Here is a 40,921-nt window from a genome sequence, read left to right on the forward strand (position 1 = left end):
ATCGTGCGGATGAATACCGAGTTGCTGCTGGCCTTTTTGACGCGCCGCTGAATCGACGCGGTCGGAAGAAAAAACGTCGCGCCCTTTGCAAGGCGCGACGTTTTTGTTTGCCGCGATGGAATCGGTACCGGCGCGTTCGTGCGTTCGTACCGCTCGTACCTTAGGCCGGAACGGCTTCGGTCTTCGGCGTCTTGTCGTGCTCGAGAATGAACTCGCGCAATTGCGGATACACCATCGTGCGCCAGCGGCGGCCCGAAAAAATGCCGTAGTGGCCGGCCTTTTCCGCCGTGAAATGGCGCTTGTGCTTCTCCGGAATGCCGGTGCACAGATCGTGGGCGGCGCGGGTCTGGCCGCTGCCGGAGATGTCGTCGAGTTCGCCTTCGATCGTGAAAAGCGCCGTGTGCTTGATGTCCTGCGGACGCACGAGCTCGTCGTTGACTTCCCATGTGCCTTCGGCGAGCCGGAATTCCTGGAACACGATGCGGATCGTTTCGAGGTAGTACTCGGCGGCCATGTCGAGCACGGCGTTGTATTCGTCGTAGAAACGGCGATGTTGCTCGGCGTCCTCATCGTCGCCGCGCAGCAGATTTTGATAGAAGTCCCAATGGGCCGTGAGATGGCGCTCGGGATTCATCGCGACGAAGCCCGCGTGCTGCAGGAAGCCCGGATAGACCTTGCGCCCGACGCCGGGATAGTTTGCCGGCACCGTGTAGATGACGTTGTTCTCGAACCACTCATACGAGTGCTCGTTCGCGAGCGAATTGACGGAGGTCGGGCTGCGGCGCGCGTCGATCGGGCCGCCCATCATCGTCATCGTGCGCGGCGTGTCTTCGCCGCGGCTCGCCATCAGCGAAATGGCGGCGAGCACCGGCACGGTCGGCTGGCACACCGAAATGACGTGCAGGTCCTTCGCGCCGATATGACGGATGAACTCCTGGATGTACTCGACATAATCGTCCAGATGGAACGGGCCGTTCTCGGTCGGGACCATGCGCGCGTCGATCCAGTCGGTGATGTACACCTTGTGGTCCTGCAAGAGCGTTTTGACCGTATCGCGCAAAAGCGTCGAATGGTGGCCCGAGAGCGGCGCGCACACGAGCACGATCGGCTCGTTCTTCAGCTTGGTGACGGTGGCGCTGTCGTCCGCGAAGCGCTTGAAGCGCAGGAGGCGGCAGAACGGCTTCTCGATCACCGTCTGCTCGACGATCGGAATGTTGTGACCGTCCTTGACGATCTGATGAAGATTGAACTCCGGCTTCTCATAGTCCTTGCCCAGCCGGTAGAGCAGTTCGTAGCCTGCGGCGAGACGGCTCGAACCCGGCACATAGGCGAGCGGACTGGCCGGGTTGACGAAGGATTTCGATGCTGCCTGGGCCCATGCTGTGAGGGGAGACAGCATGGCGCGTTGGAATTCGTGAATTTGATAGAGCATGGTTGCCCCAGTAACTCCGGTGGAAACCGGTACGCCCGTTGATCCCGGCAATGCTTCCGGCGACGAACTTCAACGGCTTTCGAAGATCCCCGGCGGCGCGGCGGGCTGTCGCCTTGCTGCCGGGGCACTGACTTCCTGCGATGCTTCGCGTGCCTTTTTCGCGTTGCCACCTGCGCGTTATCGACGCGGGAAGAATGCAACTTGAGTCGAGGCAATATTTTCCGCGCATTAAACGTTCAATTCAACCGATCGGTTGAAATTGCTCGCCTGGAAACAACACATCCTGCAATCATACTTTTTGTGCATTGCACAAATATTACCGTCAAAACACTGATTTCGCCAATAAAACAGAGATTTATGACTTTCCGGCCGCAGCGTCGATTTCGGCCTGCGCTTCCGATTCGGCGTGATGTTCCGAGCCGGACGGCTGACCGGTCGCCTTCGCCATTTCTTCCTCGTGACGCATCAGGTTCATCCCGGTGTGCACGAGAGCCACGTGGGTAAAGGCTTGCGGGAAATTCCCGACCATGCGCTTCGCCACCGTGTCGTACTCCTCGGCCAACAACCCGACATCGTTCGCGAGACCGACGAGGCGCTCGAACATTTGATGCGCTTCGTCGATCCGGCCCTGCAGCGCCAGATTGTCGACCAGCCAGAAGCTACAAGCCAGAAACGTGCCTTCCCCGGGCGGCAGCCCGTCCGCGACTTCCGCGGTGTGGTAGCGCTTGACGAGCCCATCGTGCGTCAAATCGGTCTCGATCGCATGTACGGTTCCGGTCACTCGCGGATCTTTTGGCGGCAAAAATCCGAGCAACGGAATGAGCAGCAGGCTGGCATCGAGTGCGTCGCTGCCATAAGCCTGCGTAAAGGAGTTGAGCTTCGGATTCCAGCTCTTCTTCAGCACCTCGGCGCGGATGCGCGCACGCATCTCCCGCCAGTGATCGATCGGGCCGGGCAGGTCGAAGCTTTCCGCCGACTTGATCGCCCGGTCGTACGCGACCCACGCCATCACCTTCGAGAACGTGAAGTGTTGCTTGCCGCCACGCACTTCCCAGATGCCTTCGTCGGGTTCTTCCCAGATCGTGTCGAGGTGTTGCAGCATGGCGCACTGGATCGACCACGCGGTTTCATCGCTCTGCAGCCCGCCGACGCGCGCGAGATGGAGCGCGTTCATCACTTCCCCGTAGACGTCGAGCTGCAACTGGTCGACCGCGCCGTTGCCGATCCGCACCGGCGCCGCGCCTTCGTATCCCGGCAGCCACGGGATCTCCCATTCGGGCAGGCGGCGCTCGCCCGCGATGCCGTACATGATCTGAATCTGCGCGGGCGAGCCCGCCATCACGCGGCCCAGCCACGCGCGCCATGCGCGGGCTTCGTCGTAGTAGCCGCCGCGCATCATCGCGAGGAGGGTGATGGTCGCATCGCGCAGCCAGCAGTATCGGTAGTCCCAGTTGCGCGTGCCGCCGAGCTGTTCCGGCAGCGATGTCGTCGGCGCGGCGACGATGCCGCCCGTCGGCTCGTACGCGAGCGCCTTCAGCGTGATGAGCGAGCGGCGGATCGCGCTCGCCCAGCGGCCGTTGAGCTCGCTTTGCCCGGACCACTCGCGCCAGTGATTTTCGGTGCGCGCGAGTTGCGTATTCGGATCGGATGCGTGCGGCAAGCGCAGATGCGACTGCGAATAGCACAGCGAGAACGGCACGCGCTCGCCCGCGCTCACATCGAAGCAGGCGGTCGTGTGCATGTTCTCGCCGACGAGATCGACGGGCGTGCGCAGCACCGCGAGATCCGGCCCGGCGATCGCGCGGATGCCACTGTCGTCGGGCAGGCGGCTGACCCACGGCACCGCGGAGCCGTAATCGAAGCGCAGCACGAGTTCCATCTTCATCCGTACCGTGCCGCGGCGTCCGATCACGATACGCACCAGCTCCGAATGGCCGTTGCGAAGCGGCATGAAATCGACGATCGTCACCGCGCCTTGCGGTGTCTCGAAATCGGTTTCGAGGACCAGCGTGTCATCTCGATAGCGGCGGCTGACGACCGGCGACTCGCCGTCGGGCATGTCGGGCGCGAGGAGCCATCGGCCGTGCTCGGGCGTGCCGAGCAGCGCGGCGAAGCACGCGCCCGAATCGAAGCGCGGCCAACAGAGCCAGTCGACGGAGCCGTCGCGGGAAATGAGGGCGGCGGTGTGGCCGTCGCCGACCATTGCATAGTCTTCGATCAGTGCGGGCATAAGCGAACATCTTCCTGCAGGCGGCGCGGGCCGAATCGAAACGCGCCACGGGTTGAGCAAACGATTCGGGAGACGAGCGCCCGAGCGAAACGCGGCGTCGTCGGCGGTCGGGGCGACGGACGTCATGCATGCTTTCTGGCCGCATTCTGCCGCAATCGTTCACGGCGAGCAGGAAACCGGGCCGGGCGTCATCGGGACGTGTCGCACGGTTGGCGGAAAATGACTAGCGAAGCGCCGAACGCACCGTTGCTTCTGCATTCGACTGATGTTTAGAATGAAGCTTCGTGAAAGGCATCCGCGCCGCGGCCTTTTCGAGCAGGGCGCGGAAACTTTCTGCGCCTTTCATTTGTCTTTCAGCATGTTCCCGGTCGTCTTGCGCGCGGGTCATGCAGTCGCTTCGCGCAACGTCTCTTCCGGTTTTCAACGTAGCGTTTTCGAGGAACAGAATCCCATGCTCTATCCGTCGAAAGCTGACTGCATCGCCATTCTTTCCGCCGCGAGCCGCGTATCGGACGCCGACATGCTCCTCGCGCTCGATCACAAGAACCTCGGACTGTCGCGCAACGCGATGGACGCCGCCGCCGCGTTCCTTACGGAGCGCGGCTGTTTCAACCGCTATACGTTCGGCGTGACCGGCGTGTCGGTCGGTGCGCTGTCGCTGCAGGGACGCCTGCGTCTCGATCAGCTCGCCAACGGCTGACACGGCCGATCCGCGCGGCAGGTCCGCGCGTCCTTCTTTCGTGACACTTTGCGCACGCGCACGGACATTCCGTACGCGTGCGTTCGCGCGTTCGTGCGCGTCCGCGGAACCGCCGACGGGAATCGGCGTCACAACGACAGTCGCGCGCCCGTCAGAAATGAGCCGATCCCATGCCGAACAGGCCGATCAGCCCGATCACGATCAGATAGATCGCGACGATGAAGTTCAGCAGCCGCGGCATGATGAGAATGAGGATCCCGGCGATCAGCGAGACGAGCGGGGCGAGGCTTAGGTGGATGGTCATCGCGGCAACTCCTGTTGTTGGTTCGAATCGTGTCGGTTGGCTGGTCGTGCAAAGGTGTATCGTCGTTTTCATCGTTTGGAGCGGAACTTGCTCCCGCACGTCCTTGGGCCTTGCGATGTCGGCGGTTTCGCGCGCCGCTCCCGATAACAAGCATCAAAGAGACGAAGAGGAGGTTTCATGCACCCGAGCCAACCTTGCGGCGCGAATCCGCTGATGCACGTCTTGCAAGACGCGCGCCCGAAGCGCGCCAGGCGCGTCGCGTGGGCGAAAGGCGTCGCGCTGATGCTCTCGTTTGCAGCGGCGCAGGCCTTCGCGCAAACGGGCGCGACGCCCGCCGCACCGGGCACCGCGAGCGACGTCGCCGCGTCGAAACCGGCCAGCGGCGACGTCTACGATCTGCTCATCGGCACCTATACGGGCGGTGGCAAGAGCGAAGGCATCTATGTCTATCGTTTCGACACGGGCAGCGGCGAGCTGTCCCGCATCGCGTCGGCGCAGACGGTGAATCCGTCGTATCTCGTCGTGAGCCGCGACCGCCATTACGTGTACGCAGTGAACGAATTGCCCGGCGACAACGGCCCGGCAACGCAACGCGGCGGCGTCAGCGCCTTTCGCTTCGATCGCGCGAGCGGCCAGTTGAGCTTTCTCAATCGCGTGTCATCCGACGGCAACGATCCGTGCTATCTCGCGATATCGCCCGACGGCAAATATCTGCTGACAGCCAACTATTCGGTCGCGTCCAATCCGGGCGGCAGCTTCGCGGTGTTTCCGCTGGCTTCCGATGGCCACGTCGGCAATTCGGTGCTGACGGTGCATCACGAAGGCGCCGGCCCGGTGAAAGGACGGCAGGACAATTCGCATGTCCACTCGACCGTGTTCTCGCCCGACGGCAAGTATCTCTTCGCGCAGGATCTCGGCGTCGACAAGGTGTTCGCCTATCGGTACACGGCCGATCCGTCCGCATCGAGCCGCGGTCTGCTGGGTCCGACCGAATCGCGCTACACACCGATCAAGGCGGGCTCGGGGCCGCGCCATCTGATCTTCGACGCAAGCGGCAAGCACGCTTATCTGACGACCGAGCTGAACGCATCGGTGCTCGCGTTCGATTACCGCGACGGCAAGCTCACGCAAATCCAGACTGCCTCGCTGATCGCGCCGGGTTTCAGAGGGAAGATCGGCGGCGGCGCGATTCATCTGTCGCCTGACGGGCGCTTCCTGTACGCGACCAATCGCGGCGACGCCAACGAACTCGTGCAGTTCTCGATCGATCCGGCGAACGGCCATCTGAAGCTCGTCAAGCGCTATCCGACGCTCGGCAAGACGCCGCGCGAATTCGCAATCGATCCGACCGGACGCTGGCTCATCGTCGGCAATCAGGAGAGCGACAGCGCGTATTTCTTCCGCCGCGATCCGCAGACGGGCGAGCTTGCGTCGGACCCGAAGCGGCTGTCGATCGGCTCGCCGGTCGATTTCAAGTTCGTATCGCCTTCGTGACGCGTCGATCGCGGCGATTGAAACGACCGGGCGCGGACGATGAAAACAACACTGGTCAAGGCGGTCACGATTTCGATGCTGTGCGTGTCGTGCGCGGCCCACGCGGACGACAAGGAATGCGATTACAAGCGCGACTGGATGTCGTCGGCGTGCCAGCGCGTGATGCGCGTCGCGCATGAAGGCACCTGGGATCTTTACGTGACGGGCTACGGCTGGCACATCAACGGCTTCGACAATCGCAGCGAACTGAATCCGTGGTCGTGGGGCGGCGGCGCGGGCAAGCACTGGACCGACGCGAACGGTAACGAAGACATCCTGTTCGCATTCGCCTTTTCCGATTCGCATCACAATTTCGAGCCGATCGGCGGCTACGCGCGCCAGTGGTATACGAAGCCGGTGCTCGGCGGATTGCAGGCGGGCGGCGGATTCTTCGTCGGCTTCACGGCGCGCAGCGACATCGCGCATTACCTGCCGTTGCCGCTCGCGCTGCCGATCGGCTCGATCCGCTACCGGAGCACGTCGGTGATGGCGACGATCATCCCGCACATTCCCGGTCTCAACGACGGGAACGTCGCCTTCTTCTGGGGCCGCTACGAGTTCTAGTACGATGCCTTTTTGATACGCCTGTCTTTCGCATCGACTGAAAGGTGTACTGAGGAAATCGAAAGGCAATAGCAGGGAAAGCAACTTGAACACGACTCATACATTCGACGCCCGCGAGCGCCCGGCGAAGCGCAACGAACCGGCGCCGCCGGGATTCATCAGCGCATTCAGCTTCGCGGGCGGCGAGGCGTTGCGGCTGACGTGGGACGAAGCGCGCGCAGCCGTCGCCGGAGATGGCCCGACGTGGCTGCATCTGTCCGCGAACGACGACGCCGTCGAAGGCTGGCTCGAAGGCGTCACGTCGATGCCGGACGTCGCGCGCGAATTCCTGAACGGCGAGGACAAGCGTCCGCGCGTGCATATCGGATCGAACTTCATGTATGGCGTCGTCGCGGACCTGGAGCTCGTCGCGAAGACGCCGGACGCCACCGCGCCCGATGCCCGCGAGGCCAACCGCGCGACCGGTGCGCTGCGCTTTTACGTCGACCGGCATCGCATGATCACGGTGCGCGCGCGGCCGCTGCAATCGACCGACCGGCTGCGTCACGCCGTGCTCGAAGGCGCGATGTTCCGCGATACCGTCGATCTTTTCGCGGGCCTGATCCGCGCGCTGAACGACACTTTCGCGGATCGCATCGACGAAATCGGCGACTGTCTCGACGATGTCGAGGAAAGCGTGCTCGAAGGCGGCCACGCCAGGTGCCGCTCCGTGCTCGGCGACGTGCGTCGGCGGCTCGTGGAAGTGCGGCGCTTCATCGATCCCGAGCGCAATGCGCTCACGCAGCTCGTCTTGCGCAAGCTCGAATGGGCCGAGCCGCGTTCGATGGAAGCGCTCGTGCAGGCGATCCAGGTGCTGAACGGCCTGGGCGGCGGTCTGGAAGGGCTGTACGAACGCGCGAAGCTGTTGCAGGACGAGATCGCCGCGGCGCTTTCGGAGGACATCAACCGCAAGCTGCTGTGGCTCGCGATCATGTCCGCCTTGCTCTTGCCCGCGACGCTCGTGACCGGCATTTTCGGCATGAACGTGGCCGGTTTGCCCGGCACGAAAGATCCGGCGTCGTTCTGGATCGTGGTCGGCGTGATGGCGTGCTGCGCCGCCATCACGATCTTTCTGTTGCGCCGCTTGCGGCTCTGGTAACGCTTCAGGCGCGCGGCTTATTCGGCGGGGCCGGGCGGCGCGAGCACTTCGCGGTTGCCGTTGCTGCCCATCGACGAGACGAGGCCTGCTGCTTCCATCTGCTCGACGAGCCGCGCCGCGCGGTTATAGCCGATGCGCAATTGCCGCTGCACCGACGAAATCGACGCGCGCCGCGTACGCACGACGAATGCGACAGCTTCGTCGTAGAGCGGATCGGCTTCGGCATCGGACGAATCGCCGAAAAGATCCTGCGTGCCGCCGCCTTCGGGCGTCGGTCCGGACAGAATGCCTTCCTCGTACTCCGGTTCGCCGAACTGCTTCAGATGTTCGACCACGCGATGCACTTCCTCGTCCGCGACGAACGCGCCGTGCACGCGCTGCGGATAGCCGGTGCCGGGCGGCAGGAACAGCATGTCGCCCGCGCCGAGCAGCGATTCCGCGCCCATCTGGTCGAGAATCGTGCGCGAATCGATCTTGGATGACACCTGAAACGCCACGCGCGTCGGAATATTCGCCTTGATGAGGCCGGTGATGACGTCCACCGATGGCCGCTGCGTCGCGAGAATCAGATGGATGCCGGCCGCGCGCGCCTTTTGCGCGAGACGCGCGATCAGTTGCTCGATCTGCTTGCCCGCGACCATCATCAGATCGGCGAGTTCGTCGATGACCACGACGATGAGCGGCAGCGTCGAGAGCGGCTCGGGCGCATCGGGCGTGAGCGAGAACGGGTTCGTGAGCTTCTTGCCGGCGGCTTCGGTGTTGCGGATTTTCTGGTTGAAGCCCTGCAAATTGCGCACGCCGACCGCCGACATCAGCCGGTAACGCTTTTCCATTTCGCCGACGCACCAGTTGAGCGCGTTCGACGCGAGCTTCATGTCGGTGACGACGGGCGCGAGCAGATGCGGAATGCCTTCGTAGACGGAAAGCTCCAGCATCTTCGGGTCGATCATGATGAGGCGCACGTCTTCGGGCTTCGCCTTGTAGAGCAGCGAGAGGATCATCGCGTTGATCGCGACCGACTTGCCCGAGCCCGTCGTGCCCGCGACCAGCATGTGCGGCGCCTTCGCGAGATCCGTCACGACCGGATTGCCGATGATGTCCTTGCCCATCGCGATCGTCAGATTCGACTTCGAGTTGCGGTACACGTCGTCTTCGAGGATCTCCGAAAGGCGGATCATCTGGCGTTTCGGATTAGGCAGTTCGAGGCCCATGCAGGTCTTGCCGGGAATCGTCTCGACGACGCGAATCGACGTAAGGCCGAGGCCGCGCGACAAATCCTTCATCAAGCCGACGATCTGGCTGCCGCGCACGCCGAGCGCGGGTTCGACCTCGAAGCGCGTGATGACCGGACCCGCCGACGCGCCGACGACCGTGACCGGCACCTTGAATTCTTGAAGGCGCTGCTCGATGAGCAGGCCGGTTTCGTTCAGACGCTCCTCGGAGACTGGCTCGACTTCATCGGATGCGGGTTCGAGCAGATCGAGCGTCGGCAATTCCACCGCCGATGCGTGCGGCGCGTGGAATTCGAATTCCGTCGGCGCGGAACCGCGTACCGGCGGGCGCGGTTCGGGCGCCGGGCTCGGCTGATTCACGACGGGCGCAGCGGCGGGCGCGGCGACCGCTGGCAGCGGCGCGACCGGCGCGGCGGCGATCACCGGAAAGCGCACGATGTTCGACGGCGTCGCGAACTCGTCGCCCGATGCCTGCTGTTCGGCGACCGGTTGTTCATCTTCGGCGGGCATTTCGTCCGGCTCATCGACCACTCGAAGCAGCGATGGGGGAGGGGGCTCGCCTTGCTCGTCGGCGGGCTCGGGCGCGTCCAGCCAAGGCGGCGTTTGCGCAAGATCGCGCAGGTCCGGCTCGGGCTCGGGCTCGGGTTCTCGCTCCCGGACCACAGGCGCGGGTTCTGCCGTCGTTGCGTCCGGGCGAGGCAGCGGCGGTTCGGACGGCAAATCGATGCGCGCCGGCTCCGGCATCGCAGTTTCTTCCGCTTCCTCTTCGACGGCCTCGATCGCGGGCGGCGTGTCGGGCTCGGAGGCCGCGAATTCGGGAATCGACGGCTCGGGCAGACGCATGTCGAAAAGCGGCGGCGGTTCGACGAGCGCGGGCGCGATGACGTGCGCGTCGATCGACGGCGGATCGATGCGCTCATCGATTTCCTGCACGTCCACGAGCGGCGTCACTTCCGGCGCCGTTTCGACGATGCTTTTCACGGGCGCCGCCAGCTCCGGTACGTCGGCGGCCGGCTGGACTTCGGGCTGCGCGGCGCGCGCCATTGCCACATGCCCGCGCGCGAGACTCGCGCCCGCGAGTGACGTCCACATCGCGGTCTTCTCTTCGATCGAGCGCAGCGCCGCCTGGATGGCTTCAGGCGCGGGCGGCGGCGTCGGCGGTCCGAGCGGCGCGGCAGGACGCGAGAACGCGGGCGCGGCGAGCGGCGAGGGCGCGAACTCGCGCGTCGAAACGGCTGCGGCGGCTGCGGCGGCTGCGGCCGGACGCGCCGGGGGACGCCTGAAGCCCTGCGGGGCTTGCGTCACAGGCGGCCGGCGTGACGCGCCGGGATTCGTGGCGACGGATGTCGACATGCTCGCCACGCCCGTCGATCGCTGCGCGGGCATCGATGTCGCCGGACTGCGCGGGCGATCCACGCGCGGCGCAGGAGGCGGCGTCTGGACGCGCGGCTTGTCGACGGCGACGGATGCGCGCAAGCCCGATCCGGAAGGCTCGAACGCCGACGCCTGACGCGGCGCAAACGGCGCGCGGGCCTCGCGATTCGCCGCCGATGGCGACGAATTCAACCAGCCCGAAGGCGCCATCGGCTCGGTCTGCGTCACGGGAGGAGCGACGCCTGCGGCCTCGAAGGCGGGGCGTTTCGCGTACGCCTCGGCCGTGGCGACGGCGCTCGCCGCGGCCGCCACCGTGCGGCTCGCGCCGCTCTTGCCGGTCGCGGGCGGGCGCCACGCTGTCGGCCGCTGATAACGTGTGCTGCGATGACCGGTCGGCAGACCGAGCGTCGGCTCGTCGGGCAAGGTGCGCGGCGTCGGCGAATCGAAACGCTCGGCGCGATGGGCGCGTTCCTGCGAATCGCGTGCGGTCTTCGCGCGGGCGCGCCGTTCGAACCAGCTCGCCGTCCTGTCACGCGTTTTGTCGCGCGCCTTGTCACGGGCCGTCGACTGTTGCCGCGACTCGCTTTCGCGTTCGCGGGGCGTGAGCCAGCTTTGCGGCAGGCCGAAGCCGAACGCTTCGTCGGCCCATGCGAGCACCGAGCGCCAGCTGAATTCGATCAGCCAGGGCAGAAAGATGGCGAGCACGAGCGCCGCGATCGCGCCCGCGCCGGCCAGATGCGCCGGGCCGCTCAGCGCCGCGGCGAGCGCGAGTCCGATGCGATTGATGTTCGCCTGCGTTTCGAGCGAGTTTGCGAGCGCGCCTTCGAGCGTGCTGCTCGCAATCAGCACGGCGACAAACCCGATCCAGAGGCGGATCGTGCCGGGGCCGCGCACGCCTGCGCCGCCGGGCAGCGCCTGTTTGACGATGCGCCAGAAGAGCGGAAGGAACCAGACGACCGATGCACCGAACCAGCCGAGAACTACCATGTGCATGCTTGAGATTGAATCAATGTTGGGTGAAACAAATGAGACTGCTGCCCGGCCGCAGCGATATCGCCGGTCGGCCGGGCTGTTCGATCGAGCAGTTTAACGGCTGGCGCACGCGCACGACGTTCCTGCCGCGAGTACGCAACACATCATTTCCCACGTGGCGCGAAGGTGAGCACCTGACCGTCGTCGAGCGTCAGTTGCAGCGCTTGCGGCGGATTCATCTGCACGCCGCTCTTCGCGACGTGTGCGAGCGCGTCGAGATACGGCCGCTCGAGCGCCGCGCCCGCGCCGGACACGCACGCCATGCGCGTGCCGGCGAGCGGACCGAACGTGAGCTTGCCGTTCTTCAGCTCGTAGGCGCCCGCAAAGCGGTTGCAGCCCGAGAAGCCGCTCGCCTGACGGCGTCCGTTCGCGGTAGAGAAATCGAGCGTGAGCGGCTGCGCGTTGTTCTCGCCCGCGTGCGGGATGGCGCGCGGCTGGCCGCTGGCATCGGTCCAGCTCGTGAGCGCCCATTGCGTATCGTCGAGCAGTTGCGTGGCGGCAGGATTATAGGGATCGGTGGGCGGGGCGCTTGCATCGGTGTGCTTCGGCATCGCGCAGCCGGCGACGACGCTCGCCGCGACCACGAGCGCGCACGTGCGGGAGACCAGCGCGAGCGCCTTCTTGCGGCGCCACAGCGGATTTGACGATGAGCGCGGCGAGGTAAGCGCGGACGCGCGAGGGGAGTGCGTGGGCATCGATGATCCTGAAGCTGGCGAAAGCGTAAGGGTATCGCACGCGTCCTGTGATTTGTCCAGCGCCGCGATGCAACAAAATGCCTGGCTGCGCTTTCGGGAGCTTGCCATCGATCGAAAACGCGCCGGGAATTCCGACGCGCATTCGCCTGTCAATAGGCCGAACGGCAAAGTGTCGCCGCTGGTGCTGCGTGTTAACATCGCGCCCAATTCAGCCGCTTTGCGCCTCGTTGACCTCACCACCCGATTCTGGAGCACTCATGCAGACCGATCCACGCCGCACCGGCGCCACGCGCCTCGGCACGCCGCTTTCTCCCAATGCCACGCGCGTGATGCTGCTCGGCGCGGGCGAACTCGGCAAGGAAGTGATCATCGCATTGCAGCGGCTGGGCGTCGAAGTGATCGCGGTGGACCGGTACGCGAACGCGCCGGGGCATCAGGTCGCGCATCGCGCGCACGTGATCGACATGGCCGACGCCGCCGCGCTGCGCGCGCTCGTCGAGAAGGAGCAGCCGCATCTGATCGTGCCGGAGATCGAGGCGATCGCGACCGAAGCGCTCGCCGATATCGAATCGGCCGGGCTCGCAACCGTCATCCCGACGGCGCGCGCCACGCAGCTCACGATGAATCGCGAAGGTATCCGGCGGCTCGCGGCCGAAGAACTGGGCTTGCCGACTTCGCCGTACGCGTTCGCGCAATCGCTCGACGAGATGAAGGCGGCGATCGCGAAGATCGGCTTTCCGTGCGTCGTGAAGCCGGTGATGTCGTCGTCGGGGAAAGGCCAGTCGGTGCTCAAAAGCGACGCCGACGTCGAACCCGCGTGGAACTACGCGATGGCGGGCGGGCGCGTGAATCATGGGCGCGTGATCGTCGAGGGCTTCATCGACTTCGAATACGAGATCACGCAGCTCACCGTGCGCGCGGCGGACCCCGCGAGCGGCGAGACGCAAACTTACTTCTGCGATCCGATCGGTCACGTTCAGGTCGCGGGCGATTACGTCGAGTCGTGGCAGCCGCAGGCGATGAGCCCGGCCGCGCTCGCCAAATCGCGCGATGTCGCCGCGAAGGTCGTGACCGCGCTCGGCGGGCGCGGACTCTTCGGCGTCGAACTCTTTGTGCGCGGCGACGACGTCTGGTTCTCGGAAGTGAGCCCGCGTCCGCACGACACCGGCCTCGTCACGCTCGCGACGCAACGTTTCTCCGAGTTCGAACTGCACGCGCGCGCGATCCTCGGCTTGCCCGTCGATACCGCTTTGCGCGCGCCCGGCGCGTCGGCGGTGATCTACGGCGGGCTGGACGAAGCGGGCATCGCGTTCGAGGGCGTCGCCGAAGCGCTCGCCGTGCCGGGCGCGGATCTGCGGCTTTTCGGCAAGCCGGAAAGTTTCGTGAAGCGCCGCATGGGCGTCGCGCTCGCAACGGGCGCCGACACCGGCGAAGCGCGCGAACGCGCGAAACTCGCAGCGTCGAAGGTGAGGCCGGTTTCGGCCAGATGACCGGCGCGCGCGCCGGCGGGAGCGAGCAAGTGAAATGGAAACCGATGTCCGCGCTCGTCGTGGTCTGCGTGGCGCTTTCGGGCTGCGGACTTGCGGCGGCGCCGTGCCGGATCGCGTCGGCGGGACTGAAAATCGTGCCGGTGGTCGGGCATGTCGCTGCCGCGCCGACCGACGCATGCGCGGAAGTCATCGACCCTTGAGCGCTGCCTCGCGCACCAGACACAAGTGAATCGAACGATGAAAAAACCGATTGCGATCATGCTCGCGTTGCTCGGCGCCCAGGCGGCGCTCGCCATGCCGCTCACCGTGCCGCAGATCCAGACCGCGTCGACGCAGACCACGCGCTACGACTGCAAGGACGGCAAAAGCGTGTCCGTTCAATACACGAACACGCGCAACCATCAGAGCTTCGCGGCGTTGACCGTCGACGGACGTAAGCTCCTGTTCGTCAACGTGATCGCGGGATCGGGCGCGAAATACGTCGCCGATCAATATACGTGGTGGACCAAGGGCCCGCAGGCGAATCTCTACGATGAGATGGCCGCGAAAGATTCGCCGCCGCTGCTCGCCGATTGCGAGGCGCGCAAGAAATAGGCGCGCCGCTTGCTGTACGCTCCGGGTGCGCTCTCGCGCCGCCGGAGCGCTTCGGCGCGCGGTGCTACAATGTGCGGCTTTCCGGCTGTAAAAATCGCGGCCGGATCGAGTCCAGAATTTCCGGCATCGCCGTTCGATGCCGCTTGAGCGGGCAAATGGGCGTCGAGCGCCCGGCCGCTTTGGAAGACAGATCGCGCGATGCCGCGTGCCTTGAAGGCGTCATCGAAGCCGTGTTCCATCGGAACGCCGGCACGCGGATTGAAACAGAGCAATGAGCGGGGCGTGATGCTCGATTGACCGGCCGCCCCGTCCAGCGCGCGCACCTTGCGCTTGACCGACGCGCCGCGTGCACCAACGAAACCATCCGCGTAAGCAACCGATCGCGACGATCGACCGAAACAACCGACCGAGTTTTTTTACGCGCGCCGCATCGTGCGGCATTTTAGCGAAAGCCAATATAGTCACCATGTCCGATTCCGTCGCCACGAACACGTCCACCGCACCGGCCGCAGCGCCGACGTTCGACCAGTTCGGTTTGTCCGCCGACATCCTGAAAGCGGTGCGCGAGTCCGGCTACACGACGCCCACGCCGATTCAGGCGCAGGCCATTCCCGTCGTCCTCGCGGGCCGCGACGTCATGGGCGCCGCGCAGACCGGCACCGGCAAGACCGCGAGTTTCTCGCTGCCGATCATCCAGCGGCTCTTGCCGAGCGCGAACACGAGTGCCTCGCCCGCGCGTCATCCGGTGCGCGCGCTGATGCTCACGCCGACGCGCGAGCTCGCTGACCAGGTCGCCGCCAACGTGCAGACGTACTCGAAGCACACGCCGCTGCGCAGCACGGTCGTGTTCGGCGGCGTCGACATGAATCCGCAGTCCGACGCGTTGCGCCGTGGCGTCGAGATCCTGATCGCGACGCCGGGCCGTCTGCTCGATCACGTTCAGCAGAAGACGGTGAATCTCGGTCAGGTTCAGATGCTCGTGCTCGACGAAGCCGATCGCATGCTGGACATGGGCTTTCTGCCCGATCTCCAGCGCATCCTGAATCTGCTGCCGAAGGAACGTCAGACGCTGCTGTTCTCGGCGACGTTCTCGCCGGAAATCAAGAAGCTCGCGTCCACGTATCTGCGCAATCCGCAGACGATCGAAGTCGCGCGCAGCAATTCGACGAATGCGAATGTGCGCCAGATCGTCTACGAAGTGCACGAGAGCGACAAATCCGGCGCGGTCGCGCAGCTCATCCGCGAGCGCGAACTGAAGCAGGTGATCGTTTTCTGCAATAGCAAGATCGGCGCGAGCCGCCTCGCGCGCGTGCTGGAGAAGGACGGCATCGTCGCGACGGCGATTCACGGCGACCGCTCGCAGAGCGAACGCATGCAGGCGCTCGACGCGTTCAAGCGCGGCGAGATCGAGGCGCTCGTCGCCACCGACGTCGCCGCGCGCGGTCTCGATATCGCCGAATTGCCGGCGGTCATCAACTTCGATCTGCCGTTCAACGCGGAAGATTACGTGCACCGCATCGGCCGGACCGGGCGCGCGGGCGCATCGGGCGATGCGCTGTCGCTGTGCAGCGCGAACGAGCGCAAGCAGCTCGCCGACATCGAGAAGCTGATCAAGCGTCCGCTCCAGGTCGAGCCGCTCGAAGTGACGATTCGCGCGCGCCGCGACGCATCGGCGCCGCGTCGTGACGAGCGATTCGGTCGACCGGAGCGCACGGAGCATCGGCATTCGCCGCGCGACGAGTCGGGTCCGCGCCGCCGCACGACGGGCACGCACGATCGCCCGCGCGGCCGTCAGCAGCCCATCGACGAATTTTTCCTAAAGCCGTACGAGCCGTCGCCCTCGGCGATGAAGCGTCAGGAAGAAACGGTCGAGCCCGAGCGCAAGAGCGCGCCGAAGCAGCCGCTCGCGGCGTTGCTCGGCGGTCTGGGCATGCCGCGCAAGTCGTGATTTTCGTCGCGCTTCGAATCGAAAGAGGCAGCCCGCGCGGCTGCCTTTTTTGCGTCTAGCGCGCGAAACGCTTCGCCCATTCCGCCGTTGCGGCGCTGTAGAACGTTTCCAGCGATGCGGCCGGCGCTTCGATGCCCAGATGCCGCGCCGCTTCGACGAGCGCATCGAGCGGCGCGTTGCGATCGAGCGGCGCCGCGCCCGTCTGCTTGCTCAGCTTTTCGCCGATGCCGTTGTTGACCACAGGCACATGCAGGTATTCCGGCGTCGGCACGCCAAGGCACTGCTGCAAGTAGATTTGCCGCGCGGTCGAATCGAGCAGGTCGGCGCCGCGCACGACGTGGGTGATGCCGGCATCGGCATCGTCGACGACGACCGCGAGCTGATAGGCCCACAGTCCATCGGCGCGTTTCAGCGCGAAATCGCCGACTTCGGTCGCGAGATCCTGCGTCTGCGCGCCTTGCCAGCGATCGACGAACCTGACGACTGCCGCGTCGCCGTCCGGCACGCGCAGCCGCCACGCGCGCGCGGGCTTGCCGTGCAGGCCGGTGCGGCACGTTCCCGGATAGGCGAGCGTCGCATGGCGCGCGTGGGCGTTCACCAGCGAGTCGGCGATTTCGCGGCGCGTGCAACCACACGGATAGATGAGACCCGTCGCCTGAAGACGCTCGAACGCGGCGCGATACGCGTCGCCGCGCGCGCTCTGCCAGACGGGCGGCTCGTCCGAGTGCATGCCGAAGTGTTCGAGCGTCGCGAGGATTTCATCGGCGGCGCCGGGAACCGTGCGCGGTGCGTCGACATCTTCGACGCGCACGATCCAGCGTCCGCCGTGCGCGCGCGCATCGAGAAAACTCGCGAGCGCGCTGACGAGCGAGCCCGCATGCAGCGGGCCGGTGGGTGAGGGCGCAAATCGTCCCCGATAAATCATTACGCGGCGGCGCCGACCTTCGCGTCGGGATGGCAAGCCGGGCACGCCTCGCCCGGCTTGTAGAACGGCGACTGCTGATCTTCGACCGACACCACCGCGCGGCAGCCGAAACATTGTGCGGTTGCGGTCGGCTGCAGGTTCGGATCGAGCGCCGTGCGGTAATCGAACACGAAGCACTCGCCGTTGTAGTGCGCGCCGCCGACTTCCTCGAAATACTTCAGAATGCCGCCTTCAAGCTGATAAACATGCTCGATGCCCACTTCCTTCATGTGAATCGCGGCTTTCTCGCAGCGAATCCCGCCGGTGCAGAACGACACGACCGTCTTGCCGTCCAGATCCGCCCGATTCTGCTCGATCACTTCAGGAAACTCGCTGAACTTCGTGATGCGGTAGTCGAGCGCGTTGTCGAACGTGCCGACATCGACCTCGAATGCGTTGCGCGTGTCGAGCATCACGACAGGACGGCCTTCGTCGTCGTGGCCGCGGTCGAGCCAGGCTTTGAGCGTGGGCGCGTCGACGGACGGCGCGCGGCCGAGTTCCGGCTTGATCGCGGGCTTCTTCATCGTGATGATTTCGCGCTTGAGCTTCACCAGCATGCGGCGAAACGGCTGCTTCGCGGAAAGGCTTTCCTTGAATTGCAGATCGGCGAAGCGGCCGCCGAAGAGCGCGTCCGTGCGGATGTAGTCGATGAACTCGCGGACCTCGGCGATCGGCCCAGCGATGAACAGATTGATGCCCTCCGGCGCCAGCAGAATCGTGCCCTTCAGACCGAGCGCGTTGCAGCGTTCGGTGACGAGCGGCCGCCACGCGGGGCTGTCTTCGATGGTGACGAATTTATAGGCGGAGAGATTCAGGATGCTCATGATCGGATGACGCGCAAAACGGCTGTAACGGGTAAAAAGTGCGGGCGAAAATCGCGCGCAAAACACGTATTATCCCGCAAACGGCCCGCATCTTCGCCGGATTCCCGCTGTCGCGTCGCGAAGCCTTGCGCACGCGCAATTCCGGGCGCGGCGCGGGCCTTATCCGTTCGGCTAACGCGCCCTTCGGCGCCGGTTCAGCCGATGGCCCGCATGTACAATACCGCCATGTCAGATCCCCGCTTCGTTCATCTCCGCGTCCACTCCGAATTCTCGATCGCCGACGGCATCGTGCGGCTGGACGACGTCGTCAAGGCTGCCGCAAAAGACGGGCAAGGCGCGCTCGCGCTGACCGATCTCGGCAACGCATTCGGTCTCGTGCGCTTCTATAAGGAAGCGCGCGGCATGGGCGTGAAGCCCATCGCCGGTTGCGACGTCTGGATTACCAATCCCGCCGATCGCGACAAGCCTTCGCGCCTCCTGTTACTCGTTCGCGACAAACAGGGCTACCTCAACCTGTGCGAGCTGTTGAGCCGCGCGTGGCTCACGAACCAGTATCGCGGCCGCGCCGAGGTGATGGTCGAATGGCTCGAAGAAGGGCTCGCAACGGGACTGCTCGCGCTTTCGGGCGCGCAGGGCGGAGATATCGGCATGGCGCTCGCGGCGGGCAACGTGCAATCCGCGCAACGCAACGCCGAGCGCTGGACGAAGCTCTTTCCGAACGCGTTCTACATCGAACTGCAGCGCGCCGGTCAGCCGGGCGAGCAGGCTTACGTGCAGGAAGCGGTCAAGCTCGCGGCGAAGCTGAAGCTGCCGGTCGTCGCGACGCATCCGATGCAGTTCATGACGCCCGACGACTTCACCGCGCACGAAGCGCGCGTGTGCATCTCCGAAGGCGATATTCTCGCGAATCCGCGTCGGCAGAAGCGCTTCACGCAGGACCAGTATTTCCGCACGCAGGACGAGATGTGCGCGCTTTTCGCGGACATTCCGTCGGCGCTCGCGAACACTGTCGAGATCGCGAAGCGCTGCAATCTGACGCTCGAACTCGGCAAGCCGAAGCTGCCGCTGTTCCCGACGCCCGACGGCATGTCGCTCGACGACTACCTCGTGCAGTTGTCGAAGGAAGGCCTCGAAGTCCGTCTGCAACAGCTTTATCCCGATGAAGCCGAACGCAGCGCGCAGCGCGAAACGTACTACGCGCGCCTCGATTTCGAATGCGGCACGATCATCAAGATGGGCTTTCCGGGCTACTTCCTGATCGTCGCCGACTTCATCATGTGGGCGAAGAACAATGGCGTGCCGGTCGGTCCGGGGCGGGGCTCGGGCGCGGGTTCGCTCGTCGCGTACGCGCTCGGCATCACCGATCTCGATCCGCTGCGCTACAACCTGCTGTTCGAGCGCTTCCTGAACCCGGAACGCGTGTCGATGCCCGACTTCGACATCGACTTCTGTCAGGAAGGGCGCGACCGCGTCATTCAGTACGTGAAGGGCAAGTACGGCGCGGATGCCGTGTCGCAGATCGCGACCTTCGGCACGATGGCGGCGAAGGCGGCGGTGCGCGACATCGGCCGCGTGCTCGATCTCGGCTACATGTTCACCGACGGCGTCGCGAAGCTGATTCCGTTCAAGCCGGGCAAGCACGTGACCATCGCGGACGCGATGAAGGAAGAGCCCACGCTTCAGGAACGCTTCGATTCCGAAGACGAAGTGCATCAACTGCTCGAACTCGCGCAGCGCGTTGAAGGGTTGACGCGTAACGTCGGCATGCACGCGGGCGGCGTGCTGATCGCGCCGGGCAAGCTCACGGACTTCTGCCCGCTCTACACGCAAGGCGAAGACGGCGGCGTCGTCAGTCAGTACGACAAGGACGACGTCGAAGCCGTCGGCCTCGTGAAGTTCGACTTTTTGGGCCTCACCACGCTGACGATTCTGGACTGGGCGGAGCGCTATATTCGCCGCCTCGATCCGTCGAAGAAGGACTGGAGCCTCGCGCAGGTTCCGCTCGACGATCCGGCCTCGTTCCAGATATTGAAGAAAGCGAACACCGTCGCCGTGTTCCAGCTGGAAAGCCGCGGCATGCAGGGCATGCTGAAGGACGCGCAGCCGGACCGCTTCGAGGACATCATCGCGCTGGTTGCGTTGTATCGGCCGGGCCCGATGGACCTGATCCCGAGCTTCTGCGCGCGCAAGCACGGGCGCGAGATCGTCGAATATCCGGATCCGCGCGTCGAACCTGTTCTGAAAGAGACCTACGGCATCATGGTCTATCAGGAGCAGGTGATGCAGATGGCGCAGATCATCGGCGGCTACTCGCTCGGCGGCGCGGACTTGCTGCGTCGCGCGATGGGCAAGAAAAAGCCCGAGGAAATGGCCAAGCATCGCGAGATTTTCGCGGAAGGCGCGGCGAAGAACGGCCTCACGCGCGAGAAGGCGGACGAGACCTTCGACCTGATGGAGAAGTTCGCCGGCTACGGCTTCAACAAGTCGCACGCGGCGGCGTATGCGTTGCTCGCGTATCACACGGCGTGGCTGAAGGCGCATCATCCGGCGGAATTCATGGCCGCCAACATGTCGCTCGCCATGGACGACACGGACAAGGTCAAGATCCTGTTCGAAGACTGCCTGGCGAACGGCATGGCGGTTTTGCCGCCCGATATCAACCAGTCGGCGTATCGCTTCGAACCGGTCGCGGAAGCCGATGGCAAGCGCTCGAAAACCATTCGCTACGGCCTGGGTGCGGTGAAAGGCAGCGGCCAGAACGCAATCGAAGAGATTCTGCGTGCGCGCGAAGACGGCCCGTTCGTCGATCTGTTCGACTTCTGCGAGCGCATCGACCGTCGTGTCGTGAATCGGCGCACGGTGGAAGCGCTGATCCGCGCGGGCGCGTTCGATTCGATTCACGCGAATCGCGCGCAGTTGCTCGCCTCCGTCCCGATGGCGATGGAAGCCGCCGATCAGGCCGCCGCCAACGCAATGCAAGCCGGCCTCTTCGACATGGGCGACGCGCCGCTCGCGAAGCACGAGTACGTCGACGAAGCCGAGTGGTCCGACAAGAAGCGTCTGCAGGAAGAAAAGACCGCGCTCGGCTTCTATCTGTCGGGCCATCTGTTCGATGCCTACAAGGGTGAAGTGCGCCGCTTCGTGCGCCAGAAGATCGGCGAGCTAAAGGAAGGGCGCGACAAGCTCATCGCGGGCGTGATCTCCGCCATGCGCACGCAGATGACCCAGCGCGGCAAGATGCTGATCGTGAATCTCGACGATGGCAGCGGCCAATGCGAAGTCACCGTCTTCAACGAGCAGTTCGAAGCGAACAAGGCGCTCTTCAAGGAAGACGAGCTGCTCGTCGTGCAGGGCATGGCGCGCAACGACGCGTTCACGGGCGGCATCCGTTTCACCGTCGATACGGCGATGGACCTCGAACGCGCGCGCAGCCGCTACGCGCAGTCGGTCAAGGTCGAGATGAACGGCAACGCCGATGCCTTGCGCCTGCGCCGCGTGCTCCAAGCGCATGCGGCGGGCGCGCAGGAAGCGCCGCCGCCCATGCCCGTGAAGGAGAACGGCCGCCAGCGTCAAAGCGCGCCGATTCCGAACGGCCTGAACGTGAGCATCGTCTATCGCAGCGAGCATGCCGAAGGCGAAGTGCGCCTCGGCGACGCGTGGCGCGTGAAGCCGACCGACGATCTCATCACGGCGCTGCGCGGCGAATTCGCGGGCAGCGCGATCGAAATCGTCTACTGATGCGGATCGGCATTTCGGCGAATGCGCTCAAGCATTCCGGCGGACTCGAACGCTACGCGATGGATCTCGTGCGCGGCCTCGCCGCCGCGGGCTTCGAAGGCAAGCGCAAGCCCGCGTTTTTCGCCCGCAAGATCGACACGTCGCTGCCCGAAAGCCGATTGATCGAGCCGCATCGCATCAAGGTGTCGTTTCTGCCGGGCAAGCTGCGCGACGCGTATTTCTCGTGGGCGCTCAAGCGTGCGCGCAAGAAGGCGAAGGTCGACGTGCTCATCGGCTGCAATCGCGTGGAAGGTTCCGAGATCGCCATTTGCGGCGGCACCCATCTCGGCTTCCTGCGCGCGACCGGGCGGCGCGAGAAACCCTCGGACACGCGGCAGATCGCACTGGAGCGGCGTCAATACGCGCACGCGAACGTGGTCGTCGCGCATTCGGACATGATGAGCGACGAGCTGCGCGCGTTGTATGGCGTGGATATCCGCAAGATTCGCGTGCTTTATCCGCCCGTCGACGGCGCGCGATTCTCGCCCGTCGGTGCCGCTGCGCGTGCGCGTCTGCGCGAACAGTTCGGCTTCAAACCGGATGAAACCGTGCTGCTGTTTCCGTCGAGCAGCCACGAGCGCAAGGGCTTGCCGCTGATCGAGAAGGCGCTCGCCGGGATGAACGTCGTGATCGCCGTCGCGGGCCGCGCGCCCGAGAAGCCGGCAGCGAACGTGCGCTATGTCGGCTACGCGAAGAACATCGAAGATGCGTATCGCGCGGCGGATTTCACCATTCTTGCGTCGAGCTACGAGCCATTCGGACTCGTCGGCATCGAATCGGTGATGTCCGGGACGCCGGTGATCTTCCCGGCGTGCATCGGCTGTTGCGACGCCATTGCCGATCACGCGAAGCACGTCTTCAAACCTGGCGACGCCGACGATCTGCGCCGCACGGTGCAGGAGGCGATCGAAGCGCGGCGCGACGCCCCGCGCGCGCTAGCCGGCGCGGTGCGCTATGACGCGAGCGTCGAGTCGCATGTGCGCGCTTTGCTCGATCTCGCGCGTGACATCGATGCGAAGCGCTGAGCCAATCAGCGCGCTTCGTTGAGATGCGCCAGCTTCAGGAACCGGTAGTAGACCGTCTGCGCGTTGAATAGCGCGATCATGAAGCCGGTTTTGCCGTCCAGAAAGCCGCGGCGCAGCACGTAAGTCCGCACGAACGCCCACGCGCCGCGCGACACCGCGATGCCGAAGCTGCCGCGCTTTCCGGCCGCGTGGCGTTGTTGCGCACCCGCCGTCGAGTAGGCGTCGAGCTTGCGCAATACCGCTTCGAAATCCTCGTAGGAGTAGTGCATCAGCTTGCCGGAAAGGCGCACGACGGGCTTGCCGGTCGACAGCACGAGCCGCTCGTGCACGAGATCGGGCGAGAAGCGCGCCGTGCCGCGCCGGAACAGGCGCGGAATCCAGTCGGGATACCAGCCGCTGTGCTTCACCCATGTGCCGCAGAAGCTCGACAGGCGGTCGACCGCGTAGACGTCGGCTTGCGGATCGGTGATCGCGGCGCGGATCGAAGCGGCCAGTTCGGGCGACACGATCTCGTCGGCGTCGATGGACAGCACCCAGTCGGTCGAGAGCGCGTCGAGCGCGCGGTTCTTCTGCGGGCCGAAGCCTGGCCAGTCGCGCGCCACGATCACGCGCGCGCGATGCGCCTCGGCGATGCCCACGGTCGCATCGCTGCTGCCGCCGTCGACGACGACGATTTCATCGGCGAAGGAAACGGCCTGCAGGCATTGCGCGAGCCGCGCGGCCGCGTTGTGGGTGATGATGGCGATGCCGAGGGTTGGGCGGGACATGGAGCGTTGGAGTGGCGTTAGTGTTGGTATAATTCTTGAATTATTAGTTCGGCAAGGCGCGATGCGGTCTAATTCACCCTGCCTGAATCGAGCATTCAGAGAGGCCTCAGGCCTCTTTTTGTTGTCCGGGTCGACCGAGGTCGCTAGTTTGCCTCACGCGAGCGCGTCGCAAAAGATCGATCGAGGCGAGTTTGGTTCCCATCACATCCGTCGTCAAGAACCGGGGTTTTTGGTTCGCGCACCGCATCGCATCGTCGCCCATGATGACGTCCGGCATGAGGGACTCCATTTGCGAACAGGAGCGCGTAATGGCGCCGGTGTTCCTCGTGCGGCAGCCCGCAAGCAATCCTGTTTTGATTCTATGAGCCGACTCTCCGGGCGCATACGCATCATTGCCCGAGCGATACCCAAGCTTGCTTTCAAGGCGTTTCGCAATAAGCCGACCGACGTGTCGAGCATTCTGATCGCCCATCATCTGCTGCTCGGCGATACGTTGCTGCTCACGCCGCTCGTCGCGAAGCTGCGCGTGCGCTATCCGCAGGCGCGCATGGCGCTCACGTGCCCGAAGGCGATCGTGCCGCTTTACGCGGGACATCCCTATGGCGCAGAGGCGCTGCCCTTCGATCCTCGCGATGCCGCAAGCGTCTCGGCCGTGCTGAAGTCCGGTCCGTACGATCTCGGCATCGTCGTCGGGGACAATCGTCATGCGTGGCTTGCGATTGCCGCGAAATGCCGCTGGATCGTCGGTCATGGCGACGACACGCCTGCGTGGAAAAACTGGCCGCTCGACGAGTCGCATGCTTATCCGTCAAAGCCGGCCGCGTGGGCCGACATCGCGGCCACGCTGATCGACGGGCCCGCGCCGGCGCGTTATCGGCCGAGCGACTGGCCGGCGCCGGTGGCCGCGAGTTTCGCGCCGTCGGACGCCGCGTTGCTTGCGCAACCGTATGTCGTGCTGCATCCGGGCGCGAGCACGTCGGTCAAACGCTGGCCGCACGATCGCTGGCGCGCGCTCGCCCGGCATGTCGAAACGCTCGGCTATACGCCCGTATGGAGCGGCGGACCGGGCGAAGTGGAGCTGATCCGCGCAATCGACCCCGAAGCGCGCTATGTGAGCTTCGCGGGCCGCGTCGGACTCGGCGATCTGTGGCATCTCTTTGCCGGGTCGCGAGCACTGGTGTGCCCGGACACGGGCGTTGCGCATTTGGGGCGCATGGTGAGCGTGCCGACGATCGCGCTCTTCGGACCTGGCAACGCGATGATCCACGGTGCCGGCGAATTCTGGCGCGATGCGCGCTTCAGACCGGTTACTATCGTCGACATGCCGTGCCGCGACGAGCCGGACATCTTTCGGCGAAAGATTGCGTGGGTCCGTCGCTGCGACCGCAATGAAACGACGTGCGTCGCCTGGCGCGGCGATCACGCGGCCTGTATGGGCCTCATCTCGCTCGACATGGTGCGCGGGGCGCTCGAAGAAATGCTGGCCGAAGGTCTATGACGACAAGAACGGTTCGCTTTCAGCCTGATTGGTTTCTATGGATCGGCGCGCCGGTCATTCTCTTCGTCGTGGCGTTCGCGCATATGACCGCGCTCGAGAATATCGCGCTGGGATTCATCGGGATCGGCACGCTCACGCTGGCCGCGACGCGCAAGGCGCCGTCTCCGCTGCACTGGCCACTCCTTGCGCCCGCGGGGCTCTGGGCGGCATGGACGTTCGCGTCGGTGTCGTGGTCGGCGTATCCGTCGGAAAGCATGCACGCGTGGCTGGACGAAGTCCTGTATCCGCTCGTCACGTTCTATGCATTCTGGCTGCTCGGGGCCCGCACGGCGAGGCCCGAACGCTTCGTCGTCGCGCACTGGCTCGGCTGCGTGCTCGTCGCGGTTATCAGCGTCGTCTATTGGGGGCAACTGCAGCCGCCCACCGCCGACACCTTCATGCTGCACTACTACAATCGCGTGGGCCACACGAGCACGATCGCGCTTTTCGCGATAGCGCTCTTCACCGGCATGATGCTCGGCAAATGGCGCGTGATCGGCGTGACGGGCGTGCTGCTCAGTGTGTTCATCGGCGTCGCGACGCTCAACCGTTTCTTCGGGCTTGCGGCGTTCGTCACGCTGCTGATCGCGCTGTACCCGCTCTATCGACGACACATGGCGCTCGCGGCCGTGGTGCTTCTGATTCTCGCCGTGACGGTGGTCGGTGCGCTCGAATTCAGTTCGCGCAGCCGTCTCCCGCTGCATCCGACGGCGCTCCCTGCACACGGCGTGACGATCGAGGGCGATCGCGTTCCGGTGCCGTCGTTTCTGCCGGGCATTGCGGATACGCTCGCCGCCGATACGCGCCCGCGCCTCTGGGCTTTCTACGGCAAGGCCGGCGAGCGGCATTCGTGGACCGGCATCGGTTTCGGCAAGCCGCTGCCGGGCGAGGTGTACGCGAAGGAAATGCCGCCGCGCCTGCTCGCCGCCGAGCCGCAAGCGCTGACCCACGCCCACAACCTCTTCCTCAATACGTGGCTCGAGACGGGCGTCGTCGGCGTCGTGCTCGAAGTGTTGCTGTTCGCGGCACTCGTCGTCCGCTTCTGGCGCTTGCGGCGCGAATTGCCGTGGCTTGCCGCGGGTGGCATCGCACTGGTCGGCGGCATGATCGCGAAGAATTCGACCGATGACTTCATGTGGCAGACGACGGCGCTCGCCTTCTGGTGCTTCGCCGGACTGATGCTCGGCCGCGGCGAACGTCTGACACGACGCCTGCCGCCGCCTCGCGCCGGCGCGCCGGACGGATCGGCGCAAGCCCGGTAATAGCGACGTTCCGTCGAGCGCGTGATCGACACAGGATTAGAATATCGAATTCTCGTGTGCCGATCCGCACCGCGAATCGAAACGACGCATTTCCATGCAAACCGAACACCGAGGAAAGATTTGAGCGAGAAGCAGACATTGCGCAAGACCATCGGCACGGGCGAAGCCAGCTCGCCCATGGCCGTCATGAAACGGCTATGGCCGTATATCCGTCCGCTGCTCGGCATGGTGATGCTAGGCCTGCTGACGATGGGCATCGTCGCCGCGACCGAGGCCGGCATTCCGATGTTGCTCAAGCCGCTGCTCGACCATGGTTTCGGCTCGAAGAGCAGCGATCATGCGAAATGGCTCGTGCCCGCAGCGGTCATCGGCCTTGCGCTGGTGCGCGGCGGGGCACAATACGCATCGGGCTATTTTCTCTCCTACGTGACGAACAAGATCCTGCTGCAACTGCGGCTCGAAATGTTCCAGCGCATGATCCATACGAGCGCGGGCTTCTTTCAGCGCGAAACCGCGAGCACGGTCATCAACGCGATCGTCTTCGAGGTCAATCAGATCCTGAGCGTGCTGCAGAGCGTGGTCGTGACGCTCGTGCGCGATTCGCTCACGGTCGTGTTCCTGCTCGGCTATCTGTTCATCCTCAACTGGCGGCTCACGCTGATCGTCGCGGTGATCCTGCCGGCGATCGGCTGGCTCGTCAGCAAGATCAACCGCCGGCTGCGGCGCCTGAATCGCGAGCATCAGTCGTTGACGAACGATCTGTCGTATATCGTCGAGGAGACGGTCGGCGGCTACAAAGTCGTCAAGGTGCACAACGGCGAGCCGTACGAAATCGACCGCTTCACGGAGATGAGCCAGCGGTTGCGCGGCTACTCGATGCGCATGCAAGTCTCGGGTGGTCTCGCGCAGCCGCTTACGCAGTTTCTCGCATCGATCGCGCTCGCCATCGTCATCACGATCGCGGTCGTACAATCGGCCAACGATCAGACGACGGTCGGCGGCTTCGTCGCGTTCGTCACGTCGATGCTGCTCGTGATCTCGCCGCTCAAGCATCTGATCGACATCAATCAGCCCTTGCAGCGCGGCATGACGGCGGCCGAGCTGATCTTCGGCCTGATCGACGAGCCGGCCGAGCCCGCTGGCGGCGGCCGGCGTCTCGAACGCGCGCGCGGCGAAGTCGAATTCCGCGACGTGTCGTTCAGCTATGGCTCGGTCGACCGGCCGACGCTCGATCGCGTGTCGTTCAAGGTCGCGCCGGGCGAGATGGTCGCGCTCGCGGGCCCCTCTGGTAGCGGCAAGACGACGCTCGTGAATCTACTGCCGCGCTTCTTCGATCCGCGCGCCGGCCAGTTGCTCGTCGATGGCGTGCCCATCAGCGAGTACAACCTGCACGACCTGCGCGGCCAGCTCGCGATGGTCAGCCAGGACGTCGTGCTCTTCAACGATACGATCGCCGCGAATGTCGCGTACGGGCAGACGCCGGACCCCGAACGCGTGATGTCGGCGCTGACGGCGGCGAATCTCGCGGATGTCGTCGCGTCCTTGCCGGACGGGATCAACACGCTCGTCGGCGGCAACGGCATGCGTCTGTCGGGCGGGCAGCGTCAGCGTCTCGCGATCGCGCGCGCGATCTACAAGGACGCGCCGATCCTGATTCTCGACGAGGCGACCTCGGCGCTGGACTCGGAATCGGAGCGGCACGTGCAGTCGGCGCTCGAGACGCTGATGAAAGGACGCACGACGCTCGTCATCGCGCACCGGCTCTCGACGATCGAGCGCGCCGACCGCATCCTCGTGATGGAAGCGGGGAAGATCGCGGAGCAGGGCAGTCATGCGGAGTTGCTGCGCAAGGACGGCTTGTACGCGCATCTGCATCGGATTCAGTATCAGCAGCAGGCGGCGTGAGGCAGTCGGCCTCGCTCGAATGACTCTGGGCGAGGCTACATCAACACGATGTCATACTGCTCCTGACTCAAATTACTCTCCACCTGCAGCGAAACCGGCTTCCCGATGAAGTCCATCAGCATCGCCAGATGCTGCGATTCCTCTTCCAGAAACAGATCGATCACCTGCTGCGAAGCCACCACGCGAAACTCGCGCGGATTGAATTGCCGCGACTCGCGCATGATTTCGCGCAGCACGTCGTAGCAGACGGTGCGCGGCGTCTTCACCTGACCTTTGCCCTGACACACCGGACACGGCTCGCACAGCACGTGAGCCAGTGACTCGCGCGTGCGCTTTCGCGTCATCTCGACGAGCCCGAGCTGCGAAAAGCCGTTCACGGTCACGCGCGTTCTGTCGCGCGAGAGCGCCTTCTTCAGCTCGCCCAGCACCTGATCGCGATGCTCGACATTCTCCATGTCGATGAAATCGATGATGATGATCCCGCCGAGATTCCTCAAACGAAGTTGCCGCGCGATCGTATGCGCGGCTTCGAGATTGGTCTTGAAGATCGTGTCGTCGAAGTTGCGCGCGCCGACATACCCGCCCGTATTCACGTCGATGGTCGTCATCGCTTCGGTCTGGTCGATCATCAGATATCCGCCCGACTTCAGATCGACGCGCCGCGACAGCGCCCGCTGAATCTCCGCCTCGATGTTGTACAGATCGAAGAGCGGCCGCTCGCCGGTGTAATGATGCAGACGCGACGCCACCGCCGGGGTGAACTCCGCGGCGAAATCCGCGAGCATTTGAAACGTCTCGCGCGAATCGACCTGAATACGCGTGGTTTCGTCGTTGACGAAATCGCGCAGCACGCGTTGCGCGAGGTTCAGATCCTGATAGAGCAGCGTGGTGGGCGGCACGCGCTGCGCTTGCGCGACGATCGTCGCCCAGGTCTTGCGCAAGTACGCCACGTCGGCCGCGAGTTCTTCGCTCGTCGCGTCTTCGGCGATGGTCCGCACGATGTAGCCGCCTTTCTCGTCGGCGGGCAGGACGGCGGTCAGTCGCGCGCGCACGGCCTCGCGCTCCGCTTCGCTCTCGATCTTCTGGGAGATGCCGATATGCGGCTCCTGCGGCAGATACACGAGCGTGCGTCCCGCGATGCTCACCTGCGTCGACAGGCGCGCGCCCTTGGTGCCGATCGGGTCTTTCACGACCTGCACCATCAGCGACTGACCTTCGAAGACGATCTTTTCGATCGGCGTATGCGGCTGTGAGTTATGCGGCTCGCCCGCGATGCGCGGATGCCAGATATCCGCCACATGAAGAAACGCGGCGCGCTCGAGACCGATGTCGATGAACGCGGACTGCATGCCCGGCAGCACGCGCACGACCTTGCCGAGATAGACGTTGCCGACGCGCCCGCGCGAAAGCGTGCGCTCGACGTGAAGCTCCTGAACGGCGCCTTGCTGAACCAGTGCGACGCGGCTTTCCTGGGGTGTGACGTTGATCAGGATTTCTTCGTTCATGGCCTGTTTAGAATGCGACGCGCGCCAGGCGCAAGAGAGCAGCGGTTTCGAAAAGGGGCAGACCCATGATACCCGAATAGGACCCGTCGATTCGCTCGATGAACTCGGCCGCGCGGCCCTGAATGCCGTACGCGCCCGCCTTGCCGAGCGGCTCGCCCGATGCCGCGTAGCGTTGCAGCGCAGCACGGTCGACGTTCGAAAAACGCACTTGCGAGCGCGAGAGCGCGGGTTCCAGCAACGCGCCATCGGCATCGACGACGGCGAGCGCCGTCAGCACTTCATGCTCGCGGCCTGCGAGGCGTTCGAGCATCGCGACGGCGTCTTCTTCGTGAAGCGGCTTGCCGAGAATCAGCCCGTCGATGGTGACGGTCGTATCGGCGACGAGAATCGGCGCGGACGCGAAGCCGCCAGCGAGCAATCGCGCGCGCGCGGCCTTTGCCTTTAACGCGCACACGCGCACGACGTACGCATCGGCGGCTTCGCCGGGCAACTCGGCTTCGAGCGCTTCGGCGTTTTCATCGGCACGGGGAAGAAGGAGTTCGAACTGCACGCCCAGTTGAAGAAGCAACTCCTGACGGCGCGGGCTTTGCGAGGCGAGATAAACGTAGGGATGAGTCGGCATCGTGACGTGGATTCGAATGACGCGCGGGGCATTCGATCCAGCGTCGAAGCACCCTCAAGCGCGATGATAGGGATGATTCTGCGTGATGCTCCACGCGCGGTAAAGCTGTTCGGCGAGCAGCACGCGCACCATGCCATGCGGCAACGTCAGGCTCGAAATGCGCAGCATCAGTTCCGCGCGCGATTTCACCTCCGGATGCAGCCCGTCCGCGCCGCCGATCACGAACGCGACGTCGCGCCCGTCCTGCTGCCAGCCGGGCAGGGCGTTCGCGAGTTGCATCGTGGTCCAGTCGCGGCCGCGTTCGTCGAGTGCGACCACGCGCGCGTTCTTCGGCAAGGCAGCTTCGATGCGCTGCTTTTCGGCCGCCATCACGCTCTCGGCATTGCGTCCCGACGAGCGCTGTTCCGGCTTGATCTCTTTGAGCTCGATGCGCAGTTCGGGCGGCATGCGCTTCGCGTATTCGTCGAAGCCATTCGTGATCCAGTCGGGCATCTTGTGTCCGACGGCGAGGATGACCAGCTTCATGAAACGAAGCGGTGTCAGTGCTTGCGCACGGTCTTCCGCGCGGGACGTTTGACGGCGGGCGCGTCGTCTTCGTCGTCCTGGTCTTCATCGGCGGTGACGCTCGCGCCGCCGAACATGTTCGGCCTTTGGAGCTTCACGCGCACGGGCTTGTCGCCCCAGACTTCCTCGAGGTTGTAGTACTGACGCAGAGCGGGTTGCAGGATGTGCACGACCGCGTCGCCGCAGTCGACCAGCACCCATTCGCCGATCTCTTCGCCTTCCGTGCTGACGATGTCGCCGCCCGCTTCCTTGACCTTCTCGCGCACGCTGTTGGCGAGCGCCTTGGTCTGGCGGTTGGACGTGCCGCTCGCCACGACCACGCGGTCGAACAGCGACGTCAGATGGGTCGTGTTGAACACTTTGATGTCTTGCGCCTTGACGTCTTCGAGACCGTCGATGATCGCGCGTTGCAGCTTCTGAAGTTCCATAGTTACGATGTCTGGTACAGGTGATGTTGAACAATATAGTCCCATACGGCGGATGGGACCTGCGCGCGGGCGTCGGTCGCACCGTTCATCGAACGCGCTTCTTCGCGGATCGCCGTGGCGGATACGTCGAGTAGCAGCATTTCGTCGATGTGCATGTGACCGTGCGGACTCCCGCGCAAAACGTCGGGCGATGCGCGGCGCGCTTCGAATTCGGCCGCGACCGGGGCGGGCAGCGTCGCGACGTCGAAGCCGGCGCGTGTTTCCACGCAAATGTGCGCGTAGTCGAAGAGCCGCTTCCACTGATGCCACGAATCGAGCTTGACCAACTGGTCCGCGCCCATCAAGAGCGTGATCGACGCGTCCGCGCCTTCGCGCTCGCGCCAGTGCGCGAGCGTGTCGACGGTGTACGTGTCGCCGTGGCGGTCGATCTCATCGGTGGCGACGACGATCTGCACGCCATCGAGCGAAAGCGATGCCGCCGCCGCACGCGTCATCGCCAGCCGATGCTCCGGCGCCGATACGCCCGCCTTCTGCCACGGCTGTCCGGCGGGCAGCAGTACGAGCTCGGTCAGTTGCAGCAACTCGACGAAGCGCCGCGCGAGCGCGAGATGCCCGTTGTGGATCGGATCGAATGTGCCGCCGAGCAGGCCGACGCGCTTGGCGCAGGGCGTCACAGCCATTCCCGGCGCACCAGAAAGTCTTCGTACAGCCGCGCTTCCGGCGTGCCGGGCGCGGGCTTCCAGTCATAGCGCCAGTTCGCGACGGGCGGCATCGACATCAGAATCGATTCGGTGCGTCCGCCGCTTTGCAGGCCGAAGTGCGTGCCGCGGTCGAACACGAGATTGAACTCGACATAACGCCCGCGCCGATACGCCTGAAACTCGCGCTCGCGCTCCGTGTAGGGCGTGTCGCGGCGTCGTTCGATGACCGGCAGATACGCCTTCAGGAACGCATCGCCGACGCTTCGCATCATCGCGAACGAGCGCTCGAACCCCGGCTCCGAGAAATCGTCGAAGAAAATTCCGCCGATGCCGCGCTGCTCGTTGCGATGCTTCAAATAGAAGTACTCGTCGCACCAGGTCTTGAAACGCGGATACAACTCCGCGCCGAACGGATCGAGCGAATCGCGGCAAACCTGATGGAAATGGCGCGCGTCTTCCTCGTAGCCGTAGATCGGCGTGAGATCCATGCCGCCGCCGAACCAGAAGATCGGCGCTTCGCCGTCTTTGGTCGCCGTCAGCATACGCACGTTCATGTGCACGGTCGGGCAGTGCGGATTGCGCGGATGCATGACGAGCGAGACGCCGAGCGCCTCGAAACCGCGTCCGGCGAGTTGCGGACGCGCCGCGCTCGCCGAGGGCGGCAGCGCGTCGCCTTGCACATCCGAAAAGCCGATGCCGCCGCGCTCGAAGAATCCGCCGCCTTCGAGGATGCGCGTCACGCCGCCGCCGCGCAGATGCGCGCCGGGCTCGCGGGTCCAGGCGTCGGTAGCGAAGGCGGTGCCGTCGAAGGCGCCGAGCGCATCGGCGATGCGCGTCTGCAGGCCCCTCAGATAATCGCGAACGGCGGCGATATCGTGGGCTGCGTCGGATTGTGTGCGTTGTTCCGCGCTGCGGTTCGGTTCACTCATCGATTGCTGCGTGCGCCCCTGTGGGCGGCCTTGAATGGCAGGGGTTAACCCTTCGTATCGAAACTCTCAAAAGCACGCTGCCGGACACGAGGTCCGGCAGCGCGGGTGCTTGGGCGGCGTGCGCCGCGCCGTGTCAGTGCTTGTCGCCGGGTTTTTCCGCCGTCTGCTTGCGATTCAGCGCGCGATAGCCGATGTCGCGCCGATACTGCATGCCGTCGAACGAGATCTGGTTGACTGTATCGTAGACCACGGATTGCGCGCCGCGCACGGAATCCGCCAGGCCGACGACGCACAGCACGCGCCCGCCCGAGGTCGTGAGCTTGCCGTCGGTGAGCGTCGTGCCGGCATGGAAAGTGACCGAATTCTCGGTTTCCGCGGGAATGCCGCTGATGCGGTCGTCCTTGCGCGGCGTATCCGGATAGTTATGGGCCGCGAGCACCACGCCGAGCGCGGTGCGGCGGTCCCAGTCCAGATCGACGGTGTCGAGCTTGCCGTCGATCGCCATTTCCACGACCTTCGAGAAATCGCCCTTCAGGCGCGCCATGATCGGCTGCGTCTCGGGGTCGCCCATGCGGCAGTTGAATTCCAGCGTTTTCGGATTGCCGTTCGCGTCGATCATCAGGCCGGCGTACAGGAAACCGGTAAAGCGGATGCCTTCGCTTTCCATGCCGCGCACCGTCGGCTGGATGATTTCGCGCATCACGCGCGCGTGCAGTTGCGGCGTGACGATCGGCGCGGGCGAGTACGCGCCCATGCCGCCGGTGTTCGGGCCCTTGTCGCCGTCGAGCAGGCGCTTGTGGTCCTGGCTCGACGCGAGCGGCAGGACGTGCTTGCCGTCGACCATCACGATGAAGCTCGCTTCCTCGCCCGCCAGAAACTCCTCGATCACCACGCGCGCGCCGGCGTCGCCGAGCTTGTTGTCGGCGAGCATCGAATCGACGGCGGCGTGCGCTTCTTCCAGCGTCATCGCGACGACGACGCCCTTGCCGGCGGCGAGGCCGTCCGCCTTGATGACGATCGGCGCGCCTTTGGCGTCGATGTAGGCGTGCGCGGCGGCGAGCTCGGAAAACGTCTCGTATTCGGCGGTCGGAATGTTGTGGCGCTTCATGAACGCCTTCGCGAAGTCCTTCGAGCTTTCGAGCTGCGCGGCTTCCTTGCTCGGGCCGAAGATTTTCAGCCCGCGCGAACGGAACAGATTGACGATGCCCGCGGCGAGCGGCTGTTCCGGCCCTACGAGCGTGAACGCGACGTGTTCCTTCTCGACGAAATCGGCGAGTTCCGCCGGATCCGTGATGTCGACGTTGCGCAGGCGCTCGTCCTGCGCGGTGCCGCCGTTGCCCGGCGCGACATAGACGATCTGCACGCGCGGCGATTGCGCGAGCTTCCAGGCCAGCGCATGTTCGCGGCCGCCGGAACCGACGACGAGTAACTTCATGTGAATCCCCGAAATCCTGACAAAAAGCGGCTTGAGAAAAAGCGGCGGGCGCATCGACCGTAAAGCGCGCGTATGACACTCGTCATGGCGTCGCGAAGGCGGCTCGCGCTGACATCGGCTGCGTCACGCGCCTTCCTCGGGCGATGCCGCGCCGCGAAGGCCGTGCGGCGCTGCTCCGGCATGGCAGCCGAAGCGAAAGATGTTCCATGCGAGGCCGCGGCGGACTTCGATGCCGCCGCGCCCCTGCGCTACGAAGCTCGGAAAGCTCAGTCTTCGTTGATCGCGGCGTTTGTATAGACTTCCTGCACGTCGTCGAGATTTTCGAGCGCGTCGAGCAGTTTTTGCATTTTCACTGCGTCGTCGCCGCTGAATTCGACTTCCGTCTGCGGTTTCATCGTCACTTCGGCGAGTTCCGCCTTGAAGCCCGCGGCTTCGAGCGCGTCCTTCACCTTCTGGAAATCGTTCGGCGGGCAGACCACTTCGATGCTGCCGTCCTCGTTCGTCACGACGTCGTCCGCGCCGGCTTCGAGCGCGGCGTCCATCAGCTTGTCTTCCGGCGTGCCGGGCGCGAACAGGAACTGGCCGACGTGATCGAACATGAACGACACCGACCCGTCCGTGCCCATGTTGCCGCCGAACTTCGAGAACGCGTGGCGCACTTCCGCGACGGTGCGGGTGCGGTTGTCCGTCATCGTGTCGACGATGATCGCCGCGCCGCCGATACCGTAGCCTTCGTAGCGGATTTCCTCGTAGTTCGCGCCATCGACGCCGCCGGTGCCGCGCTGGATCGCGCGGTTGATGTTGTCCTTCGGCATGTTGGCGTCGTAGGCCTTGTCGACGGCGAGGCGCAGGCGCGGGTTTGAATCGATCTCGCCGCCGCCCATGCGCGCCGCGACCTGGATTTCCTTGATGAGGCGCGTCCAGACCTTGCCTTTCTTCGCGTCGGCCGCGGCTTTCTTATGCTTGATGTTGGCCCATTTCGAATGACCCGCCATTACCTTTCTCCATCGCGCGCGGACCTGCCGGGCGCCTAGTGTGCTGTCGTGCTGAATGTGTCTGTCTGCCGCGCGCTGCTCGGCCGCGGTCGGGTTCGCTCGGGGATCGTTTCGATCCGGCCTGACCCGAATAGGAACAGACCGAAATTTTAGCATGGCGTCGTGCGCTCTCAATGCCGTGTGGCACGGGCCGGAACGCGAAAATCGGCGCAAACCGTGCGAAATTCCGTCGAATCGCGTGGAATTCGCGCGAACGAAGCCGTAAACGCAAACCGCCGCGCAGAATCGCGCGGCGGCTGGAATGGTTCCGGCGAACGCTTAATTCCTCGTGCCGAAGAGACGGTCGCCCGCGTCGCCGAGACCCGGAACGATATACGCATGCTCGTTCAGATGCGAATCGAGCGACGCGACATACAGCTTCACATCCGGATGCGCGTCCTGGAACACCTTCACGCCCTCGGGCGCGGCGACCAGTGCGACGAAAATGATGTTTTCGGCTTGCACGTTGCGGCGCTTCATCACGTCGACGGCGTGCACCGCCGAGTAGCCCGTCGCGACCATCGGATCGCACAGAATGAAGACGCGCTCTTCGAGATCGGGTGGCAGACGCACGAGATACTCGACCGGACGATGATCGTCCGCGCGATACACGCCGATATGCCCGACACGCGCCGAGGGCACGAGATCCAGCAGGCCGTCCGACATGCCGATGCCCGCGCGCAGCACCGGCACGATCGCGAGCTTCTTGCCGGCGATCACCGGCGCGTCGATCCCGACGAGCGGCGTTTCCACGCGCTTGGTCGTAAGCGGCAGATTGCGCGTGATTTCGTAGCCCATCAGCAGCGTGATTTCGCGCAGCAGTTCGCGGAACGTGCGCGTCGACGTGTCCTTGTCGCGCATGTGAGTGAGCTTGTGCTGGATCAGCGGATGATCGGTGATGAAGAGATTGGGAAAGCGGCTGTCTTGTTTCATGGGTCTCGCGCGCGGCGCGTCCTGCTCGTGTGATGTTCTGCCTCTGACGCTCGGGGAGCGGACAGTGGCGACAGTTTACCCAAAAGCCCGCGCACGCCTAAGAAGATTCGCGCGGGCCTTGGCGTTTCCGCCGCCGACGTTGCTGCCCCGATTCTTCTAGAATTGCGCGAAGACGTCACGATCTGTGACGAAAGACAACTGGAGGAAAGACGATGGATATGGGAATCGCGGGCCGCACCGCGTTGGTATGCGCGGCGAGCAAGGGCCTGGGACGCGGCTGCGCCGAAGCGCTCGCCGCCGAAGGCGTGAATCTCGTCATCACCGCGCGCACGGCGGAAACGCTCGAAGCGACGGCAGCGCACATCCGCTCGACTTACGGCGTCACCGTGACGACCGTCGCGGGCGACATCACGACGCCCGAAGGCCACGCCGCGGCGCTCGCCGCCTGTCCCGCGCCGGACATTCTCGTCAACAACGCGGGCGGGCCGCCGCCGGGCGACTTCCGCACTTTCACGCACGAGATGTGGATCAAGGCGCTCGAAGGCAACATGCTGACGCCGATCGAGCTCATCAAGGCGACCATCGACGGGATGATCGAGCGCGGCTTCGGGCGCGTCGTGAACATCACGAGTTCGTCGGTGAAGGCGCCGATCGACGTGCTGGGTCTCTCGAACGGCGCGCGCTCGGGCCTGACCGGTTTCGTCGCCGGCGTCGCGCGCAAGGTCGCATCGACGGGCGTCACGATCAACAATCTCCTGCCGGGCACGTTCGACACCGACCGTATCGCCGTGACGATGGAAGCGCAGGCGAAGGCGCAGAACATTTCGATCGACGAAATGCGGGCGCGCCGTGCGCAAAGCCTGCCCGCGGGCCGCTTCGGCACATCGGAGGAATTCGGCAAGGCATGCGCGTTCCTCTGCAGCGTGCATGCGGGCTACATCACCGGTCAGAATCTGCTGATCGACGGCGGCGCTTATCCCGGCACCTACTGAGACGGAGCCTCCGATGACCACACGCGTCGCGCTCATCGCGCACGACATGAAGAAGGACGACATCGTCACGCTGGCGGGCGAGTTCGTCGACACGCTCGCGCAATGCAATCTCGTCGCGACCGGCACGACCGGCGGACGCATCGCGGCGGCGCACGGGCTGGAGATCGAGCGCAAGCTGTCCGGCCCGCACGGCGGCGACCTGCAGATCGGCGCGGAACTGGCGGAAGGGCGCGTGAACATCGTGATCTTCCTGCGCGACCCGATGACGCCGCAGCCGCACGAGCCCGACATCAACGCGCTCGTGCGCGCCTGCGACGTGCACAACGTGCCGTGCGCGACCAACATCGCGACGGCGCGCATGATTCTCGACGACTTGCGTCTGCGCTTCGCGCGGGCGTCCTGAAGATCAAAGGAGACGAACGAGCGATGACCAAGGCAATCCGATTCGACAAGGCAGGCGGCCCCGAAGTCATGAAGTGGGTCGACGTGGACGTGGGCGCGCCGGGCAAGGGCGAAATCCGCGTGAAGCATCATGCGGTGGGCCTCAATTTCATCGACGTGTACTTTCGCACCGGCCTGTATCCGATGCCGCTGCCGGGCGGCCTCGGCATGGAAGCGGCCGGCGAGGTGACGGCGGTGGGCGAGGGCATCACGCAGTTCAAGCCGGGCGATCGCGTCGCCTATGCGTCGCGCCCGCCGGGCGCCTATGCGGAAGAGCGCGTGATGTCGGCGGATTACGTCGTCAAGCTGCCCGATTCGATCGGCTACGAAGATGCCGCGTCGATCATGCTGCAGGGTTTGACCGCGCAATATCTGCTGCGCCGGACGTATCGCGTGAAGGCGGGCGACACGGTGCTGATCCACGCGGCGGCCGGCGGCGTCGGCATGCTCGCGTGTCAGTGGGCGAAGGCGCTCGGCGCGACGGTGATCGGCACGGTCGGCTCCGACGAGAAAGCCGAGCTCGCGAAGGCGCACGGCTGCGATCATCCGATCGTCTACACGCGCGAGAATTTCACGCAGCGCGTGCGCGAGATCACGAACGGCGCGGGCGTGCCTGTCGTCTACGATTCGATCGGCAAGGACACGTATATCGCGTCGCTAGATTGCCTGTCGCCGCTTGGGCTTTTCGTGAGCTTCGGCAATTCGTCGGGCCCGTTGCCGCCGCTCGATTCGTCGGAGCTGGCCGGTCGCGGCTCGCTGTATTTCACGCGGCCGACGCTTTTCAGCTACATCGCCAAACGCAGCGATCTCGACACGATGGCGGCGGAACTGTTCGATGTCGTGTCGTCGGGGAAAGTGAAGACGAACGTGCGCCAGCGTTATCCGCTGTCGGAAGCGGCGCGCGCGCACGAAGACCTCGAAGCGCGCAGGACGACCGGCTCGACGATTCTTCTGCCGTGAAGCGACGCGAAACCGCGCGGACGGCTATCCGATGAGCGAGCCGTCCTTTACCGTCGTCCTGATCGAGGATGAGAAGCAGATTCGGCGCTTCGTGCGCGTGTCGCTCGAAGCGCAGGGCATGACGGTCCACGAAGCGGACACCGGTCAGAAAGGTCTCGTCGAAGCCGCGACGCGCAAGCCCGATCTCGTGATCGTCGATCTCGGCCTGCCGGACACCGACGGCATCGATGTGATCCGCGAACTGCGCGGCTGGACCGAGCTGCCGATCATCGTGCTGTCGGCGCGCACGCAGGAGGAGGAGAAAGTCGCCGCGCTCGATGCCGGCGCCGACGATTACCTCACGAAGCCCTTCGGCGTTTCCGAGCTGATGGCGCGGATTCGCGCGCATTTGCGGCGGCGCAATCAGGCGTCCGCGAGCGAGACGCCGGTCGTGACTTTCGGCGATGTGACCGTCGATCTCGCGCTGCGCCGCGTCACGAAGCACGCCGAAAACGTGCATCTGACGCCGATCGAATACCGGCTGCTATCGACGCTCGTGCGTCACGCGGGGCGAGTGCTGACGCATCGGCAATTGCTGGTGGAAGTGTGGGGGCCGTCGCATGTCGAAAGCCCGCATTATCTGCGCATTTACATGGCGCATCTGCGGCAGAAGCTGGAGCGCGATCCCGCGCAGCCGGAACATATCGTGACCGAGACGGGCGTGGGTTACAGGCTCGTCGGCGTGGCGTGACGGACCGCGCTGAGCGAAGCGAGCGCGGTATCGATCGGCACGTCGCCGCCGACGAACGCGATCAATCGGTCGCGGATGCCGAGCGTCACACATCGCACGGCGATGCGCGCGACGTCGGCGCGTGCGACTTCGGGCGTGTGTTCAGTGAGTTCGTCGGCGAGCGCGATGGTCCCGCGCGGCGGCGCGTCCGATAAAGGCCCTGGCCGAAGAACCGCGAACGGCACACCGCGATGCGCGACGTATTCGTCGGCTTCGCGCTTCATCCGCGAGTAATGGCGCAATGCAAAACTGCTTCGCGCCGGATGAAGTGCGGATAGCGCGCTCACGACGACGAGCTGCTGCACGCGGCGGCGCCTGGCGTAATCGGCGGTGCGCATGACGGCATCGCGATCGATCGCGCGTTCCTCGTTGACGCCTTCGTTGTCCGCCGATCCGGCTGCGTAGATCACATGCGTGATGTCATCGAAGGCGTGAGAAAAGTCGTTGGTGAGATCGCCTAGCAGGATTTCGGCGCCCATCGCCGCGAACTCGCTCTTGTGCGCGGATTTGCGCAGCATTGCGCGGAATGGCATGGCTTGCCGATGCAATCGCTCGGCGATGAGGCGGCCCGTGCGGCCGTGGGCGCCGATCAGCAGAACCTTCAGCGAGTTCATGTGCGGAAGTCTCCTTTGCTTGCGGTTCCTTTTTTTTTGGTCGGTGGCTTCGGCTTTCGCCGGATCCCGGTTTCGTGTCGGTCTATTAACGTTGCCCCTGTGCGGGGCGGCACTCACTTTCTTTGCTGCTGCAAAGAAAGTAAGCAAAGAAAGCAGCTTTTCAGGCCCGCGGTCACACGCAATTTGGGTAGTTCTCTCGTTCTCGATGGCACTCGCCTAAAGAGTGCCCTCATCACAATCACCGGGCTTGGATCGCGCACGGTCTGCCATCACTCGGCACGCAACGAACTGGTTCAGCACCAAATAGCTCCGGCCCGCTTCGCGGCCGACCGGTCAATCGGGTCCGCGCGTGCTTCTCTACTAACGTCTCCATCTCACTGCAATCGCCGCACGTTGGTTTCCCTTGCATAGCCGGCGGCAGCGCGTAGCGCTGTGCCGAACCTCTTTCGTGCTGAACCAGTGTCCTTGGAAAACTAGCTTGTCAGACCGTGCGCGATCCAAGCCCGGTTAGTCCTTTGAGGGCACTCTTTAGGCGAGTGCCGCCGTGGACGAGAGGACTACCCAAATTGCGTGTGACCGCGGGCGTGTCGAGCTGCTTTCTTTGGTTACTTGTATATTGAATCTGGCGTCCGGAAGCTGATCTCTCCCGTTCGCTCGAAGCGGTAGC

General features: G+C 64.8%; 38 protein-coding genes (1 of these 38 running past the window's edge). 18 read left to right on the forward strand and 20 right to left on the reverse strand.

Annotation, left to right across the window (positions count from 1 at the left end):
• Positions 1 to 51 carry the 3' portion of a TetR/AcrR family transcriptional regulator gene (locus tag NCR93_RS04580; RefSeq protein WP_008350673.1) on the forward strand. 582 nt of this gene lie to the left of the window's left edge, so the window shows 51 of its 633 coding nt (coding positions 583–633); its start codon lies beyond the left edge, outside the window; it ends in the stop codon at positions 49 to 51.
• Between the two features lie 109 nt (positions 52 to 160).
• Here the strand turns inward: NCR93_RS04580 and NCR93_RS04585 are convergent, their stop codons facing one another.
• From NCR93_RS04585 to NCR93_RS04595, 3 genes are all read right to left on the reverse strand, one after another.
• A complete protein-coding gene (locus tag NCR93_RS04585) occupies positions 161 to 1,432 on the reverse strand; it encodes a polyhydroxyalkanoate depolymerase (RefSeq protein WP_008350671.1) in 1,272 nt (423 codons plus the stop codon).
• Positions 1,433 to 1,787: 355 nt separating this feature from the next.
• Positions 1,788 to 3,662: a glycoside hydrolase family 15 protein gene (locus NCR93_RS04590; protein WP_175981864.1), complete on the reverse strand. Its 1,875-nt coding sequence runs from the start codon at positions 3,660 to 3,662 to the stop codon at positions 1,788 to 1,790.
• Positions 3,663 to 3,885: 223 nt separating this feature from the next.
• Positions 3,886 to 4,050, reverse strand: coding sequence for a hypothetical protein (locus tag NCR93_RS04595; RefSeq protein WP_250532177.1), 165 nt, complete (start codon positions 4,048 to 4,050; stop codon positions 3,886 to 3,888).
• A 63-nt stretch (positions 4,051 to 4,113) separates the two neighbouring features.
• Between NCR93_RS04595 and NCR93_RS04600 the strand changes: the two genes are divergently transcribed.
• Positions 4,114 to 4,362 (forward strand): hypothetical protein, encoded by a 249-nt coding sequence (locus NCR93_RS04600; RefSeq protein WP_033536686.1) that lies wholly within the window; start codon positions 4,114 to 4,116, stop codon positions 4,360 to 4,362.
• A gap of 151 nt (positions 4,363 to 4,513) precedes the next feature.
• On the opposite strand, the gene NCR93_RS04605 is transcribed toward NCR93_RS04600, so the two are convergent.
• Positions 4,514 to 4,666 (reverse strand): DUF3096 domain-containing protein, encoded by a 153-nt coding sequence (locus NCR93_RS04605; protein ID WP_008350665.1) that lies wholly within the window; start codon positions 4,664 to 4,666, stop codon positions 4,514 to 4,516.
• 177 nt (positions 4,667 to 4,843) lie between these two features.
• Between NCR93_RS04605 and NCR93_RS04610 the strand changes: the two genes are divergently transcribed.
• The 3 genes from NCR93_RS04610 to NCR93_RS04620 all read left to right on the forward strand — a co-directional run bounded on the left by NCR93_RS04610 (position 4,844) and on the right by NCR93_RS04620 (position 7,901).
• A complete protein-coding gene (locus tag NCR93_RS04610) occupies positions 4,844 to 6,160 on the forward strand; it encodes a lactonase family protein (RefSeq protein ID WP_175981866.1) in 1,317 nt (438 codons plus the stop codon).
• Between the two features lie 39 nt (positions 6,161 to 6,199).
• Positions 6,200 to 6,763 carry a phospholipid:lipid A palmitoyltransferase gene (locus NCR93_RS04615; protein ID WP_008350661.1) on the forward strand — a complete coding sequence of 188 codons (564 nt, stop codon included), beginning with the start codon at positions 6,200 to 6,202 and terminating at the stop codon, positions 6,761 to 6,763.
• 85 nt (positions 6,764 to 6,848) lie between these two features.
• Positions 6,849 to 7,901 (forward strand): transporter, encoded by a 1,053-nt coding sequence (locus NCR93_RS04620; protein WP_008350659.1) that lies wholly within the window; start codon positions 6,849 to 6,851, stop codon positions 7,899 to 7,901.
• 17 nt (positions 7,902 to 7,918) lie between these two features.
• Here the strand turns inward: NCR93_RS04620 and NCR93_RS04625 are convergent, their stop codons facing one another.
• On the reverse strand, positions 7,919 to 11,500 hold the full coding sequence (locus NCR93_RS04625) for a DNA translocase FtsK (protein WP_175981868.1): 3,582 nt from the start codon (positions 11,498 to 11,500) through the stop codon (positions 7,919 to 7,921).
• 143 nt (positions 11,501 to 11,643) lie between these two features.
• Positions 11,644 to 12,234: an META domain-containing protein gene (locus tag NCR93_RS04630; RefSeq protein ID WP_250532178.1), complete on the reverse strand. Its 591-nt coding sequence runs from the start codon at positions 12,232 to 12,234 to the stop codon at positions 11,644 to 11,646.
• A 257-nt stretch (positions 12,235 to 12,491) separates the two neighbouring features.
• Here NCR93_RS04630 and purT point away from each other — a divergent pair, with 257 nt between their 5' ends.
• The 4 genes from purT (at position 12,492) to NCR93_RS04650 (ending at position 16,266) form a co-directional block, all read left to right on the forward strand.
• Positions 12,492 to 13,724 (forward strand): formate-dependent phosphoribosylglycinamide formyltransferase, encoded by a 1,233-nt coding sequence (gene purT / locus NCR93_RS04635; RefSeq protein WP_175981872.1) that lies wholly within the window; start codon positions 12,492 to 12,494, stop codon positions 13,722 to 13,724.
• A 44-nt stretch (positions 13,725 to 13,768) separates the two neighbouring features.
• Positions 13,769 to 13,924, forward strand: coding sequence for a DUF6726 family protein (locus NCR93_RS04640; RefSeq protein ID WP_308196654.1), 156 nt, complete (start codon positions 13,769 to 13,771; stop codon positions 13,922 to 13,924).
• Positions 13,925 to 13,961: 37 nt separating this feature from the next.
• Entirely contained in the window at positions 13,962 to 14,318 is a 357-nt protein-coding gene (locus NCR93_RS04645; RefSeq protein ID WP_008350649.1) for an MliC family protein, read from the forward strand.
• Between the two features lie 466 nt (positions 14,319 to 14,784).
• Positions 14,785 to 16,266 carry a DEAD/DEAH box helicase gene (locus NCR93_RS04650; protein WP_034471240.1) on the forward strand — a complete coding sequence of 494 codons (1,482 nt, stop codon included), beginning with the start codon at positions 14,785 to 14,787 and terminating at the stop codon, positions 16,264 to 16,266.
• A 55-nt stretch (positions 16,267 to 16,321) separates the two neighbouring features.
• Here NCR93_RS04650 and gluQRS read toward each other — a convergent pair whose 3' ends face one another.
• Both gluQRS and NCR93_RS04660 read right to left on the reverse strand, forming a co-directional pair.
• Positions 16,322 to 17,191, reverse strand: coding sequence for a tRNA glutamyl-Q(34) synthetase GluQRS (gluQRS, locus tag NCR93_RS04655; RefSeq protein ID WP_008350646.1), 870 nt, complete (start codon positions 17,189 to 17,191; stop codon positions 16,322 to 16,324).
• Positions 17,191 to 18,054: a sulfurtransferase gene (locus tag NCR93_RS04660; protein ID WP_175981874.1), complete on the reverse strand. Its 864-nt coding sequence runs from the start codon at positions 18,052 to 18,054 to the stop codon at positions 17,191 to 17,193. Before NCR93_RS04660 ends, gluQRS begins: the two co-directional genes overlap by 1 nt.
• Positions 18,055 to 18,264: 210 nt before the next feature.
• Between NCR93_RS04660 and dnaE the strand changes: the two genes are divergently transcribed.
• Together dnaE and NCR93_RS04670 are read left to right on the forward strand one after the other, a co-directional pair.
• Positions 18,265 to 21,792, forward strand: coding sequence for a DNA polymerase III subunit alpha (gene dnaE, locus NCR93_RS04665; RefSeq protein WP_175981876.1), 3,528 nt, complete (start codon positions 18,265 to 18,267; stop codon positions 21,790 to 21,792).
• Complete coding sequence (locus NCR93_RS04670) at positions 21,792 to 22,856, forward strand: glycosyltransferase family 4 protein (RefSeq protein WP_034471235.1); 1,065 nt, start codon at positions 21,792 to 21,794, stop codon at positions 22,854 to 22,856. Before dnaE ends, NCR93_RS04670 begins: the two co-directional genes overlap by 1 nt.
• Before the next feature lie 5 nt (positions 22,857 to 22,861).
• Here the strand turns inward: NCR93_RS04670 and NCR93_RS04675 are convergent, their stop codons facing one another.
• On the reverse strand, positions 22,862 to 23,623 hold the full coding sequence (locus tag NCR93_RS04675) for a glycosyltransferase family 2 protein (RefSeq protein ID WP_175981878.1): 762 nt from the start codon (positions 23,621 to 23,623) through the stop codon (positions 22,862 to 22,864).
• Between the two features lie 106 nt (positions 23,624 to 23,729).
• Positions 23,730 to 23,900 carry a hypothetical protein gene (locus NCR93_RS04680; protein ID WP_175981880.1) on the reverse strand — a complete coding sequence of 57 codons (171 nt, stop codon included), beginning with the start codon at positions 23,898 to 23,900 and terminating at the stop codon, positions 23,730 to 23,732.
• An 84-nt stretch (positions 23,901 to 23,984) separates the two neighbouring features.
• On the opposite strand from NCR93_RS04680, the gene NCR93_RS04685 reads away from it, so the two are divergent.
• From NCR93_RS04685 to msbA, 3 genes are all read left to right on the forward strand, one after another.
• Positions 23,985 to 25,121, forward strand: coding sequence for a glycosyltransferase family 9 protein (locus NCR93_RS04685; RefSeq protein WP_175981883.1), 1,137 nt, complete (start codon positions 23,985 to 23,987; stop codon positions 25,119 to 25,121).
• Positions 25,118 to 26,422, forward strand: a complete 1,305-nt coding sequence (locus NCR93_RS04690) for an O-antigen ligase family protein (protein WP_175981885.1) — start codon at positions 25,118 to 25,120, stop codon at positions 26,420 to 26,422. Before NCR93_RS04685 ends, NCR93_RS04690 begins: the two co-directional genes overlap by 4 nt.
• 177 nt (positions 26,423 to 26,599) lie before the next feature.
• Entirely contained in the window at positions 26,600 to 28,327 is a 1,728-nt protein-coding gene (gene msbA / locus NCR93_RS04695; RefSeq protein WP_372492573.1) for a lipid A export permease/ATP-binding protein MsbA, read from the forward strand.
• A gap of 35 nt (positions 28,328 to 28,362) precedes the next feature.
• Here msbA and rng read toward each other — a convergent pair whose 3' ends face one another.
• The 9 genes from rng to upp form a co-directional block, all read right to left on the reverse strand.
• The gene (rng, locus tag NCR93_RS04700; protein ID WP_008350634.1) at positions 28,363 to 29,832 is read right to left on the reverse strand and encodes a ribonuclease G; all 1,470 of its coding nucleotides are present in this window, start codon (positions 29,830 to 29,832) and stop codon (positions 28,363 to 28,365) included.
• Between the two features lie 7 nt (positions 29,833 to 29,839).
• Positions 29,840 to 30,454: a Maf family protein gene (locus NCR93_RS04705; protein WP_008350633.1), complete on the reverse strand. Its 615-nt coding sequence runs from the start codon at positions 30,452 to 30,454 to the stop codon at positions 29,840 to 29,842.
• Between the two features lie 54 nt (positions 30,455 to 30,508).
• On the reverse strand, positions 30,509 to 30,979 hold the full coding sequence (rlmH, locus tag NCR93_RS04710; RefSeq protein ID WP_008350632.1) for a 23S rRNA (pseudouridine(1915)-N(3))-methyltransferase RlmH: 471 nt from the start codon (positions 30,977 to 30,979) through the stop codon (positions 30,509 to 30,511).
• A gap of 14 nt (positions 30,980 to 30,993) precedes the next feature.
• Positions 30,994 to 31,446 carry a ribosome silencing factor gene (gene rsfS, locus NCR93_RS04715; protein ID WP_175981889.1) on the reverse strand — a complete coding sequence of 151 codons (453 nt, stop codon included), beginning with the start codon at positions 31,444 to 31,446 and terminating at the stop codon, positions 30,994 to 30,996.
• Positions 31,447 to 31,448: 2 nt separating this feature from the next.
• A complete protein-coding gene (locus NCR93_RS04720; RefSeq protein ID WP_008350630.1) occupies positions 31,449 to 32,126 on the reverse strand; it encodes a nicotinate-nucleotide adenylyltransferase in 678 nt (225 codons plus the stop codon).
• Entirely contained in the window at positions 32,117 to 33,076 is a 960-nt protein-coding gene (hemF, locus tag NCR93_RS04725; RefSeq protein WP_008350629.1) for an oxygen-dependent coproporphyrinogen oxidase, read from the reverse strand. Before hemF ends, NCR93_RS04720 begins: the two co-directional genes overlap by 10 nt.
• 133 nt (positions 33,077 to 33,209) lie before the next feature.
• On the reverse strand, positions 33,210 to 34,511 hold the full coding sequence (purD, locus tag NCR93_RS04730) for a phosphoribosylamine--glycine ligase (protein WP_008350628.1): 1,302 nt from the start codon (positions 34,509 to 34,511) through the stop codon (positions 33,210 to 33,212).
• Positions 34,512 to 34,777: 266 nt separating this feature from the next.
• Positions 34,778 to 35,506 carry a YebC/PmpR family DNA-binding transcriptional regulator gene (locus NCR93_RS04735; protein WP_008350627.1) on the reverse strand — a complete coding sequence of 243 codons (729 nt, stop codon included), beginning with the start codon at positions 35,504 to 35,506 and terminating at the stop codon, positions 34,778 to 34,780.
• Between the two features lie 318 nt (positions 35,507 to 35,824).
• On the reverse strand, positions 35,825 to 36,478 hold the full coding sequence (upp, locus tag NCR93_RS04740; protein ID WP_008350624.1) for a uracil phosphoribosyltransferase: 654 nt from the start codon (positions 36,476 to 36,478) through the stop codon (positions 35,825 to 35,827).
• A 212-nt stretch (positions 36,479 to 36,690) separates the two neighbouring features.
• On the opposite strand from upp, the gene NCR93_RS04745 reads away from it, so the two are divergent.
• The 4 genes from NCR93_RS04745 to kdpE are packed head-to-tail and all read left to right on the forward strand — an operon-like array spanning position 36,691 to position 39,601.
• Positions 36,691 to 37,470, forward strand: a complete 780-nt coding sequence (locus tag NCR93_RS04745; RefSeq protein WP_008350622.1) for an SDR family oxidoreductase — start codon at positions 36,691 to 36,693, stop codon at positions 37,468 to 37,470.
• 13 nt (positions 37,471 to 37,483) lie between these two features.
• Entirely contained in the window at positions 37,484 to 37,873 is a 390-nt protein-coding gene (locus NCR93_RS04750; protein WP_008350620.1) for a methylglyoxal synthase, read from the forward strand.
• 23 nt (positions 37,874 to 37,896) lie between these two features.
• Entirely contained in the window at positions 37,897 to 38,871 is a 975-nt protein-coding gene (locus NCR93_RS04755; RefSeq protein ID WP_008350618.1) for a quinone oxidoreductase family protein, read from the forward strand.
• Between the two features lie 31 nt (positions 38,872 to 38,902).
• A complete protein-coding gene (gene kdpE, locus NCR93_RS04760; protein WP_008350616.1) occupies positions 38,903 to 39,601 on the forward strand; it encodes a two-component system response regulator KdpE in 699 nt (232 codons plus the stop codon).
• On the opposite strand, the gene NCR93_RS04765 is transcribed toward kdpE, so the two are convergent.
• Entirely contained in the window at positions 39,577 to 40,254 is a 678-nt protein-coding gene (locus NCR93_RS04765) for an SDR family oxidoreductase (protein ID WP_008350614.1), read from the reverse strand. The two genes, kdpE and NCR93_RS04765, sit on opposite strands and share 25 nt — an antisense overlap.
• Positions 40,255 to 40,921 lie beyond the last annotated feature (667 nt).

Origin of the sequence: Caballeronia sp. ATUFL_F1_KS39 (assembly GCF_023630985.1) — a bacterium.
GTDB classification, from domain to species: Bacteria; Pseudomonadota; Gammaproteobacteria; order Burkholderiales; family Burkholderiaceae; genus Caballeronia; species Caballeronia zhejiangensis.

Coding starts and splice junctions, on each gene's coding strand:
- NCR93_RS04585 (WP_008350671.1), bottom strand. CDS start 1,432: ATGCTCTATCAAATTCACGAATTCCAACGCGCCATGCTGTCTCCCCTC.
- NCR93_RS04590 (WP_175981864.1), bottom strand. CDS start 3,662: ATGCCCGCACTGATCGAAGACTATGCAATGGTCGGCGACGGCCACACC.
- NCR93_RS04595 (WP_250532177.1), bottom strand. CDS start 4,050: ATGACCCGCGCGCAAGACGACCGGGAACATGCTGAAAGACAAATGAAA.
- NCR93_RS04600 (WP_033536686.1), top strand. CDS start 4,114: ATGCTCTATCCGTCGAAAGCTGACTGCATCGCCATTCTTTCCGCCGCG.
- NCR93_RS04605 (WP_008350665.1), bottom strand. CDS start 4,666: ATGACCATCCACCTAAGCCTCGCCCCGCTCGTCTCGCTGATCGCCGGG.
- NCR93_RS04610 (WP_175981866.1), top strand. CDS start 4,844: ATGCACCCGAGCCAACCTTGCGGCGCGAATCCGCTGATGCACGTCTTG.
- NCR93_RS04615 (WP_008350661.1), top strand. CDS start 6,200: ATGAAAACAACACTGGTCAAGGCGGTCACGATTTCGATGCTGTGCGTG.
- NCR93_RS04625 (WP_175981868.1), bottom strand. CDS start 11,500: ATGCACATGGTAGTTCTCGGCTGGTTCGGTGCATCGGTCGTCTGGTTC.
- NCR93_RS04630 (WP_250532178.1), bottom strand. CDS start 12,234: ATGCCCACGCACTCCCCTCGCGCGTCCGCGCTTACCTCGCCGCGCTCA.
- purT (WP_175981872.1), top strand. CDS start 12,492: ATGCAGACCGATCCACGCCGCACCGGCGCCACGCGCCTCGGCACGCCG.
- NCR93_RS04640 (WP_308196654.1), top strand. CDS start 13,769: ATGTCCGCGCTCGTCGTGGTCTGCGTGGCGCTTTCGGGCTGCGGACTT.
- NCR93_RS04645 (WP_008350649.1), top strand. CDS start 13,962: ATGAAAAAACCGATTGCGATCATGCTCGCGTTGCTCGGCGCCCAGGCG.
- NCR93_RS04650 (WP_034471240.1), top strand. CDS start 14,785: ATGTCCGATTCCGTCGCCACGAACACGTCCACCGCACCGGCCGCAGCG.
- gluQRS (WP_008350646.1), bottom strand. CDS start 17,191: ATGATTTATCGGGGACGATTTGCGCCCTCACCCACCGGCCCGCTGCAT.
- NCR93_RS04660 (WP_175981874.1), bottom strand. CDS start 18,054: ATGAGCATCCTGAATCTCTCCGCCTATAAATTCGTCACCATCGAAGAC.
- dnaE (WP_175981876.1), top strand. CDS start 18,265: ATGTACAATACCGCCATGTCAGATCCCCGCTTCGTTCATCTCCGCGTC.
- NCR93_RS04670 (WP_034471235.1), top strand. CDS start 21,792: ATGCGGATCGGCATTTCGGCGAATGCGCTCAAGCATTCCGGCGGACTC.
- NCR93_RS04675 (WP_175981878.1), bottom strand. CDS start 23,623: ATGTCCCGCCCAACCCTCGGCATCGCCATCATCACCCACAACGCGGCC.
- NCR93_RS04680 (WP_175981880.1), bottom strand. CDS start 23,900: ATGCCGGACGTCATCATGGGCGACGATGCGATGCGGTGCGCGAACCAA.
- NCR93_RS04685 (WP_175981883.1), top strand. CDS start 23,985: ATGAGCCGACTCTCCGGGCGCATACGCATCATTGCCCGAGCGATACCC.
- NCR93_RS04690 (WP_175981885.1), top strand. CDS start 25,118: ATGACGACAAGAACGGTTCGCTTTCAGCCTGATTGGTTTCTATGGATC.
- msbA (WP_372492573.1), top strand. CDS start 26,600: ATGGCCGTCATGAAACGGCTATGGCCGTATATCCGTCCGCTGCTCGGC.
- rng (WP_008350634.1), bottom strand. CDS start 29,832: ATGAACGAAGAAATCCTGATCAACGTCACACCCCAGGAAAGCCGCGTC.
- NCR93_RS04705 (WP_008350633.1), bottom strand. CDS start 30,454: ATGCCGACTCATCCCTACGTTTATCTCGCCTCGCAAAGCCCGCGCCGT.
- rlmH (WP_008350632.1), bottom strand. CDS start 30,979: ATGAAGCTGGTCATCCTCGCCGTCGGACACAAGATGCCCGACTGGATC.
- rsfS (WP_175981889.1), bottom strand. CDS start 31,446: ATGGAACTTCAGAAGCTGCAACGCGCGATCATCGACGGTCTCGAAGAC.
- NCR93_RS04720 (WP_008350630.1), bottom strand. CDS start 32,126: ATGGCTGTGACGCCCTGCGCCAAGCGCGTCGGCCTGCTCGGCGGCACA.
- hemF (WP_008350629.1), bottom strand. CDS start 33,076: ATGAGTGAACCGAACCGCAGCGCGGAACAACGCACACAATCCGACGCA.
- purD (WP_008350628.1), bottom strand. CDS start 34,511: ATGAAGTTACTCGTCGTCGGTTCCGGCGGCCGCGAACATGCGCTGGCC.
- NCR93_RS04735 (WP_008350627.1), bottom strand. CDS start 35,506: ATGGCGGGTCATTCGAAATGGGCCAACATCAAGCATAAGAAAGCCGCG.
- upp (WP_008350624.1), bottom strand. CDS start 36,478: ATGAAACAAGACAGCCGCTTTCCCAATCTCTTCATCACCGATCATCCG.
- NCR93_RS04745 (WP_008350622.1), top strand. CDS start 36,691: ATGGATATGGGAATCGCGGGCCGCACCGCGTTGGTATGCGCGGCGAGC.
- NCR93_RS04750 (WP_008350620.1), top strand. CDS start 37,484: ATGACCACACGCGTCGCGCTCATCGCGCACGACATGAAGAAGGACGAC.
- NCR93_RS04755 (WP_008350618.1), top strand. CDS start 37,897: ATGACCAAGGCAATCCGATTCGACAAGGCAGGCGGCCCCGAAGTCATG.
- kdpE (WP_008350616.1), top strand. CDS start 38,903: ATGAGCGAGCCGTCCTTTACCGTCGTCCTGATCGAGGATGAGAAGCAG.
- NCR93_RS04765 (WP_008350614.1), bottom strand. CDS start 40,254: ATGAACTCGCTGAAGGTTCTGCTGATCGGCGCCCACGGCCGCACGGGC.